39 protein-coding genes and 6 pseudogenes (1 of these 45 running past the window's edge) are annotated in these 57,671 nt (G+C 67.2%); 12 read left to right on the forward strand and 33 right to left on the reverse strand.

The features are described 5' to 3' along the window. The 4 genes and pseudogenes from ASF53_RS25610 to ASF53_RS08210 all read left to right on the forward strand — a co-directional run. Positions 1-98, forward strand: a pseudogene (locus ASF53_RS25610) (porin family protein); the annotation flags it as partial. A 390-nt stretch (positions 99-488) separates the two neighbouring features. Further along, positions 489-740 (forward strand): cysteine rich repeat-containing protein, encoded by a 252-nt coding sequence (locus ASF53_RS08200; RefSeq protein ID WP_056196806.1) that lies wholly within the window; start codon positions 489-491, stop codon positions 738-740. Positions 741-1,056: 316 nt separating this feature from the next. Then, complete coding sequence (locus ASF53_RS08205; protein ID WP_056196810.1) at positions 1,057-1,470, forward strand: DUF1236 domain-containing protein; 414 nt, start codon at positions 1,057-1,059, stop codon at positions 1,468-1,470. 1,529 nt (positions 1,471-2,999) lie between these two features. Next, positions 3,000-3,209 (forward strand): cold-shock protein, encoded by a 210-nt coding sequence (locus ASF53_RS08210; RefSeq protein ID WP_012252841.1) that lies wholly within the window; start codon positions 3,000-3,002, stop codon positions 3,207-3,209. Between the two features lie 116 nt (positions 3,210-3,325). Here the strand turns inward: ASF53_RS08210 and ASF53_RS08215 are convergent, their stop codons facing one another. After that, complete coding sequence (locus tag ASF53_RS08215) at positions 3,326-3,658, reverse strand: hypothetical protein (RefSeq protein WP_056196813.1); 333 nt, start codon at positions 3,656-3,658, stop codon at positions 3,326-3,328. 474 nt (positions 3,659-4,132) lie between these two features. Here ASF53_RS08215 and ASF53_RS08220 point away from each other — a divergent pair, with 474 nt between their 5' ends. Next, a complete protein-coding gene (locus ASF53_RS08220; protein WP_056196816.1) occupies positions 4,133-6,091 on the forward strand; it encodes an alpha/beta hydrolase domain-containing protein in 1,959 nt (652 codons plus the stop codon). A gap of 131 nt (positions 6,092-6,222) precedes the next feature. On the opposite strand, the gene ASF53_RS08225 is transcribed toward ASF53_RS08220, so the two are convergent. The 14 genes and pseudogenes from ASF53_RS08225 to ASF53_RS08290 all read right to left on the reverse strand — a co-directional run bounded on the left by ASF53_RS08225 (position 6,223) and on the right by ASF53_RS08290 (position 23,326). Beyond that, the gene (locus ASF53_RS08225; protein ID WP_056196817.1) at positions 6,223-6,525 is read right to left on the reverse strand and encodes a cytochrome C oxidase subunit IV family protein; all 303 of its coding nucleotides are present in this window, start codon (positions 6,523-6,525) and stop codon (positions 6,223-6,225) included. Next, positions 6,522-7,211 (reverse strand): annotated as a pseudogene (locus tag ASF53_RS08230) (cytochrome c oxidase subunit 3). The gene ASF53_RS08225 and the pseudogene ASF53_RS08230 overlap by 4 nt, the downstream one beginning before the upstream one ends. Next, positions 7,208-8,899: pseudogene (locus tag ASF53_RS08235) on the reverse strand (cytochrome c oxidase subunit I). The pseudogenes ASF53_RS08230 and ASF53_RS08235 overlap by 4 nt, the downstream one beginning before the upstream one ends. Positions 8,900-8,930: 31 nt before the next feature. Then, entirely contained in the window at positions 8,931-10,019 is a 1,089-nt protein-coding gene (gene coxB, locus ASF53_RS08240) for a cytochrome c oxidase subunit II (RefSeq protein WP_056196821.1), read from the reverse strand. Further along, positions 10,019-10,513, reverse strand: a complete 495-nt coding sequence (locus ASF53_RS08245; RefSeq protein ID WP_056196824.1) for a hypothetical protein — start codon at positions 10,511-10,513, stop codon at positions 10,019-10,021. The genes coxB and ASF53_RS08245 overlap by 1 nt, the downstream gene beginning before the upstream one ends. Next, positions 10,506-11,462: a hypothetical protein gene (locus ASF53_RS08250; RefSeq protein WP_056196827.1), complete on the reverse strand. Its 957-nt coding sequence runs from the start codon at positions 11,460-11,462 to the stop codon at positions 10,506-10,508. The genes ASF53_RS08245 and ASF53_RS08250 overlap by 8 nt, the downstream gene beginning before the upstream one ends. Next, positions 11,459-11,986, reverse strand: a complete 528-nt coding sequence (locus ASF53_RS08255) for a c-type cytochrome (RefSeq protein WP_056196830.1) — start codon at positions 11,984-11,986, stop codon at positions 11,459-11,461. The genes ASF53_RS08250 and ASF53_RS08255 overlap by 4 nt, the downstream gene beginning before the upstream one ends. Then, the gene (locus ASF53_RS08260) at positions 11,983-12,501 is read right to left on the reverse strand and encodes a DUF3341 domain-containing protein (protein WP_056196833.1); all 519 of its coding nucleotides are present in this window, start codon (positions 12,499-12,501) and stop codon (positions 11,983-11,985) included. Before ASF53_RS08260 ends, ASF53_RS08255 begins: the two co-directional genes overlap by 4 nt. Next, positions 12,498-13,869, reverse strand: a pseudogene (nrfD, locus tag ASF53_RS08265) (NrfD/PsrC family molybdoenzyme membrane anchor subunit). The gene ASF53_RS08260 and the pseudogene nrfD overlap by 4 nt, the downstream one beginning before the upstream one ends. Beyond that, positions 13,866-16,681, reverse strand: a pseudogene (locus ASF53_RS08270) (4Fe-4S dicluster domain-containing protein). Before ASF53_RS08270 ends, nrfD begins: the two co-directional pseudogenes overlap by 4 nt. Then, positions 16,672-17,328 (reverse strand): annotated as a pseudogene (locus ASF53_RS08275) (cytochrome c3 family protein); the annotation flags it as partial. The pseudogenes ASF53_RS08270 and ASF53_RS08275, both read right to left, overlap by 10 nt. Positions 17,329-18,210: 882 nt before the next feature. Next, complete coding sequence (gene fdhF, locus ASF53_RS08280) at positions 18,211-21,180, reverse strand: formate dehydrogenase subunit alpha (protein WP_056196836.1); 2,970 nt, start codon at positions 21,178-21,180, stop codon at positions 18,211-18,213. 52 nt (positions 21,181-21,232) lie between these two features. After that, positions 21,233-22,951: an NAD(P)H-dependent oxidoreductase subunit E gene (locus ASF53_RS08285; RefSeq protein WP_056196840.1), complete on the reverse strand. Its 1,719-nt coding sequence runs from the start codon at positions 22,949-22,951 to the stop codon at positions 21,233-21,235. A 63-nt stretch (positions 22,952-23,014) separates the two neighbouring features. After that, the gene (locus ASF53_RS08290) at positions 23,015-23,326 is read right to left on the reverse strand and encodes a hypothetical protein (protein ID WP_056196843.1); all 312 of its coding nucleotides are present in this window, start codon (positions 23,324-23,326) and stop codon (positions 23,015-23,017) included. Between the two features lie 624 nt (positions 23,327-23,950). Between ASF53_RS08290 and ASF53_RS08295 the strand changes: the two genes are divergently transcribed. After that, positions 23,951-25,279: a TAXI family TRAP transporter solute-binding subunit gene (locus tag ASF53_RS08295; RefSeq protein WP_286134231.1), complete on the forward strand. Its 1,329-nt coding sequence runs from the start codon at positions 23,951-23,953 to the stop codon at positions 25,277-25,279. A 108-nt stretch (positions 25,280-25,387) separates the two neighbouring features. Here the strand turns inward: ASF53_RS08295 and ASF53_RS08300 are convergent, their stop codons facing one another. From ASF53_RS08300 to ASF53_RS08325, 6 genes are all read right to left on the reverse strand, one after another. Further along, the gene (locus tag ASF53_RS08300) at positions 25,388-26,785 is read right to left on the reverse strand and encodes an FAD-binding oxidoreductase (RefSeq protein ID WP_056196849.1); all 1,398 of its coding nucleotides are present in this window, start codon (positions 26,783-26,785) and stop codon (positions 25,388-25,390) included. Between the two features lie 15 nt (positions 26,786-26,800). Continuing rightward, positions 26,801-28,051: a phosphoglycerate dehydrogenase gene (serA, locus tag ASF53_RS08305; RefSeq protein ID WP_056196853.1), complete on the reverse strand. Its 1,251-nt coding sequence runs from the start codon at positions 28,049-28,051 to the stop codon at positions 26,801-26,803. A 194-nt stretch (positions 28,052-28,245) separates the two neighbouring features. Continuing rightward, positions 28,246-29,253 (reverse strand): SLAC1 anion channel family protein, encoded by a 1,008-nt coding sequence (locus tag ASF53_RS08310; protein ID WP_056196856.1) that lies wholly within the window; start codon positions 29,251-29,253, stop codon positions 28,246-28,248. A 10-nt stretch (positions 29,254-29,263) separates the two neighbouring features. Beyond that, positions 29,264-31,522 carry a xanthine dehydrogenase family protein molybdopterin-binding subunit gene (locus ASF53_RS08315; RefSeq protein WP_056196860.1) on the reverse strand — a complete coding sequence of 753 codons (2,259 nt, stop codon included), beginning with the start codon at positions 31,520-31,522 and terminating at the stop codon, positions 29,264-29,266. A 10-nt stretch (positions 31,523-31,532) separates the two neighbouring features. After that, positions 31,533-31,979, reverse strand: coding sequence for a (2Fe-2S)-binding protein (locus tag ASF53_RS08320; RefSeq protein WP_056196863.1), 447 nt, complete (start codon positions 31,977-31,979; stop codon positions 31,533-31,535). 160 nt (positions 31,980-32,139) lie between these two features. After that, positions 32,140-32,928 (reverse strand): SDR family NAD(P)-dependent oxidoreductase, encoded by a 789-nt coding sequence (locus tag ASF53_RS08325; protein WP_056196866.1) that lies wholly within the window; start codon positions 32,926-32,928, stop codon positions 32,140-32,142. Positions 32,929-33,055: 127 nt separating this feature from the next. Here ASF53_RS08325 and ASF53_RS08330 point away from each other — a divergent pair, with 127 nt between their 5' ends. Next, the gene (locus tag ASF53_RS08330) at positions 33,056-34,012 is read left to right on the forward strand and encodes a GlxA family transcriptional regulator (RefSeq protein WP_056196869.1); all 957 of its coding nucleotides are present in this window, start codon (positions 33,056-33,058) and stop codon (positions 34,010-34,012) included. Between the two features lie 41 nt (positions 34,013-34,053). Here ASF53_RS08330 and ASF53_RS08335 read toward each other — a convergent pair whose 3' ends face one another. Together ASF53_RS08335 and ASF53_RS08340 are read right to left on the reverse strand one after the other, a co-directional pair. Continuing rightward, complete coding sequence (locus ASF53_RS08335) at positions 34,054-36,750, reverse strand: excinuclease ABC subunit UvrA (protein ID WP_056196871.1); 2,697 nt, start codon at positions 36,748-36,750, stop codon at positions 34,054-34,056. 180 nt (positions 36,751-36,930) lie between these two features. Beyond that, on the reverse strand, positions 36,931-38,040 hold the full coding sequence (locus tag ASF53_RS08340; RefSeq protein WP_056196874.1) for an HD domain-containing phosphohydrolase: 1,110 nt from the start codon (positions 38,038-38,040) through the stop codon (positions 36,931-36,933). Between the two features lie 787 nt (positions 38,041-38,827). Between ASF53_RS08340 and hemP the strand changes: the two genes are divergently transcribed. The 5 genes from hemP to ASF53_RS08365 all read left to right on the forward strand — a co-directional run bounded on the left by hemP (position 38,828) and on the right by ASF53_RS08365 (position 44,115). Then, positions 38,828-39,025 (forward strand): hemin uptake protein HemP, encoded by a 198-nt coding sequence (gene hemP, locus ASF53_RS08345; RefSeq protein ID WP_056196877.1) that lies wholly within the window; start codon positions 38,828-38,830, stop codon positions 39,023-39,025. Next, positions 39,022-39,909: a heme/hemin ABC transporter substrate-binding protein gene (locus ASF53_RS08350; protein ID WP_056196880.1), complete on the forward strand. Its 888-nt coding sequence runs from the start codon at positions 39,022-39,024 to the stop codon at positions 39,907-39,909. Before hemP ends, ASF53_RS08350 begins: the two co-directional genes overlap by 4 nt. After that, a complete protein-coding gene (locus tag ASF53_RS08355) occupies positions 39,902-40,963 on the forward strand; it encodes a FecCD family ABC transporter permease (protein WP_502690568.1) in 1,062 nt (353 codons plus the stop codon). Before ASF53_RS08350 ends, ASF53_RS08355 begins: the two co-directional genes overlap by 8 nt. Continuing rightward, positions 40,956-41,774, forward strand: a complete 819-nt coding sequence (locus tag ASF53_RS08360; RefSeq protein WP_056196884.1) for a heme ABC transporter ATP-binding protein — start codon at positions 40,956-40,958, stop codon at positions 41,772-41,774. The genes ASF53_RS08355 and ASF53_RS08360 overlap by 8 nt, the downstream gene beginning before the upstream one ends. A gap of 178 nt (positions 41,775-41,952) precedes the next feature. Continuing rightward, positions 41,953-44,115 (forward strand): TonB-dependent hemoglobin/transferrin/lactoferrin family receptor, encoded by a 2,163-nt coding sequence (locus ASF53_RS08365; RefSeq protein WP_056196886.1) that lies wholly within the window; start codon positions 41,953-41,955, stop codon positions 44,113-44,115. A 125-nt stretch (positions 44,116-44,240) separates the two neighbouring features. On the opposite strand, the gene ASF53_RS08370 is transcribed toward ASF53_RS08365, so the two are convergent. The 10 genes from ASF53_RS08370 to ASF53_RS08415 form a co-directional block, all read right to left on the reverse strand. Continuing rightward, positions 44,241-44,738, reverse strand: a complete 498-nt coding sequence (locus tag ASF53_RS08370) for a c-type cytochrome (RefSeq protein ID WP_056196888.1) — start codon at positions 44,736-44,738, stop codon at positions 44,241-44,243. 155 nt (positions 44,739-44,893) lie between these two features. Next, positions 44,894-46,798, reverse strand: coding sequence for a Hint domain-containing protein (locus ASF53_RS08375; protein WP_056196890.1), 1,905 nt, complete (start codon positions 46,796-46,798; stop codon positions 44,894-44,896). A gap of 319 nt (positions 46,799-47,117) precedes the next feature. Continuing rightward, complete coding sequence (locus ASF53_RS08380) at positions 47,118-48,104, reverse strand: FecR family protein (RefSeq protein ID WP_056196892.1); 987 nt, start codon at positions 48,102-48,104, stop codon at positions 47,118-47,120. Positions 48,105-48,108: 4 nt separating this feature from the next. After that, complete coding sequence (locus ASF53_RS08385; RefSeq protein ID WP_286134256.1) at positions 48,109-48,702, reverse strand: sigma-70 family RNA polymerase sigma factor; 594 nt, start codon at positions 48,700-48,702, stop codon at positions 48,109-48,111. 496 nt (positions 48,703-49,198) lie between these two features. Then, positions 49,199-50,962: an ABC transporter ATP-binding protein/permease gene (locus ASF53_RS08390; RefSeq protein WP_056196897.1), complete on the reverse strand. Its 1,764-nt coding sequence runs from the start codon at positions 50,960-50,962 to the stop codon at positions 49,199-49,201. Continuing rightward, positions 50,959-52,578, reverse strand: a complete 1,620-nt coding sequence (locus tag ASF53_RS08395; RefSeq protein ID WP_056196899.1) for an ABC transporter ATP-binding protein/permease — start codon at positions 52,576-52,578, stop codon at positions 50,959-50,961. Before ASF53_RS08395 ends, ASF53_RS08390 begins: the two co-directional genes overlap by 4 nt. 576 nt (positions 52,579-53,154) lie before the next feature. After that, a complete protein-coding gene (locus ASF53_RS24830) occupies positions 53,155-55,380 on the reverse strand; it encodes a TonB-dependent siderophore receptor (RefSeq protein ID WP_162242221.1) in 2,226 nt (741 codons plus the stop codon). A gap of 213 nt (positions 55,381-55,593) precedes the next feature. Next, positions 55,594-56,706 (reverse strand): PLP-dependent cysteine synthase family protein, encoded by a 1,113-nt coding sequence (locus tag ASF53_RS08405; protein WP_056196903.1) that lies wholly within the window; start codon positions 56,704-56,706, stop codon positions 55,594-55,596. Further along, positions 56,703-57,314: a LysE family translocator gene (locus tag ASF53_RS08410; RefSeq protein ID WP_056196905.1), complete on the reverse strand. Its 612-nt coding sequence runs from the start codon at positions 57,312-57,314 to the stop codon at positions 56,703-56,705. Before ASF53_RS08410 ends, ASF53_RS08405 begins: the two co-directional genes overlap by 4 nt. Before the next feature lie 198 nt (positions 57,315-57,512). Beyond that, a protein-coding gene (locus ASF53_RS08415) for a TlpA family protein disulfide reductase (RefSeq protein ID WP_082482588.1) crosses the window boundary here: on the reverse strand, positions 57,513-57,671 show its 3' end. Its footprint extends 960 nt past the window's final position; 159 of the gene's 1,119 nt are visible here — the last part of the coding sequence; its start codon lies beyond the right edge, outside the window — the gene reads right to left on this strand; it ends in the stop codon at positions 57,513-57,515.

Consider the following 57,671-nt stretch of genomic DNA (forward strand, 5'->3'; position numbering starts at 1 on the left):
CCCCGGGCACCGTGCTCGTCAGCGGTGGCCAGCAGGTCCGCGAGACCGAGTTCGCCGTCGTCCGCGCCGGCCTGAACTACAAGTTCGGCTCGTACTAGTATCCGGATCTCCGACGGTCCCTCACCGGACCGCCGGGTGGTTCGATGCTTCCTCGTGAATAGAAAAACAGGCGCTCCTTTGGGGCGCCTGTTTTCGTTTGAGCGTTCGGGCCCTAGCTTGGCGTTAGGGACGCACATGCGCGTGATCCGGGGCGGACAGCGCCGTGTCCTTCAGAAATGGGACGGGCTGCCGATGACGTGGTTCACGCCGGGCTAACGGTCTTCGGTCATTCTGAAAGGGAGCCGCGTTGCGTACTGGCTCTCCGTCGGATCGAACCGACAGACCCCGCCAGCCCGTGAGGTGATCGGGCGGCGGGGTCTCTCGATCGAGGAACGATCCCATCCTCCCGGTCATTCCTGCCTGCCTATCTCGGGCTCAGGAAGCATTCGATGCCTCGCCTCGCTACCCTCGGCTTGCTGCTCGCCGCACCGTTCGTCGTCGCCTCGGCCTCTGCCGCACCGGAGAGCAAGCGTGGCAACCCGGATCTCAAGAAATACTGCACGGGCGATGCCTTGCAGTTTTGCGGGGGCATCGACTCCGATAGCCCCGAGATGGATGCCTGCTTCAAGAAGCACCGCGCCGAGCTGTCTGAGAATTGCCGCCGCGCGATCACGGCCTATGAAGCGTCGAGCGCCAAGTAAGGGGCCTACTCGTGTAGCGGACTTCTTTGGCCATCGTCGTCGCTGTCGCCATGACCAGAGGCTCTATCGCAAAGGGCCAACCTCCGAACCGAAGCCTGGAGGACGCCACCTGTCATGGTGATGCGGGGGATCGTCTGCTGGGCGCCTCCAACCCCAAGGGGCTGACCCCCATCGACTTGAGTGCCCAACGTGTGCATGAGGCGGCTCAGCACCGAAGCCGCCGATGCCAAGCCGAAGCACTGATCGGCAGCCGCCTTTGCGAGGCTGCCGGAAACGATCTGCCGACATTCGTTGGGCGCTTGTGAGGTATCCGTCGATGCACGCCAAACTCGCTACGATCCTCATCACGGTCGGGATCGGTCTGACCGCCTCCGCTCACGCGCAGGGTCTTCAGCGCGGTGCGCAGGAGGGGGCCGCGCGTGGGGAGGAGATGGCCGGTCCCCTGGGGGCCGTCGTTGGCGGAGCGATCGGTGCGGCCGTCGGGACGGCCAACGGCATTCTCGGCATCGACCGCCGTGAGCGGTTCCGCATCTACGCCCGAGCGGAGCGCCGTCCGTCCTTCGCCGTCCGCGGCCCGGTTCGCGTCGGCACCATCCTGCCGGACGAAGGTCCGGTTTACTACGACGTTCCGCGGGAGTTCGAGCTTAAGGGCTACAACTACACCATCGTGAACGATCACCCCGTACTCGTCGAGCCGGGCACCCGCCGCATCGTCGAAGTGATCGACTGAGGACGTGATCGACTGGAAAGGGCGCAGCCTCGGAGGGCATGCAGGGCCGTGGGTTTGGCTCTCCCCGTTCTCCGGGGGCAACGCGGCATGCCCCTCCGGCTCGAAAAGCGACCGGTCCGTCGGACCGCTCATTGATTGTTAACCATGATGCCCCCATCTGAGGGACATGCCGATCGCGATCCCATCGCTTGATCGGCCGCGGCCACGATGCCGGGATTGGGGTGACGCCGGATGTACGCGCACCTTCGTTCCAGCATCTGTGGCCGTTTCTTTTCAGCGCCGGTCTGAGTGAGTGTGAGGTGCGTCAAGAGCCGGCCCATCGAGGCGAGACGGGGCCGCTTTCGTGCTCTCCACCAGCAGACGGATCATCTCTGACCGGCTCTCCAGCATGATGGCAGGCGGTTCGCCGACGAGGGACCGCCAGCGGGCAACGAATTCCGCTTGAGGCATATCGGCGAGAACGTCCAAGGTTGGCGGCCTTGCATCATCCAGCATACCGGAACTCCTGTCTGGTACGCCTATACGGAGTTGCTCGGGATTCCGTTTCGCCATCTATGCCGGGAGGGTTAACCGCCCCTTTTCGAGGAAGGGACGTCCGACCGGTCAGCCAGACGCGCAGGGTTCGAGGACGGCCCGCCTTTGCCCCCGAACCCCGCAGCCCGGTTGTCACCGCCCATAGCCGCGTGATCGGTTTACTTCCGCCTCATTCGTTCATGCCCCCATTCGCCTCTATCCACTTCAAGCGGGTTACGAACGCGCATTCCCGTGAAGGCCGCTCGAACGTCGATCCGGTTTTACGTTGCTAGCGGATCAGCGGGGCTTTCTCGGCCGATCGATCCCCCCCCGGCGGGCCGAGGAGAAAGCCTCTCGTGAAGAGAGGCCGGCGGCCGGCAGCAAAGCCTCAGATTGGAAGTTTGGACGCCTTGCACACGCTCGTTCCCGGCCGAACCTGTGGCACCTGTTCGGCGTGCTGCCGCGTTCTCGAGGTCAAGGCGCTTGCCAAGCCGGCCGGGATGTTATGCGCGCATCAGACCGGTGCGGCATGCGGCATCTACCCGGATCGTCCAGCCGCCTGCGCTCAGTGGCACTGCCTCTGGCGCAAGATCCGGGCTCTCCCCGATGAATTGCAGCCCGACCGTTCAGGGGTGATGTTCTCCCTGGAAACGGCTCCCACGGCTGAGGACCCTTTCCTGCGCGCCCGCATTGTCTGCCGGGCCGTGCATGGGCCCGACGCCTTCGAGCGGTGGGAGGCGGTTGAAGCGATCGACATGTTCGTTCGAGAAGGCTCGCTGCCGGTCTGGACGGCCTTCGACTCCGCGACGTCTCTGGTCTATCCAGAGCCTACCCGTGCGGATCGGCTGCGTGACGCTATCCGGTATCCGCACACGGGGATGAGCCAAGTCCGCGAGGACGAGGCCGCAACCTGGAGGCTGAGGCTCGGCTACGGCGATGCGCCTCAAGAAGCCGGCGGTTCGGAACAAAAGCCGCTCGGCGCGTTAAAGCCTCTGTTCGCCACAGGAGGAGCACACATGGCAACCGGTACGGTAAAATGGTTCAACGAGACGAAGGGCTATGGCTTCATCCAGCCCGACAACGGCGGCAAGGACGTGTTCGTACACATCTCGGCGGTCGAGCGCGCCGGCCTGCGCGATCTCGCTGAAGGGCAGAAGGTGACCTACGAGGTCGAGATCGACCGGAAGAGCGGCAAAGAGTCGGCCGGCCAACTTCAGGTCGCTTGATCGTAGGGCGCCTCCCAGGCGCCCATAAGGAAAGTGGTGGGCTGGCTTCGCGTCAGCCTACCCGCCCTGGATGACGCTTTCGCCGCTTCGGTACGGCCAGCGTATCCCCCGTTCGCCTACCGGCCCTCGAGACGACACGAGGGGGCTGTTTCGACGGGGCAGGAGGCCGGGGGCTCGCGATAGATCCGCACGCCGGGTGGCTCATCGCCGTTTTCCAGCGCGTTGCGACGCTCTTCCTCGGCGTAGTCCCAACTCCACTCGTCGGAATGCTCCCCATCAAGGACGAGGCCGGCCCGGCAACCCCAGCCATGCTGGCGCGCGACCTGGGCCTGCTCGTAGGTGACGGTGAAATAGCCGTAGGCGTGCAGCTCTCGATCCCGGCAGAGGATCTGGCCGTCCGGCGTCACGATATCGCCCGGCTTCGCACCTTCCGGCAGTGTCGATGTCATGATTGGTTCCTACGTGTCGCGCTTCAGCACGATCATACCGATCCATCGGGTGCGTGGAACAGGCGGTCGAGCGTATTCCTGCAAAATAACGGCAGCCAGCATCGGCGCCAATGCGCTGTCCAAAGTCGTATCCAGCCCTGTCGCATCAGGCCGGCGCCTCTAAGCCCTTGTTGTAACGTGCACTCTCTCGGCAAGCCGGTGACCGTCTCGTCGGAGGGCGCCCTCATGGTCGAGTCTGCGGCCATGGGTGTTGCGCCGACCCCTCGTGGAATGCCGCGCTACGCTTCAACTCACACCCCGCGATCGCCTGCGCGGATGGCCGGACTGTAACGGTTCGCGCCGATGAGCGTACAAGGCGGCGCGCCGAGCCAACACAGCGGGAAAACAAGGCGCAGCGGAGCATTCCTCTCGACGTCTTTCCCCTGACATGCTTGCTGAGAGCACCGGCCAGCACGAGCCGGACAGGGAGCGAACATGCGCAACGGTTGGGTTGTGGTCGGCGCATTGGGCTGCGCCCTCGGCGCTGCACCGGCTTGGGCGGGCATCACCGGCATCGAGATCGCCAGCGTCGAGCCTTTTGCGGACGGCGCGGAATTCGGCGCAGCGGGCAGCTACGAGCGTGTCGTCGGCACGGCCCGCGGCGAGCTCGATCCCGCCGATCCCGCGAATGCCGGCATCGTCGACATCGCCCTGGCGCCGCGCAACGCCCGCGGTCTGGTCGAGTACAAGACCGACCTGTTCATCCTGCGGCCCAAGGATCCGGCCCGAGGCAGCGGGATGCTCTTGTTCGAGGTGCTGAACCGGGGCCGCAAGTTCCTCTTCAACTGGGTTCTCGATGCCCCGGCTCAGGCGGCGCAGGCGGTCAACGATCCGACGACCGCTGCCGATGCCGGGACCGGGCTCGTCCTGCGCCGGGGCTACACGATCGTCTGGTCGGGCTGGGAGGCGGACGCGCTGCGTCAGCAGGCCGGCATGGCGATCGACGTGCCGGTGGCCGCGCGCGGCGGCAAGCCGATCGTCGAGATCGTGCGCGACGAACTCGTCAGCGCGACCCGCGGCCCGCCGGAGGCTCCTTTCTATCTGTCCTTCAAGACGGCCAGCCCGGACAAGGCCGACGCGCGCCTCACCGTTCGGCGCCGGGAGACCGACCCACCGCGGCCGGTGCCGCCAGACGCTTGGCACTACGCGACGCCGCGTCAGATCGAGCTTCTGCCGAAGGGCACCAAGCCGCTGCCCGGCTCGCTCTACGAATTCACGTACCAAGCCACCGAGCCGAAGGTGCTCGGGATCGGCTTTGCCGCCACGCGGGACGTGGTGGCCTATCTCCGCAGCGAGGGTGGCGCGGCCAATCCGGCGGGCGGCGCGATCCGGCACACGCTGGCACTCGGCATCTCGCAGAGCGGGCGCTATCTGCGCGATTTCATCCAGCTGGGCTTCAACCGGGATGAGGCCGGCAAGCGGGTGTTCGACGGCGTTCTGTCCCACATCGCGGGCGTGGGCGGCGTGTTCCTCAACGCCCGATTCGGTCAGCCCTCGCGGACCAATACGCAGCACGAGGACCATCTCTACCCGGAGAACACCTTCCCGTTCTCGGCCGCCACCCAGCACGATCCCGTCACCGGTCGCACGGGCAAGCTGCTGCGGGATGACGGCTTCGATCCCTTGCTGATCGAAGCCAATACCGGCACCGAGTATTGGCAGAAGGGCGCCTCGCTCCTCACGACCGATCCGGCGGGCCGCACCGATGTGCCGCTGCCCGACACCGCACGCGCCTACTTGGTCTCGAGCGGCTTCCACTATGGGCGTGCCGGCCTGAGCTCGACCAAGGGCCCCTGCGCGAACCCACGCAGCAGCCTGAACCCGGCCCCGGCGATTCGGGCGCTGCTGGTCGCGCTCGAAGAGTGGGTGAGGGACGGCAAGGCCCCTCCCGAGAGCCGCGTGCCGCGCCTCTCCGATCAAACCCTCGTCGAGGCGGCCGAGATCGGCTTCCCCTTCATGGTCGGTGTTCACGTTCCGACAGCACCGAATGCGATCGTGCGCTTCAGCACCTACGTAAATCCGCGCCCGGAGAGCGGACCGCAATATCGCCCGCTGGTCCCACGCGTCGATGCCGACGGCAACGAGGTGGCCGGCATTCGCCTGCCGGCCGTTGCCGCCCCGCGCGCAACCTTCACCGGCTGGAACCTGTATGCCGACCCGTTCCCCGCCGGCGCGTTGTGCGATCGCGAGGGCAGCCAGATCCCGTTCGCGCGCACGCGCGCCGAACGGGACACGGCCGGCGATCCCCGCTTGTCCCTGGAAGAGCGATATCGGGACGCGGGGGCCTACATCGCGGCCGTCACGAAATCCGTCGACGCCCTCGTGTCGGATCGCCTGCTGTTGCAGGAGGACGGCGATCGCATGATCGCAGCAGCGCGAGAGGAAACGCCGTAGCGGACGGCATGTCGCGGATGCCGGCGCTATTCGTCTGGGATGCACGGATGGGCCGGTGTCCTCATGACACTTCGACCCTGAGGCAATGATGACCGCCCACGATGCCGAATTGAACATCGCGACATGCGATGTCAGGTGTTGGCGAGGCGGCTCAGCGTATCGGTCAGCGTCAGGGCGAACAGGATTGCGAGCCAGAACAGGCCGCAGACGGCGGCGAGACGCACGAGGTCGTTGGCACGGTCGAGGCGCATGAACAGCAGGGCCACCAGGGCGGCCTGTGTTGCGGCAAGGCCGAAATTGACGGCCGGCGCCCAGGGGGCCTTGAGGTGGTAGGCGGCGAGCAGGCTTGCCGTCAGGAGCCCGAGAAGCAGAAGCCAGAGGACAAGGCCCCGAAGCCAGATCGCGCCGGCATTTGTTCGGAGTCGCGCCCTCATGCGCCCCGCCCATCTAGGTAGAGCATCGGGTAGAGAAAGATCCAGACCATGTCGACGAAGCCCCAGTAGAGGGTGCCCACCTCCAGCTGGGGGCTCGCGAGCAGGAAGCCCGGTGCGCGCCACTCGCACCAGACGAGGCGGACGATGAGGCCGATGCCGATCGAGAGATGGATGGCGTGGACCGAGGTCGAGAGCCAGTAGAAGCCGACGAAGAGCTGCGTGGCCGGCGCCTTCAGGGCGAAGTGAGGGCCCGGCACGAGATGCTTCTCGATATCCTCGTGGTATTCGAGGCCCTTCACCGACAGGAAGGCGAGACCGAGCAGGAAGGTCGCCGTGAGGCAGATCAGAGTGAGGCGTCGCAGTCCCTCCCGCTCGGAGGCCTGCGCGGCGATGGCCGCCGTCAGTCCGCTCGTCAGCAGCAGCGCGGTGTTGAGGGTGCCGTAGACGATGTTGGTGTCGCGGGCGGCGGTGGCGAAGTCCGTCGCGTGCTTCAGGCGCAGCACCGTGTAGAGCAGGAACAGCGCGCCGAAAAACAGCACTTCGCTGGCGAGGAAAACCTACATCCCGAAGGTGGCGCTGGCGCGCTGATAGGCGAACGCGCCAGTCTCCGGCAGCCTGAGCCCGTCCCAGGGCTCGCGCAGGTGACGGCCGGCGGTCGGCGGCGTGAGGTCACCGCCCGCGCTCACGTCAGCGCTCCCTGCTCGGCAATGCGATCGTCCTCGGCCGGTGCCGCGCTCTTGGGGTGATAATCGTAGGGGCTACCGAGCACTTCCGGGTTGCCGAAGAAGTTCTCGCGCGGCGGCGGGGAGGTGGTGCGCCATTCGAGCCCCGAGGCGTTCCACGGGTCGTTGAGGGCGCGAGTGCCGTAGAACAGCGACCAAGTGAGGTAGCCGAGCGGCATCAGGTAGGCGACGGCCAGCACGGCCGCGCCCGAGGATGAGAGCACGTTCCAGACCTGGAACTCCGGCGGATAGGTGTAGTAGCGCCGCGGCATGCCGAGATAGCCGGCGATGAATTGCGGGAAGAAGGTCAGGTTGAAGCCGAAGAACATCAGCAGGGCGGCAAAGCGCGCCCAGCTCTCCGGATACATCCGCCCCGTCACCTTCGGCCACCAGAAGTGCAGGCCGGCGAAGTAGGCCGACACGGAGGCGTCGACCATGATGTAGTGGAAATGGGCGACGACGAAGTAGGTGTCCTGCACGTGCACGTCGATCGGCACGGAGGCGAGGAACAGGCCGGTCAGCCCGCCCATGGTGAACAGGCCGAGGAAGCCGAGCGCGTAGAGCATCGACGATTCGAAGCCGATCTGGCCGCGGTAGAGCGTGGCGGTCCAGTTGAACACCTTGATGGCCGAGGGCACGGCCACGATGAAGGACAGGAACGAGAACACCAGGGCGGCGAACGGCGACATGCCGGAGGTGAACATGTGGTGGCCCCAGGTGAAGAAGCCGATCACCGCGATCGCCACCAGGGCGTAGACCATGAACGAATAGCCGAAGATGCGCCGCCGCGCGTAGCAGGTGATGACCTCCGAGATCACGCCCATGGCCGGCAGGATCATGATGTAGACGGCCGGGTGCGAGTAGAACCAGAACAGGTGCTGGAACAGGATCGGGTCGCCGCCCCGGGCCGGATCGAAGATCGACAGGTTGAAGCTGCGTTCGGCGATAACGAGGACCAGCGTCAGGGCCAGCACCGGCGTAGCGAGCACGAAGATCAGGCTCGTCGTGTACATCGACCAGACGAAGAGCGGCAGGCGGAACCACGTCATGCCGGGCACCCGCAGGTAATGCACCGTGGCAATGAAGTTCACGCCCGTGGCGATGGTCGAGAAGCCGGAGACGAACACACCGAGCACGGCGAGGGTGACGAAGGTGTTCGAGAACACCGTCGAGTAGGGGACGTAGAAGGTCCAGCCGGTGTCGATGCCGCCCGCCAGCACGGCGGCGAGCGTCAAGAGCCCGCCGGCCATGTTGAGATACCACGAGATCAGGTTGAGCTTGGGGAAGGCGAGGTTGCGTGCGCCGATCATCAGCGGCAGCAGGAAGTTCCCCATCGTCGTCGGGATCGACGGGATGAGGAAGAATCACACCATGACGATGCCGTGGAGCGAGAACAGCTTGTTGTAGGTGTCGGCGCCAACGACGTCGCCCTGCGGCGTGAACAGCTCCAGCCGCACCAGCGTGGCCGCCGCGCCGCCGATGAAGAAGAAGAATGTGATCGACAGCGCGTAGAGGATCGCGATGCGCTTGCGATCGGTGGTGAACAGCCAGGAGGCGACGGAATGACCCTCGCCGAGATAGCTGACCGGCAGGCCGAGAATCAACTCGCGGGGATTGGCCAGCGTCGAGGCATCGGAAGAGGCGCCGCTCATCGGAGGCTTCCTGCGGAGGAGGGAGGGGGCGTCATGGCGGCGTCTCTCCCGCGGCGGGCGCGCCGGGCACCATGGCCGGGCTGCGCAGGGTCTGGTTCGCGGCGCCGTCCTGCGGGGGTTCGCCCGGCGCACAGATGTTCTGCGCGGGCGCGAGGTTGAGCGAGCCGATCAGGTCGAACCGGTCGGTGCCGTGGCGGATATAGGCGGTGAGCGCCTGGATCTTGCCGTCGGAGAGCTTGCCCTCATAGCTCGGCATGATCGGCTCGTAGCCGGCGACCACATCGCGCTGCGGCTGGAGGATCGAGTCGCGGATGTAGGCTTCATCCACATTTGCCATGCGTCCGCCGTCCAGCGGCACCGACTGTCCCCAGATCCCGGCAAGCGAGGGCGCGTGCACCTTCGAACCGGCGTTGTGGCAGCCGGAGCAGCCGCGCGCGGAGAAAAGCCGTTCGCCGAGTTCGGCGAGCCCGTCCCGCTCGGGCTGCCGTGTGAGCCACTGCGCATAATCCTGCGGCTCCATCACGATCACCCGGCCCAGCATGCGCGAGTGGTCGATGCCGCAATACTCGGTGCAGAGCAGGTGGTAGGTGCCGGTCTTGGTCGCCTGAAACCACGTTTCGGTCTGCTGGTAGGGCAGGGCGTTGCGCTTCAGGCGGAAGGCCGGCACGTAGAACGAGTGGATCACGTCCTGCGAGGTCAGAAGCAGGCGCACCGGCGCGCCGACGGGCACATGCAACTCGTTGATCTCGCGGGTGCCGCTGGGCCCTTGCGTCTTCCACATCCATTGCTTGCCGACGACGTGGATCTCGATGGCGTCATTGGGCGGCGAGAAGGCGGCGATCTCGACCGAGGCCGCCCACCAGAAGATGAAGACGAAGATGAACAGCGTCGCGGCCGTCCAGCCGATCTCGAATTCGCGGGAGACGACGCTCGGCATCTCGCCGCGCTTGGCCGGGGAGCCGCGGCGGAACCGGATCGCGAAGGTCAGGACCAGCCCGACGACGAGCAGGACGATGGCCGAGGAGATCAGCAGCAGGCCGACGAAGATCGCATCGACCTTCGCCGCCTGAACGGAGGCCGATTCCGGTCGCAGGAAGGCGGGGATCAGGGAATCGAGCATCACCGCGCGCCTTTCCCCGGCTCAGGCCCGGCGCCGGGGGAGAGCACGCCGCTCGACGCGCCGCCGCGGCTGCCGAGCGTCGGCGTGCGTTCCGGTTGGAGCGGGGCCGCGTAGGCCGCGTTGCCGCGCGCTGCGAGGCGCCGCATCGCTTCCGCGATCGGCATCCGGGCGATCCCGTTCGCGCGGTCGATCCAGGCGTAGCCGTCGAGCTTGGCCCGCTGATCCTTGAGCATCGCCGCAAGGTCGGCCGCCGGGCTCTGTTGAAGCCGCGGTGCCGGGAAAACCCGCGCCGCTTGAACCAGGGGGCCGAGGCTCTGGCGGTTATAGTAGTACCGCAGGCCGCCGACGGTGACGGCGGTGAAGCCGACGATGAACAGGCCCGTGAGCAGCAGCGGCTTGAGCCGGATGTCCGGCGCCTCGGTGCCGGGCGGGGCGTGGCCGACGACATCGTCGTGGACCCCCGTATGGAGTTGACCGCGCGCCGCGTCAGACATGACGGAGCCTCCCGACACGCCGGACGATGAGCCGAGAGGTGAAGCGAGAGAGAAGCACCAGCAAGGCGAGAGCGACCACGGCCGCCGCGGCGGCGGAACCGGCCGCGTCGCCGTAGGCCGGAAGAACGAGCCAGGCGAAGTGCACGGCCACGCCGACCAGCACGAGCAGGCCGACGCCGCGCATCAGCGCCGGGCTTCTCCGAACGGCCGAGAAGAGCAGGGCGAGGAAGGGCAGGATGCCGCCGAGGATCAGGCTGGCGATCAGGACACCGCCCCAGGGGCTCGCGCCGCGTTTGAGATACCACGCGGCCTTGGGCGGAAGGTCACCGTACCACGCCACGATGTAGGACATCAGCTCGAGGTAGATCACGCCCAGCAGCGTCGCGAGCATCAGGCCGGCGAGGTCGGCAGTGCCGCGGGCATCAAAGCTCGGTGGGCTCACCAGCGCACAGAAGGCGAGGGCCGCGAGGATCTGGTGAAGTGCGACGTCGGCAGGAAAGGCCGAGGAATTGAAGCCGGGCTCGACGGAGAGAATCCAATAGACCGAGACGAGGCTGATGGTCAGGCCGTAGAAGGTGAGGCCCAGGGCGGCAACGAGCGTGCCGGCGCGGCCGGACAGGCACAGGGCGGCGAGCGCCGACCAGCCGAGCAGGGTGACGGTCGCGCGGACGAGGAACAGCGTCGGATCGAGGTAGAGCCGCAGGACATCCGGCTTGGCGCCGATGCCGGCGGCCCAGGGAAACGCGGCCGGGAGCCCGAGGGCGACACCGAGGAAGGTGAGGGCGGCGAGCGGCACGAGGGCGGTCGCCGGCCGGAGCACAGGGGCGAGGACTTCGCTCCAGCGCCCACCGGTGACGGCGTGGATCATGACGAGGACGAGGGCGCCGAAGGGCACCGCGCTCCACACGATCCAGGCGAGAAGCCAGCCGCGGAACAGGGCATCGCTCACGGCAGCTTCTCCGCGAGATCGGGGGCCTCGGCGACGCGGGCGCCCTGCGAGAGCTGCAATGCGCGGATATAGGCGGCGATTGCCCAGCGGTCGCGCGGCTCGACCCGGTTGGCATAGGCGTACATCACACCGTAGCTGCGGGTGATGACTTCGACGAAGTAGGCGGCCGGCGCCGCCCGCAGGCGGTCCTCGTGGTAGGAGGGCGGGGCGGGAAAGCCGCGCTGCACCACCATGCCGTCGCCGTGGCCGGTATAGCCGTGGCAGGGTGTGCAGATCGCGTCGTAGCGCTGGCGCCCGCGCTCCAGTAGCGCGGCATCGACGGGCGGCGGCTCGCGCAAGGATGCCTCGCGGGCGAGCGCGCCGATCGCGACCGTGCCTTCCGGCGGGCGGCGCGCCTCGGCGGGGTCGGGGAAGAGCGGAGCCTTGCCGTAGACCTCGTAACGCGCCTGCTGGCGCATCGACTGATCCTCGCAGGCCGCCAGGGCGACCAGAAGCGGCAGCAGGAGGGGGAGGGCGCGCCTCACGGGTGCATCTCCGCGACGAGGAGGGCGCCGGCCCGCTCCAGGCTCTCGCGCAGAGCGGTTGCGTTGGCATCTTTCGATGCGACGAGGAGCAGGAAGCGGTCCTGGCTCGCGCGCTCGAATTGAGGGATCGCGAAAAGCGGATGGTGCAGGCGCGGCAAGCCGCAGGTCCAGAACAGGGCGATGAGGCCGGTGATCGCCGCGATCAGCACGCCGAATTCGAACGGGACCAGCAGGAAGACCGGCCAGGAATGCAGCGGGCGCCCGCCGGTGTTCAGCGGGTAATCGATCACAGACGAGTAGTATTGCAGGGCATACATCGCCGCCGCCGCGCCGAAGCCGGCCAGAGCGATCGCCGGCCGCACGAGGTTGCGCGATGGTGCGAAGGTGTCGGTGAGGTCCTGCACCGGAAACGGGGTGAAGGCGTCGAGCGCGCGGTGGCCGTCGGCGGCGGCCAGCCGCATCGCCCGCACCAGCGCCTCGGGGGTGTCGAACTCGGCGAGCAGCGGGGCGCTCAATCCGTTCCCCCGCGCGCCGCGCCCTCGTCATGGGCGAGCTGGCTGACCTCGTTAATGGAGACGATGGGGAAGATCCGCGCCAGCACGAGAAAGCCGAAGGCGAACAGCCCGAGCGGCGCGATCAGGATCACCCCGTCGTAGAACGCTGACATGGTAGGTCCGCCACAGGCTCGCGGCGTGGCCGTGCGAGAGCGTGTTCCAGACGATCAGGATGCGCTCCAGCCACATGCCGAGATTGATCACGATCGAGATGATCGCCAGCGCCCAAAGGTTGAGGCGGACCCGCGCGAACCACAGGGCCTGCGGCACGAGGCAGTTGCAGAACAGAAGACTGTAGTAGAGCCAGCGATAATCGCCGGTGAAGAAGTAAGCGATCACCGCGCGGTCGGCGTGATCGCCGCCGTACCAGTCCATGAACCACTCGGTGGCGTAGGAGAGGGTCATGACGATCGACGCGAACAGCATCACCTTCGCCATCGCATCGAAATGGGCCGGGGTGATCACCGCCTGGAGGTTCAGGCCCCAGCGGATGATGATCGCCAGCACCACCACCATGGCAAAGCCCGGCTACATCGCCCCGACCACGAAGTAGGGCGGGAAGATCGATTCCTGCCAGCCGAGGATCAGGCTCGCGGCAAAGTCGAGACCGACGATGGAATGGACAGAGCAGACCAGCGGCACCGCGAGCGCCGCCATGGTCTTGCGGAAGGTCTCGTAGACCGCCCAGTGCCGGGCCGAGCCGCGCCAGCCCAGAGCCAGTGCGCCGTAGATCTTCCGGCCGAGGCGTGACTGCGCCCGGTCGCGCATCGTCGCGAGGTCGGGCAGCAGGCCGGTGAACCAGAAGATCAGCGAGAAGAGCAGATAGCTCAGGATCGCCCAGAAATCCCACACCAGCGCGGAGCGCCATTGCGGCCAGAGATCCATGGTGTTCGGGTAGGGTGCCAGCCAATACGAGTAGAGCGGCCGCCCGAGATGGATGATCGGGAAGATGCCGGCGATGGCGGCTGCGAACAGCGTCATCGCCTCGGCGAAGCGGTTGATCGAGGCGCGCCAGTGCTGGCGCGTCAGCAGCAGCATGGAGGAGATCAGCGTTTCGGCATTGCCGATGCCGATCCACCAGACGTAATTCGCGATGGAGAAGCCCCACACCACCGTGGTGTTCACGCCCGACAGGCCGATGCCGACCGTGAGCACCGCGCCGATGGCGATGACGGTGGCGGGCACCAGCGGCAGCACGCCGAGGAAGGCGATGACCCAGGCGCGGCCCGGCCACCGCCGCTGGATCGGGTCGGCCACCGCGGCGCAGATCTCGCCGTAGCCGAGGCGCTCGCGGTCGGTCCAACGATGCGGCTGGGCGCTCCCGCTCACGCGTGGTCCTCCTTCAGGTCCGGGTTCGGGGCGCGGAGGTTGGCGAGGTAGGTCGTGCGCGGCCGGGTGTTCAGCTCCTCCAACAGCGCGTAGTGGCGCGGATCCTTGCGCAGTTCGGCGATGGCGTTGCCGGGCTTGGCGAGGTCGCCGAACTGGATCGCCCGCGTCGGGCAGGCGGATTGGCAGGCGGTGACGATCGCCCCCATCTCGCGGCCGTCGCGCTCGGCCGCCTGCCGCTCGGTGGCGATGCGCTGGATGCAGTAGGTGCACTTCTCCATCACGCCGCGGGCGCGGACCGTGACGTTGGGGTTGCGTTGAGCCTTCACCGATTCCGCGCCGAGATTGGCGTAGGGCTGGCCGTCGGCGTAGCCGAAGAAGTTGAAGCGGCGGACCTTGTAGGGGCAGTTCGCCTCGCAGAAGCGGGTGCCGACGCAGCGGTTGTAGACCTGAAGGTTCAGGCCCTCGCCGTCATGGACTGAGGCCGCGACGGGGCAGACCGGCTCGCAGGGCGCGTGCTCGCAATGCATGCAGGGCACGGGCTGGAACCCGGCCCGCGGCGCCTCCGGGCTGCCCTCGTCGTAGATATCGACCCGCAGCCAGTGCATCATCCGGCCCCGCGCGATCTCTTCAGGGCCAACGACGGGAACGTTGTTCTCGGACTGGCAGGCGACGACGCAGGCGTTGCAGCCGGTGCAGGCATCGGTGTCGATCACCATCGCCCAGGCATGGCCCTCGGCATCACCCTTCCACGGATCGAGCAGCGAGGGCTGATCCGCGCCGATGCCCTTCGGCTCGGCGCTCGCCAAAGCGGCCAGATCGATCTGCCGGAACAGCTTTTTGGTTTCGCCCTCGATCTCGACATAGTTCTGCGTGCGCAGGATCGTCTCGGTCCTGTCGGATTTCACGAGATCGACGCCGGTCACGAGCCAGGGCGAGGCCTGCATCGAAAGTCCGTAGGCATTCGCACCGACGCCGTTGCCGTTGCCGATGGCGCCGGCCCGCTCGCGGCCGTAGCCGAGCGTCAGCACGCCGACACCCTCGGCGACGCCAGACTCGATGATCACCGGCACCTCGATCGCGTGCCCACCCGCGCTGGCGCGCACCACGTCGCCGGCCTCGAGCCCGCGCCGCCGGGCTTCCGCGCGCGACAACGCGAGCGCGTTGCCCCAGACCTGCTTCGAGATCGGCTTCGGGCATTCCTGAAGCCACGCATTGTTGGCAAAGCGCCCGTCCTAAATGGACGGGTCGGGACGCAGCTCGACCGTCAGCCCCTCGGCCGGGCGGGTCTCGGGAAGGCTCGGCAGGCGCGGTGCGCCGGGATCGACGATGGGCGCGGCGCTGTCGGCGACGACGCCGTCATGCAGGCAGCGGCGCCACCAGCCCTCGAAGTCGCCTCCGCCGCGTGCCCGCCATGTCTCGCGCACGAGCGCATAGCCGGCCGTCGCCGTGTGGCCGGCCAAGAGCGGAAGGATCTCGTGGAGCGAGCGCCCGTCGTAGAGCGGGCGCAGCAGCGGCTGAACGAGGCTCACGGTGCCATCGGTGGCCCGCAGGTCCGACCAGCTTTCCAACGCGTGGGTCAGCGGCAGGTGCCAGCGGGTCGCGCCCGCGGTCTCGTCGCCGTGCAAGCCGGCATGGACGCTGAAGCGGGCGCGGGCGATGCGCCGGGCGAGATCGAGGTCGGCCGGGGCCGTCGCGACCGGATTGGCGCCGAGGATGGCAAGGCAGGTCACGCTGCCACGGTCGAGCGCCTGGGCGAGATCGGCGAGCGTCGCCGGCGTGCGGCCCTCGATCCCGTCGGGCGGCGCGATGAGATCGACCGGTGCTTGAAGGCGCGCGTTGATCCAGTGCGTCAGCGCGTGCCATTCCGGCGGCAGGGCGGGGCCGGCGAGCACCAGAGCGCGACCCTGATGCGCCGTCAGATCGGCAGCCACCGCTTGCACGAAGCGGCGGGTCGCCTCAGGCAGGTCGGGCGCGGCCAGGCCGGCACCGAGCGCGTTGGCGATGCTCGTCAGGATCGCAGCCTGTTCGAGCGGCGGCATGGCGCGCCGCGCGTCCGCCTTGACGCCGGTGAGCGTCAGCGCCGACTCGGCCACGTAGAGACGTCCGAACCGGGTCGGATCGCGGCGGCGTTCGGCGAAGGCGCGCGAGAGGCGGATCTGGTCCGGCCCGGCCCCGAGCGGGTCGGCGCCGACGCACAGGATCGTCTCGGCCCGGTCGAGCCGCGGCAGAACACGCAAGGGACGGCCGAAGGCGAGTTCGGCCCCCCGCTCGGCATTCGCCTCGTCGATCGCCTCGTGAACATGCCAGACCGCCTCCGGCAAAGCTCGCAGCAGAGCATCGATCTGGCGGGCGAGCGTCGGCGAGGTGACGCGGCCGGTCACGAGATGCAGACCGCGTCCGCGCTCGCCGCGCACGGTGGAAAGCGGCCCGCTCAGGGCGCGCTCGAACATGTCCCAGGAGGCGATGCCGTTGACCCGCTCGGTCACCGTGCGCGAGCGGTCGGGATCGTAGAGGTCGAGGATCGCGGCCTCGGCGAACACGTCGGTCGCGCCCAGGCTGCCGGGATGGAGCGGATTGCCCTCGATCTTGATCGGCCGTCCATCGACGGCGATGGCGTGGACGCCCCGCGCCCAGCCGCTGAGGGACAGTGTCGTGGCGTATCGCGCCGGCACGCCGGGCAGGAGCTGCTCGGGCGCGCGGACATAGGGCACGATCTCTTCGACTGGCTTCGAACAGCCGCCCGCGGCGAGCGTGATGCCCGCACCGAGCAGCCGCAGCGCCTGTCGCCGAGAGGGGGGGGCAGCGGTGGCATATCGAGCACTCGCTCAGCCGCTCGGCGGATTTGATATGGCGCTCCTCCATGAAGCGCGCGCCGATCGCCGCCTGATCGGCCGGCGGTGTCCAGTTCATATCGAACACGGCCTCGTGCGGGCGCAGGTTCGGCGCCGGATCGCGATGGCAGTCCAGGCACCAGCCCATGGTGAGCGGCGCCGCTTGGCGCATCAGTTTCATGGTCTGGACTTCGCCGTGGCAGGTCGAGCAGCCCACACCCTTGGCCACGTGTACGGAATGATTGAAATAGGCATAGGCCGGCAGGTTATGGACGCGGTTCCACTGAAGCGGTCGCTAATCGGCAAGGCTCCGGCGCACGGGCGCAAGCATCGGCGCGTTGGTCCATTCCTGCGAATGGCAGTTCATGCAAGTCTCGGTCGGTGTAATGCCGGCGAAGGCTGCCTTCTCGACGGAGGTGTGGCAGTAACGGCAATCGATCCCGAGGCCGCCGACATGGTGCTCATGGCTGAAGGGAACAGGCTGCTCGCGGGTCACGTCCTGCGCCGTTGCGTAGGGCGAGCGCCAAAATGCGTAAGCAAGCCCCACGGCCAGGACCGGCGCCGCGCCGATCGAGGCGAGAACGACGCGGGCGACCGTATCCGCTCCTGGATGAAATACCTGAACCATCCCGCGCGGGCAGCCTTCCGTCCGTCACCGTTCGCATCTTCCGGGATTAAAGCTGGCCCATCTTCGTACTATCCGCAAGAATTCTCATGCTGCATCAGCCAAAAATCTTTGTTAGTGCGACTCAACAACAGCATAGTCATGCAATATTATTCCCATCTTACCTGCAAGATGGGTTGCTCTTCTTCGTTGGTGGCGATGAAGGTGCAATGTCGTCCGCCCGCCGATTCCGCCCGATCGTCTCCGGTGGTCAGAACGATGGATGAGTGGTCTCCCGCGAATCCTCCCGACACGACCGGCTCGGCGCCAGCGCGTCGATCGCGCCTTGATGCCGGGGAAACCTCGGATGCCGGAGAAAGATCAATCGCAGCCGTCGAGCGCGGCCGATCGGTATCGGATCCCGGCGACGAGCCTGTGACTGTCCGGATCATTCTGCGAGCGGAGAGACGTGCCATCCCTGGCAGGGACGACAAGGGTCGCCAGGGGCGATCCCGCCACGCAGGTTTGCGGGGTCGATCGCCCGATGCGGCGGCAGAGCGGTTCCAGATGCGAGGGAGACCTACTCAGCGGCGTGAGGCCGGTTACCTCGCGTTTACGGGATCGGCGAGGGCGTCCGTGCGAACCTGCTCCGATCCCCGGCACGGCTCTCGGCTCGTTACTTAGAACGCGAGGCTACCGGACAACGCAACTCCGCGCTCCGTGTCAGCGATCGTCGTATGGCCGACCCGCGACCACGGCGCGGGGATGTCCACTTTTGGACAACCCGATCAGACGAGCTTGAGCAGCCGACATTGCCCTCGATAAATCACGCCAAGATCCCTCGTTGGCGTGCGGGACGCACGAGAGCTCCGGCGGCGCGCCTGAACGCGCCGCCGAACAGAAGCCTTACTCGGCCGCCATCGGCGCAGCCTCCGCGGGGACGACGCGTGCCGCGCAGAACTTGAACTCGGGAATCTTTCCGAGAGGGTCGAGGGCCGGGTTGGTGAGGAGGTTGGCCGCGGCTTCCGCGTAGCAGAAGGGCATGAAGATCATGCCGACCGGCACGTCTCGGTCCGAGCGCACCTTCAGCTCGACGGCGCCGCGCCGGGTTTCCAATCGCATCGATCCGCCTGGCCGGAGGCCGAGCCGGTAGAGCTCCTTGGGGGCCATGAAGGCCACCGCCTCTGGCTCCAGCGCATCGAGCACACCCGCGCGCCGGGTCATCGAGCCGGTGTGCCAGTGTTCGAGCACGCGGCCGGTCGAGAGCACCATCGGGAACTCTTCGTCCGGCACCTCGTCCGGCGGCACGATCGCCGCGGGCACGATTTTGGCTCGACCGCTCTCCGTCGGGAAGCCGGCGTAGAAGATGATCTCGTTGCCGGGCTGGTCCGGGCCATCGACCGGGTAGGTCACCGCCCCTTCGCGCTCCAGCCGCTCCCAGGTGATGTTGTTCAGGGACGGCATCACCTGCGCCATCTCGGCGAAGATGTCGGCCGGGCCGCCGTAGTTCCAGTCGAGGCCGAGGCGCTTGGCCAGTTCCTGGATGATCCACCAATCCTGACGCGCATCGCCCGGAGGGGCGACGACTGGCTGGGCGATCTGCACCCGGCGGTCGGTGTTGGTGAAGGTGCCGGCCTTCTCGGCAAAGGCCGAGGCCGGCAGCACCACGTCGGCGTGGAAGGCGGTCTCGGTGAGGAATAGGTCCTGCACCACGAGGTGGTCGAGCATCGCCAGGGCATGGCGGGCGTGGTTGAGGTCGGGGTCGGACATCGCCGGGTTCTCACCCTCGACGAACATGCCCTTGATCTCGCCCGCATGGATCGCGCGCATGATCTCAACCACCGTCAGGCCCCGCTGCGGATCGAGCGACTGGCCCCAGAACTCCTCGAACAGCTCGCGCACCGCATCCTTCTCGACCGACTGATAGTCCGGATAGACCATCGGGATCAGGCCGGCATCGGACGCGCCCTGGACGTTGTTCTGGCCGCGCAACGGGTGCAGCCCGGTGCCGGGACGGCCGATCTGGCCGGTGATGAGGGCGAGGGCGATCAGGCAGCGCGAGTTGTCGGTGCCGTGGACGTGCTGGCTGACGCCCATGCCCCAGAAGATGAGCGAGGACTTGGCCCGGGCGTAGAGCCGGGCGACTTCGCGCAGGGTCTCGGCGTCGATGCCACAGACCGAAGCCATCTTCTCCGGCGTGAAGTCGACGATCTTCTCGCGGAGCGCCTCGAAGTTCTCGGTGTAGCCGGCGATGTATTGCTCGTCGTAGAGGCCCTCCGTGATGATCACGTTGAGCATCGCGTTGAGCATCGCCACGTCGGAACCGGGGCGGAAGGCGAGGTGCCGGTAGGCGTGGCGCGACAGCGTCTGGCGCCGCGGATCCATAATGATCAGCTTGGCTCCGCGCTGCTTCACCGCGTTCTTGAGGAAAGTCGCCGCGACCGGGTGGTTCACGGTCGGATTAGCGCCGATGACCACGATGACCTCGGCGTCGAGCGCCGCCGAGAACGGGGCAGTGACGGCGCCGGAATTCAGGCCTTCCATCAGCGCCGCCACCGATGAGGCGTGGCACAGGCGCGTGCAGTGATCGACGTTGTTGGTGCCAAAGCCCAGGCGAACGAGCTTCTGGAAGAGGTAGGCCTCCTCGTTCGAACCCTTCGCCGAGCCGAAGCCCGCCAGCGCCTTGCGCCCGTTGGTGTCACGGATCGTCTTCAGGCCGCCGGCCGCGCGGTCGAGCGCCTCCTCCCAGGTCGCCTCGCGGAAATGTGTCCAGGGGTTCGCCGGGTCGACCTGATCGTTGGCGTCCTTGGGCACGTTCTCCAGGCGGATCAGCGGCACCGTCAGGCGGTGGGGGTGGTGGACGTAATCGAAGCCGAAGCGGCCCTTCACGCAGAGCCGGTTCTGGTTGGCCGGCCCGTTCACGCCCTCGGCGTAGACGATGCGCTCGTCCTTGACCTTGTAGGAGACCTGGCAGCCGACGCCGCAATAGGGGCAGAGCGACTTCACTTCGCGGTCGGGATAGACCGTTCGGGTCTGGTTGGCGTCGAGATAGGCCGACGGCATCAGCGCCCCGGTCGGGCAGGCCTGGACGCACTCGCCGCAGGCGACGCAGGTCGAGGCACCCATCGGGTCGTCGAAGTCGAACACGACCTTGGAGCCCGCGGCGCGGTAGGCCATGCCGATCACGTCGTTGACCTGCACTTCACGGCAGGCGCGGACGCAGAGATTGCACTGGATGCAGGCGTCGAGATTGACGCTCATCGCCGGGTGGCTGATGTCCGTGTTCCAGCGCTCGGCGGCCGGGAAGCGGCTCTCGGTCACGTCGAGGACGTCGGCCTGCACCCAGAAATGCGACGACGGATCGTGCGAGGTCGCGCGCTCGGGCTGGTCGGCCACGAGCAGTTCGAGCACCATGGCGCGGGCCTTGGTGGCGCGCTCAGTGGCCGACTTCACCTTCATGCCGATGGCCGGGGTGCGCTTGCACGAGGCGGCGAGCACGCGCTCGCCTTCGATCTCGACCATGCAGGCGCGGCAATTGCCGTCGGGACGGTAGCCGGGCTCCGGCTTGTGGCAGAGATGCGGGATATGCGTGCCGAGGCGCTTGGCGACCGCCCAGATCGTCTCGCCGGGCTGCGCCTCGACCTGTTGGCCGTCGAACTCGAAGGCGATGGTCGCGGGCGCCACCGGGGCATCCTTCAGGCCGTAGGTGCCGGAGGGATCGGGCGCGGCTTGGCCGCCGGACTTGGCGCCCTGCGAGTAGGCGCCGCCCGACGTCGATGGCGCGCCGCCCGTCGGCCCGCCGGCATCCTGTGGGCCGTTGGCGCGGATCTCGGGCTGTTCGATCTTGTTGCCGTGCGGTTCGGGGCCGTTGCTCATGCATCCGCTCCAGGCTCTGGCATCAGGTGAGGAGTCATCGTCGGGCGCGGCGTCACTCGGCCGCCACGGCCCGCGGCTCCGGGAAGAGATCGGGGAAGTACTTGATCACGGTGCTGACGGGGTTCGAGGCCGCCTGACCGAGACCGCAGATCGAGGCGTCGCGCATGCATTGCGCCAGCTCTCCGAGCAGATCGGTGTCCCACACGCCGTTCTCCATCAGCATGCGGGCCTTCTGGGTGCCCGAGCGGCAGGGCGTGCACTGCCCGCAGGACTCGTCCTCGAAGAACTTCATCAGGTTCAACGCGGCACCGCGCACATCGTCCCGGTCGGACAGGATCACGACCGCCGCCGAGCCGATGAAGCAGCCGTATTTTTCCAGCGTGCCGAAATCGAGCGGGATGTCGTTCATCGAGGCCGGCAGGATGCCCCCGGACGCCCCGCCCGGCAGGTAGGCCGCAAAGGTGTGACCCTCGGAGATGCCGCCGCAATACTCGTCGATCAGCTCTTGGATCGTGAGGCCGGCGGGCGCGAGCTTGACGCCCGGCTCCTTGACCCGGCCCGACACCGAGTAGGACCGCAGGCCCACGCGGCCGTTGCGGCCATGGCTCTTCCACCACTCGGCGCCGCGCTCGATGAGGTCGCGCACCCAGAACAGCGTCTCGATATTGTTGATCAGCGTCGGCCGGTTGAACAACCCGACCTGGAACGGGAAGGGCGGCTTGTGCCGCGGCAGGCCGCGCTTGCCCTCCAGCGACTCGATCAGCGAGGATTCCTCGCCGCAGATATAGGCGCCCGCGCCCCGGCGCAGATGGATGCGCGTTCCGCCCTCGGGAAGCTTGGCGATCTCGCGGGCCAGGATCTCGCGGGAAATCGGGTACTCGTCGCGCAGGTAGATGTAGACGTCCGAAGCCTCGACGACATGGGCGCCGATCAGCATGCCTTCGAGGAAGCGGTGCGGATCGGTGTTGAGGTAGAGCTGGTCCTTGAAGGTTCCGGGCTCGCCCTCGTCGCCGTTCACCGCCATCAGCCGGGGCCCGGGCTCGCCGCGCACGGAGCGCCACTTGCGACCGGTGGGGAAGCCGGCACCGCCGAGGCCGCGCAGGCCGCCGTCGTCGAGCACCTTCAGCACGTCATCGACCGGCAGCTCGCCGCTGCGCAGCCGTTCCAGCGTGGCGTAGCCGCCGCCAGCGCGATAGGCGTCGTAGTCGACGTAAGGGGGGATGTGGGCGTGGGTGTCCTCGGCCTCGACCGCCGCGCGCACGGAGGCGAGATCGGCCCGGTGCAGGAAATTGTGCCCGACCTCGACCGCCGGGGCGTGGTCGCACAGGCCGACGCAGGGCGCGCGCACGACACGCACCGCATCCGAGGCGAGTTCGCGCTGCAGCGTTTCGAGCAGCTCGTCGGCGCCGAACATCGCGCAGGTGATGCTGTCGCAGACCCGGATCGTCAGGCGCGGGATGTCGGCCTCGCCCTCCTTCACCACGTCGAAATGCGCGTAGAAGGTCGCGGTCTCGAACACCTCGGCAAAGGCGAGGCTCATCTCGTCGGCCAAAGCCGCGAGATGGTCGGCGCTGATCTGGCCGTAAGTGTCCTGGATCAGGTGCAGATGCTCGATCAGCAGGTCGCGCTGACGCGAGCGGGTGCCGAGCAGTTCCTCGATCTCGACCTTGGCGTGGGGATCGACCTGACGGCCCTTCGGAACGGCGCGGGTGACATTACGGCCACGGCCCGGATGCGCGAAGCGCCGGACAGTCCCACTTGCCTCACTCATGACACGACCTGTGTTCCAGCTTAATGGGGACGAAGGGGCGGGAAGATGCCGGGGAGCGGGCGATTACTGGCCGCCGAAGGCGCGCAGGGGTTGCCCCGCCTCGGAGCGCGTCCGCATCGCGACCGCCCCGGATGCCTCGTCCAGCGAGGCGACGCGGGGACCGACCACGGCATCGAGTTCCGTCTCGAACGCGTCGAGCGCGGCATTCAGCCGTTCCAGGCGATCGGCTCCCGACGATCCACCGTCTTCGGCTTCGAACGCCTTCACCAGGACATCGCGAACCTGGGCGATCAATTCCTGCGTCAGCGGCGGCTTCGCTTGTGCCGCGTAAGCATCCGCAACGGCGGCCGCGAGGTGGCTGGCCTGCATGATCATGCGTGAGAACGGTCGGAATACGAGAGGCTCTGCATCGATCGCTCGCCTGAGTTGAAGGAGGCCCGGCCTGATTTCAGGCGATATAGTGCAGGCCTTACGTCAGATTGTCATTATATCAAACTGCATGTGGAGCATACCCCGCCAGCGTTCCACGCTGGCTTGCTGTGCGATCTCCTGAAATCAGGACGGCAAAGCCGATCGCGAAATCACCGGCGCAAGCCAACCCGATCCTAGCGCGGAGCGCATCGCCGCCCATTCTGAGGCGACCGAATACGCTCGTCGCGGCTGCGAAGGCGATAAACCTTGTGGGCGAATGGGCTGAGGGCGCGGCCCGCGTCAGGTCGTCGGCAGAGTCCGTGCGACGGGGACTTGGATGGTGGGAAACACTTCCTCGCTTGGGTTTGCATGGCCCTCAGGAGACCGCGCTCCGACGCTGCGCCCGAATGCGTTGGCGTTCGCGCCGAAAGCCGTGCCAGTCTCATAAGCATCTCGTCGGGATCCGGGTGCAGGTGGTCGGTCCCCTCGAAAACCGTCGGCGCATCGCCACTTGGTCGCCGCGGCCAGACGGCCCGATGGGGTTGGGGAGCAGGTGTGCGTAAGCTGGCGTTTCCGGACGGCTCTGGAGTGTGGCTTCCTCTCGGCTTGGGGCTCCTGCTCGTCCTTCTCACCGTCGCGGCCGTTCACCTGACCCGCCCCACGACATTGACCATCGCGGTCGCCCCGAGCGGCGGCACTGAGCCGGCTCTGCTGCGGGCCTACGCCGACGAGCTTGCCCGGCGGAAGCTTGGCATCCGGCTGAAGGTCGTTGCCTTCGGCGGGGTGCGCGAGAGCGCGGAGACGCTCAAGGCCGGCAAGGCGGACCTCGCGGTGGTGCGGCCGGACGTGGTGATGCCCGGCAACGGCCTGACCCTCGCGGTCCTGCGGAAGCTCGCCGCCTTCGTCGCGGCGCCGGGCGCCTCCGGAAGCAAGACCATCTCGGATCTCGCGGGCAAGCGATTGGGCATGCTGGCGAGCCGGACGGCCGACCGCGCGCTGCTCCGCGACCTCATCGCTCACCACGGGCTGGAGCTTCAGACCGACGCACCGGGCGGCGTGTTGGGGAGTAAGACCGTAGCCCTGGTTCCCATCGAGGAGGCCGACGTTACGGCGGCACTCCGTGACGGGCGCATCGACGCGATGGTGCTCGTGACGACGCCCACCTCCCCCGCCGCGCGGCGGGTGATGGGCCTGGTGGGCGAGGCGAGCGAGGACGGCGAGGTCACGTTGATCGGCGTACCCGACGCGCCCGCTGTGCTGGCGCGCTGGCCGCGCCTGCAGCCCATTACGGTTCCGGCCGCCCTTTACGGCGGCAATCCCCGCCTCCCGGCCGAGGACGTCGCGACCGTGGGCTCGTCCTATCGTCTGATGGCGCGGGCCGACCTGTCGCGCAGCCTCGCCGCCGAGGTGACGCAGCACCTGTTCGAGATGCGTGCGGCTCTGGCCGATTCCGTACCTGCGGCCGAGGAGGTCAGCCACCCGGATTACGAGGACACGGCCGACGCCACGAGCGCCCGCCTGCCGATCCATCCGGGCGCCCTCGATTACTACGAGCGCGAACAGGAGACCTTCATCGAGCGCTACGAGAGCTGGATCTATCTCGTGGCCATTTTCGGCGGTGGTGTCGGGTCCACGGCCGCTTGGCTGCGGCAGCGCATCGGGCGCAAGCGCCGGGAGCGGATCGAAGTGGCCACGGCGCGCCTGCTGGAACTCCGCTCGGAGGCCCGCCGCGAAACCGACCGTGAGCGTCTGAAGGCAATGGCGGGTGAGGTGGACGACCTCGCGGGCAGCATTGCCCGCCATGCGCTGAACAAGCCGACCGAACTCCGCACCCTTGGCGCCGCCAACGTGGCCATCGATGCGGCACGCTCGACGGTCAGGCGCGCCCTGGCCAGTGCGGGAAAACCTGTCGGCTGAATGGCATCATTGCCGGGGTGACCGCAGCGGCCTCGGATTAGGGACTTTCATCGCCTGAGTGGATTGCAACCTTCGGCGTTGTCCTGTTGCCGAGCAAGGAAGCGGGATTCAGACCCGCAGAACCTTGCCGGGATTGAGCAGGCCGTCCGGGTCGAGCGCTCGCTTCAGGCGATGGGCCAAAGCCATTTCCTCGGGCCGACGGCGGCGGGCCAGCTCGTCGACGCGGTACTGGCCGATGCCGTGCTCGGCGGAGATGCTGCCGGCGAACCGATCGACCACGTCGTGCACGAGGCGGTTGATCGCGGCGCTGTCATGCTCGGGTCCGATCAGCACGTTGTAGTGCAGGTTGCCGTCGCCCATGTGGCCGAACACGTTCGGGATGGTGCCGGGTGCGCCCTCGGCGAGCGCCCGGTCGGCGGCCTCCAGGAAGGCCGGGATCGCCGGGATCGGCACCGAGACGTCGTGCTTGACCGACTTGCCCTGGTGCGCCTCGCATTCGGTGATGCGCTCGCGCAGGCCCCAGAGGCCGGCGGCCTGGGCCTTGGATTCGGCGAGCACGCCGTCCACGGCGTAGCCCCGCTCCAGAACTTCACCCAGCGTGCCCTCGACCGCGTCCCGCAGGCCCGAGAGGCTCGATCCCGCCTCGAGCAGGATGCACCAGGGGGAGGGCGGCAGCGGGCTCGGCAGGCCGGCATAGCGCTCCAGCAGATCGAAGGAGCAGCGCGAAATCAGTTCGAAGGCCTGGATCGTGTCGCCGAGGCCGTCCTGCGCAGCGGCCAGCACCCGGAGGGCTGCTTCCGGGTCGGGCACCGCCAGCAGGGCGGTCTCGGTGTGGCGCGGCCGGGGCACGAGGCGCAGCACCGCCGCGGTGACGATGCCGAGCGTCCCCTCGCTGCCGATGAAGAGCTGCTTCCAGTCGTAGCCGGCATTGTCCTTGCGGAGGGAACGCAGGCCATCGACGATGCTGCCGTCGGCGAGCACGACTTCGAGACCGAGCACGAGGTTACGGGTCATGCCGTAGCGCAGCACGTTGATGCCGCCGGAATTGGTGGCGATCATGCCGCCGACCATCGCCGAGCCCTCCGCGCCATAGCTCACGGGGAACAGCCGCCCGGCGGCCTCGGCCGCGGCCTGCGCCGCCTGAACCACGCAGCCCGCCTCGACCTCCATCGTGAGGCCGACGGGATCGACCGCGCGGACCGCGTTCATCCGCGCGAGCGAGAGCACGAGCTGGCGCCCCGAGCCGTCGGGGGTGGCCCCGCCGGCGAGCCCGGTATGGCCACCCTGGGGCACCAGGGCGATGTCGGCTTCCCGGCAAAGGCCGACGATGGATGCGACCTGCTCCGTGTTCGCCGGCCGCGCGACGGCGGCGGGCTTACCCGGAAACAGGCGGCGCCAGTCGATGGCGAAGGGCGCGCAATCGGCCTCGTCCGTCAGCAGGCCGCCCGGTCCCAGCAGGGTGTCGAGGCGGGCGAGAAGATCGGGGGGGAGACCGGTCGCGCTCATGGCTCGAAGGATTCCTCAGGCGATCCGGGCCTGGATCAGGCGGGTGCGCACCGTGCCGTCGATGGTGTCGAGCTCGGTGAGGATGCCGGCGCGATCGACCGGGGCGGCGTCGGCCTCCACCACGACGTAGCCCAACTCGCCCTCGGTCTGAAGGTACTGGGAGGTGATGTTGACGCCGCGGCGGGCAAACGCTTGGTTGACGTGGCCGAGCACGCCGGGGACGTTCCGGTGCACGTGCAGGAAGCGCACGCCGCCGACGCGCGGCGGAATCTGCACCTGCGGGAAGTTGACGGCCCCCAGGGTCGAGCCGGTCTCGACGTAATCGACGAGCTTGCGCGCGACCTCCGAGCCGATGCGGTCCTGCGCCTCCTCGGTCGAGCCGCCGATATGCGGGGTGAGGATCACGTTCGGGATGCCCTGGAGCGGCGAGACGAAGCGCTCGTCGTTGGAGCGCGGCTCGACGGGGAACACGTCGACCGCCGCGCCCCGCAGGCGGCCTTCCTTGAGCGCGACGGCGAGCGCGTCGAGATCGACCACGGTGCCGCGGCTGTTGTTGATGAGGTAGGCGCCGGGCTTCATCCGGCCGATGCGCTCGGCGCTCATGAGCCCGTGGGTGAGCGGCGTCTCCGGCACGTGCAGGCTCACCACGTCGCTGGCGGCCAGCAGCGCGTCGAGGCTGTCGGCCGGCTCGGTGTTGCCGTGGCGCAGCCGGTCGGTGAGATCGAAGAAGATCACCCGCATGCCCATCGCCTCGGCGAGGTTCGAGAGCTGGGCGCCGATATTGCCGTAGCCGACGATGCCGAGCGTCTTGCCGCGAACCTCGTAGGAGTTCTCCGCCGACTTGTCCCAGCCGCCGTCATGCGCCGCCGCGGAACGGGGCGTGATGCGGCGAAGCAGCATCACGATCTCGCCGATCGTCAGTTCGGCGACGCTGCGGGTGTTGGAGAAGGGCGCGTTGAAGACCGGGATGCCGCGGGCTCGGGCGGCATCGAGATCGACTTGGTTGGTGCCGACGCTGAAGCAGCCGATGGCGACGAGGGAGGGGGCCGCATCGAGCAGGCCGGTCGTCACCTGCGTGCGCGAGCGGATGCCGAGGACATGCGCCCCGGCGAGCACCGCGGCATCCGCCGGGCCGATCGCGCGCGGCAGGCGCTGCACCTCGTGAAGGCTCGCCCGCGCGAGGACTTCGACCGCCGACGGTGCGATGTTCTCGGCCAGGACGATGTTGACGTGGTCCTGAAGGGTAAAGCTGTCCGTGCCCGGCATGGTCTCGCCTGCGCCTGTCGTCGTTGAGCGCCCGCCATACATCAATGTTGCGGTGCGGCAATCGCCGGCGGTTCGCGTTGAGCGACGACCGGGACGATTCGTGACGCGTTTCTCCCGGAAAGCTGGCCGGAACATGGTGTCCCGCCGACTCCGCGCTTTCGGCCGAACTGGGCGGGGCGCGAAGAACCGTCCCGTCAGCCGGCCAGCCGGCGCAGCTCGCCGCGCGCGATGCCGACGAGGGTGCGGGCCGCGAGTGCGGCGATGACCGCCGTGGCCAGCGCGAGCAGCGCCAGTGCGAGGATGTCGGCGGGGACCGCGCGGACGTGCTCGGCATAGCGCAAGGCCGCCACGGCCATGGCGGCGAGCGGGAAGCTGACGGCCCACCACGAGACGCGGAACGGGCAGCAGCGCGGCAGGTCGCGCAGGCGGCCGAGCAAGACCACGAACACGAAGAGGCCGACGAAGAACAGCGCCTCGGCGAAGGCGTCGATCCGCCCGAAGGTCGCCGTGTAGCTGGAGAAGCCGACGGCGAAGGGCGCGACCAGGATCATCAGCGTCGGCCGCTGAGCCGGCGGCAGCGGCTCCTCGAAGACGAGGCGGGCGAAGACCAGGGTGAAGAGCGGGACGGCGAAGAACAGCCCGATGCTCAGCGCAGCCATCGCCAGCGTCTGCGTATAGGGCAGGCCCAGGGCGGGGGCGGCGAGCGGGACGTCGAGGAGGCCGACCACCGGCACCATCCAGGCGGGGGTCGCGTGGGCGAGCTGCTGGCGGCTGCCCATCCATCGGCTGACGATGAGGACGGCGAACAGTGCCATGCCGCCCGCGCCGACGATCCAGGCCACCGCCGCGAGCGCCGGGCTGAGATCGTGCAGCACGAAGGGCAGGAGCAGCAGGCTGATCAGGACGGTGCCGAACAGGTTGCCGGCGATCGGGTGGCGGAACTCGGCCATCACCGCCGGCCAAGCCGTGACCGCCTTCGCGCCGTAGGCCAATGCCAGGGTAAGGAAGGTGAGCAGCGCCCCCCAGCCGATCGCATCGGCGACGAGGATGGGCAGGCCGTAGCGCGCGGCGGCGAGGCGCCACGCGACGCTCAAGCCCGTCAGCCCCATCACCGAGCCGAACAGGGCCACCGGCAGGTAGTCGAACCGCGGCACCGGGACCGCGGGTGCCTCCGTTGTTGCTGGGGCCAGGGGAGTCGCCATGCCGCCGCCCTCAGACACCGGACAGGCGCGTCTTGGCGAGCGGCAGGCTACGCACCCGCTGCCCGGTCAGCGCCGCGACCGCGTTGACCACGGCAGGCGGCACGCCGGGCAGGCCCGGCTCGCCGATGCCGCCCATCGGCGCCCCACTCTCGACGATGGCGACGTGCACCCTCGGCATCCGGGTTCGGTCGAGGATCGGGTAGCTGTCGAAGTTCCGCGCCTGCCGCTGCCCGTTCTCGTAGACCACCTGTTCGAGAAGCGTGGAGGAGAGGCCGAGCGCCGCCGCGCTCTCGACTTGCCGCCGGACGATCGCCGGATTGACCACGCTGCCCGGATCGATGGCGATCCAGAGGTCGTGCACCCGCGCCTCGCCGTCCGTGAGCGAGACCTCGGCGATGGTGGCCGTCTCCGAGCCGAAGGGCGAGGCCATGGAGACGCCCCGTGCCCGGCGCGTGCCGTCCTCGGCCGTAAACGGCCCGCGCCGCCAGCCCCCGGCAAGCTCCGCCACTGTCCGCAGCAGGGTGGCGTGGCGCGGGCTGTCCGTCAGGAGCGCCATGCGCAGGTCGAACGGATCCCGGCCCCCGGCCGCAGCGATTTCGTCGAGGAAGCTTTCGTAGAAATAGTCGTTCATCGAGTGGCCGACCGAGCGCCAGAAGGCGATCGTGACGGGATGGGGCACCCGCACATAGTCGAGCTGCCGGTTCGGGATGGCGTAGGGCTTCTTGTCGAGGCCCTCGACGACGGAAGAATCGACCGGCGACTTGAACAGGGCACCGAACCAGCGGCCGATCGGGCCTTCGCCCACGGCCGTGGTCCGGAGCGCCACCGGCATCCCGTCGGGCCCGAGCGCGGCCTTGAAGCGGGCAAAACTGAGGGGCCGCACCGCGTCCATGCGGAACTCCTCCTCGCGCGACCACAGCACCCGCACGGGCCGGCCGGTCGCCTTGGCGAGCAGGATCGCCTGCGGGAAGGGGGTGGCCGGGCCGTAGAAGAAGTGGCGCCCGAAGAAGCCGCCGAGCATCGGCGAGTGGATGCGCACCTGCTCCGGGTCGAGTCCCGCGGTCTTCGCCGCGACGCCCTGGAACAGCTCCGGCATCTGGTTGGGCACCCATAGATCGAGGCTGCCATCCGCCGTGAACCGGGCGACCGCCGACGGCGGTTCGAGCTGGGCATGGGCGAGGTAGGGCGCGTCGTACTCCGCCTCGATCACCTTGGCGGCCTTCGCGAAGGCCGCGTCCGGGTCGCCCTCCTGCTCGGCCGGGAGGCCGGGCTCGGTCGTGCCCTTCAGGGCCGCCAGCATCGCCGCGGAGGAGAACGCGGCGGAGACCGTGGCAATGCCCTCCGCCGCGGGCTCGCTCCAAGCGACCTGAAGGGCCTCCGCGCCCTTGCGCGCCCGCCACCAGGAATCGGCGACCACCGCCACGGCGCCAGGCAGGCGATGGACCGAGTGGACACCCGGCATCGCGCGGATTTCCGCCTCGTTGGCGATCGCCCGCGGCTCGGTGCCGAGATGCGGCGCATGCTGCACGGCGGCGTGCAGCATCGCGTCGAGGCGGATGTCGATGGCGTAGGTCGCCCGGCCCGTCGCCTTGTCGCGCATGTCGAGCCGGGCCACCGGCCGGCCGATCCAGCGGAAGTCCTTCGGGTCCTTCAGCGCGACGTCGTCGCGGGGCAGGAGCGCCAAGGCGGCCTGCGCCACCTCGCCGTAGCCGAGCGTCCGGCCGGAGGCGGCGTGGATCACCCGGCCGTCATCAGTCGTCAGGCTGTCCTGCGGCACGGCCAGCCGCGCGGCGGCGGCGCGCAGCAGCATCTCGCGGGCAGTGGCGCCGAGACGGCGCATCGCCTCGAAGCTGGAGCGGGTCGAGAAGCTGCCGCCGGTCATTCGCAGGCCGTTGACGACGGCGTAGTCGGGGCCGGGCGGGGCGCATTCCACCGCGAAACGGGCAGGGTCGAGGTCGAGTTCCTCGCCGATGGTCTGGGCGAGCCCGGTATTGATGCCCTGGCCGCCCTCGACGAAGGGACTGAGCAGGCGCACGCTGCCGTCCGTACGGATTTCGAGGAAGGCGGCCACGCGGGTGCCGGGCTTTGCTGCCACCGCCGCCGGACCTTCCGCGCGGGTCTGCGCCGCGGCCTCCTTCGGCAGATCGATGCCGAGCAGGAGGGCGCCCGAGGCGATCCCGAGGAAGCCACGCCGCGAGAGGTTGCGCACCGGCTCCGATGCCGGGCTGGAAGCGAGACCGAGGCGGTGATGGGGCGTCAGATCGTTCATCCCCGCCTCCTCAGGCCGCGGCCTGCCGCACGGCGGCGGCGATGGCGTTGTAGGTGCCGCAACGGCACAGATTGGTCATGGCGGCGGCGATCTCGTCTTCGGTGGGGTTCGGCGTCTCCTTCAGGAGACCGCTCGCGGCCATGACCTGGCCCGACTGGCAGTAGCCGCATTGCGGCACCTCGATCCCGACCCAAGCCGCCACCACGCGGGCGCCGACCGGATCGGCCTCGATCGCCTCGATGGTGGTCACCGGTTGCGCACCGACGCTCTCGACCGGCATCTGGCAGGATCGGATCGCCTGCCCGTCGATGAGCACGGTGCAGGCGCCGCATTGGCCGATGCCGCAACCGTATTTCGTGCCGGTGAGGCCGATCGTGTCACGCAGCACGAACAGAAGCGGCGTGTCCGGATCGACATCGATCGAATGTTGATGGCCATTGATCGAAAGGCTGATCATCAACCGACTCCCTCGAGTCTTCGCGTTTCATGATCCATGGTCGATGACGGCTCGACAATTGGCAACGCCGTAAACACGGCAATTCCGGACATCGAAGCGGATAGGTCCGCGCGCCGGATGATCGGCGAACGAACTTGCTCCTTCACGCCCCGATGCTTGCTCAAGCGGCGCGGTAGCGCGCGGCCGGGACGGCACTCGAAAGATGCGGCAGCATGGTCGCGCGTGCGGCCTCCCAGGCGTCCCATTCGGCCGCGTCCTGAAGCGAGGGAATGGTAGCGAACTCGCCCCGGTCGAGGCCGGCCAGGGCCGCATCGACCAGATCCTCGGCCGACATCACCCACTCCTTCGGCAGGTGGCTCGCGGGCAGGCCGGCCACGTCCCAGAACTCGGTTCCGGTGGCGCCCGGCAGCACCACCTGCACCGCGACGCCGGTGCCCGCGAGTTCCTTGCGCAGGGAATGGCTGAAGCCGAGGACGAACGATTTCGAGCCGCCATAGACCCCGTTCAGAACCTCGGGCCCGATGGCGACGATCGAGGCGATATTGATGATCGTGCCCGTTCCGCGGCTCGTGAAGGCCGGCACCGCCGCGTAGGTCAGGCGCATCGGCGCGGTGACGTTGATGGCGATCATCCGCTCCATCTCATCGACCGAGGCCGCAGCGAGCGGCGCGGCGGAGCCGAACCCGGCATTGTTGACGAGATGCGTGATGCCCGCCTCGTCCTTCAGGATCGCCTCGATTGCGGCGAGCCCCGCCCGGTCCGTCAGATCGGCCTCGACGGCCCGCACGGTCACGCCGTGGCGACGGGTGAGATCCTCGGCGACGGCATCGAGCCGCGCCTTGTTTCGGGCGACGAGGATGAGGTCGTGGCCGCGTCCGGCGAAGCGGTCGGCGTAGACGGCACCGATGCCGGAGGAGGCGCCGGTGATGAGCACGGTTCCCTGGGTCATGATCGTGGGTCCTGTCGTGAAGCCCGACCGGCCTGCCCGGCGCTGGCGATGGCATGACCCTACGCCTGGACGGCGATGTCCTGAATGACGTATAAACGTCAAAATCGGACATGCGGCGGAGGACCGGATGCGGCAGGTCGGGTTCATCCTCGAAGACGGCTTCCAGGTGATGGGGCTCGCCGCCCTGTCGGCGTTCGAGTTCGCCAACACCGATCTCGGCCGGGAGGCCTATGGGCTTCGCGTCATGTCGGAGCGGGGCGGCACCGTCCGCTCCTCGCTGCGCATCGGCATCGAAACGGTGCCGCTGGCGGACGCCCCCGACACGTTGATGGTGGTCGGCGAGTTGCAGCCGCGCCCGCTCTCGCCGGGCCTGCGTGAGTACATCGCCGAAGCCGGCCGAACCTCGCGACGCGTTGCCGGTCTCTGCACGGGAGCCTTCGCCCTGGCCGAGGCCGGGCTGCTCGACGGCCGGGTGGCGACGACGCATTGGGCTCATGCCCGCGACATGCAGGAGCGCTTCCCGCTGATCCGCGTCGATGACGACCGCATCTTCGTAGCCGACGGGAATGTCTGGACCTCGGCCGGGATGAGCGCGGCGATCGACCTGACGCTGGCGCTGATCGAGGACGACCACGGCGCGGAGCTGTCACGCGCCATCGCTCGCAAGCTCGTCGTCTATCACCGCCGCCCCGGCGGCCAGTCACAGTTCTCGGCCCTGCTCGAACTGGAACCGCGCTCCGATCGGATCCGCCGTGCCCTGGTCTATGCCAAGGAAAACCTGCGCCGCCCGCTGACCGTCGAGGAGATGGCGGAGGCGGCCAGCGTCAGCCCGCGCCAGTTCAGCCGGGTGTTTCGCGAGGAGACCGGTCAATCCCCCGCCAAGGCCGTGGAGCGGCTGCGGCTCGAGGCCGCCAAGGCGATGCTCGAAAACGGCCGCCACTCCCTGGACGTGGTCGCGCGCGACACCGGCTTCACCGACCGCGACCGCATGCGCCGCGCCTTTCTGCGCGCCTTCGGCCACCCACCGCAGAGCCTGCGCCGGAGCCTGCGCTTGATCGAGGGCGGCGGCGAAGCGGCCGAATGATACCCGCGGCGCAGCGAAACACGGCGTCGACTGCCGGTCGCTCAGCCGGGGGGCGGTGATAACGCCTCCTGGCCCGCATAGGCTTCGAGCTCTTCCCGCAGATACGGGGCCGTGCGGCTCGGCGGCGCCGCGGCCACCGCCTCGGGGCGGCCGGCCGATACGATGGTGCCGCCGAGGTTGCCGGCGCCCGGCCCCACATCGATGACGTGGTCGGCCCCGGCGACGGCGCGCATGTCGTGCTCGACCATGACCACGGCGTTGCCCGCATCCACCAACCCGTTGAGCTGGAGCATGAGGCGGTCCACGTCGGTCGGGTGCAACCCGGTCGTCGGCTCGTCGAGAACGTAGAGCGTACCGCCGCGCTGGCCCCGCTGAAGCTCCGTGGCGAGCTTGATGCGCTGGGCTTCCCCGCCGGAAAGTTCGGTCGCCGGCTGGCCCAGGCGAAGATAGCCGAGGCCCAGATCCCGCAGCACGGCGAGCGGCCGCAGCACGGACGGCTCGTCCGCAAAGGCGTCGCAGGCACGCTCGACGGTGAGCCCGAGCACGTCCGCGATGGTCAGCCCGTTCCAGGTGACCTCCAGCGTGTCAGACGCGTAGCGGGTGCCATGGCAGGTCGGGCACGGGGCGTAGACGCTCGGCATGAACAGGAGTTCGACGCTGACGAAGCCCTCGCCCTCGCAGGCCGGACAGCGGCCCTTCGCGACGTTGAAGGAGAAGCGGCCCGCGTCGTAGCGGCGCTTGCGGGCTTCAGGGGTGGCGGCGAACAGCTTGCGGACGGCGTCGAACAGGCCGGTATAGGTGGCAAGATTCGAGCGGGGCGTGCGTCCGATCGGCTTCTGATCGACCTTCACCAGACGCCGGATGCCCTCCATGCCGCCGACGATGCGCCCCTCGGTCGGGCCCGGCGCGTCGTCGAGCGGATCCTCCGGCTCGTCGTCGATCTCGACGGGCCGTCCGAGGCGATCGCCGACGAGTTCCAACAGGGCTTGGCTCACGAGACTCGACTTGCCGGAGCCGGAAATGCCAGTCACCGCGGTGAGACAGCCCAGCGGGAAGGCCGCCGAGACCCCACGCAGATTGTTGCGGACGACGCCTTCCAGGCGCAGCCATCCCGAGGGCTCCCGCCGCGGGCGCTGCGGCGGCTCGGCCATGCCGAACAGGTGAAGGCGCGTGCGCGACGCTTCCACCGCGCGCAGGCCGTCCGGCGGGCCGCTATAGAGCACGGTGCCGCCGTGCTCGCCCGCGGCCGGGCCGACATCGACGAGCCAATCGGCGCGGCGCATCGTGCCGATGTCGTGCTCGACGACGAACAGTGAATTGCCCGAGGCGAGCAGCCCGGCCAGCGCGTCGTGCATGGCATCGCCGTCGGCGGGGTGCAGCCCGGCCGTGGGCTCGTCGAGCACGTAGGCCACGCCGAAGAGCTGCGAGCGGAGCTGGGTGGCGAGGCGCAGGCGCTGCAATTCGCCCGACGACAGGGTCGTGGTCACCCGGTCCAGCGACAGGTAGCCGAGGCCCAGCTCCGTCAGCGTTCCGATCCGGTCGATAAGGTCGGCGGCGAGGCGCTGGGCGGCCAACCGCTTCTCGATGGAGAGGTTCGGCGTCGCGCGCACATCCGGCGCGCTCGCATGGACCGAGGCCCCGGAGGCGGCGCGGCGGGCGCGATCCCGCAGGCCGGTATCGCGGTCGAGGATCTCCGTTGAAGGGCCGTCCGTCGCGTCGGGCAGCTGGTCCTCGGCCGCCGGCCGCATCGCCTCGGCCAGATCGGCGAGCGGCATGCGCGACAGCTCGCCGATATCCAGCCCGGCGAAGGTGACCAAAAGCGCCTCGGGCTTCAGGCGCTTGCCCTGACAGACCGGGCAATCCTCGCTCACGAGGTAGCTCGCCGCCCGTCGGCGCATGAGGGCGCTCTGCGAGTTGGTGAAGGTGCCGAGCACGTGGCGGCGGGCGCTGGTGAACGTGCCCATATAGCTCGGCTCGAGGCGGCGCTGACGGGCGAGCCGCGTCTGCTCCGGTGAGAGGCCGGCATAGACCGGCTCCTGCGGCTGGTCGTCCGTGAACAGAATCCAGTCCCTGAGTGCCCTGGGCAGCTCCTTCCAGGGCGTGTCGACATCGACGCCCCGGCTCACGAGGATGTCCCGCAGGTTCTGCCCGCCCCAGGCTTGCGGCCAGGCCGCGACCGCGCGCTCGCGGATCGTCAGCGAGGGATCGGGCACCATCGACGCTTCCGTCGCCTGATAGACCCGTCCGAGCCCGCCGCAGGAGGGGCAGGCGCCCTGGGGCGTGTTGGGCGAGAAATCCTCCGCGTAGAGCATCGGCTGGCCCGGCGGGTAGGTGCCGGCGCGCGAATACATCATCCGCACGAGGCTCGACAGGGTCGTGACGCTGCCGACCGAGGAGCGCGCGCTGGGCGTCCCGCGCTGCTGCTGAAGGGCGACGGCCGGGGGAAGACCCTCGATGGAATCGACGTCGGGCACCCCGACCTGATCGATCATCCGGCGCGCGTAGGGGGCGACCGACTCGAAGTAGCGCCTCTGGGCCTCCGCGTAGAGCGTACCGAAGGCGAGCGAGGACTTGCCGGAACCCGAGACGCCCGTGAACACGACGAGGGCGTCGCGCGGCACCTCCACATCGACGTCGCGCAGATTGTGCTCCCGCGCGCCCTTCACCGTGACGTAGCCCGGCCGTCCCGCGCCCGCCCGGGCGATCCTGACCCGTTCTTTGGGCTTCGCTTGGTCCATCGGCATCCCTCTCGGCGCCTCCCTCTCGCGGAGCGCCGGACGCCCCCGCGCCGACTAGAGGTTCGGGCGGCCGGACGCTACCCGTGTGAGGGAATGGTGATCGGCGATGCGGCGTGAAGAAACGCCGGTGTCCCCATCCCACCGGGACCGAATGTCGGCGACGCCGGAGGCCGCCGTCCATCAGGACTTGGCGATCTCACGAAGCAGCATCGGCACGCGCGCCCACGGCTCCGTCGCCTGCTGGTTGTGCAGACGGCTGAGCGCGTAGTTCTGGCCTCCGACGATGAGAATATCCGGCCAGCGCGAACAGAAGGCTTCGACGCAGGCGGGGTCGAAATGCCGTCCGCTCTCGGCCCGAATACAGTCCAGAGCGTCCTCGAACGGCATGGCGCCCTTGTAGGGACGCTGCGTCGTGAGGGCGTCGAACACGTCGGCCACGGCCACGATGCGGGCTGAGAGGGGGATATCGGTCCCCGCAAGCCCATGCGGGTAGCCGCTGCCGTCCCACTTTTCGTGGTGAGCTTCCGCGATTTCAGCCGCAAGGCTGATCAGTTCGGATGAACTATCCCCGAGAATGCGCTTGCCGATTGCGGCATGGGTCCTGATGAGGGCGAATTCCTCCGGATCGAGCCGACCCGGCTTCAACAGCACGCCGTCCGGAATCGCGACCTTGCCGACGTCGTGCAGGGGTGCTGCGAGATACAGGTTCCGGCAGAAATCCGGCGCGAGGTCGAGGGCCTCGGCCACGATCTGGCTGTAGCGCGCCACGCGCCACGTATGATCGCCGGTGTCGTTGTCGCGATACTCCACGGCAAGCGACAGACGGAAGATGATTTCCTCCTCGCGCTCGCGCAGATGGCGGAGCGCCATCTCCACCTCGCCATCGAGCCACGTGGCTTGCTCCGCCAGTTTCCGGACGGCCTGGGCCAAGCGGATGAGGTTGCGCAGCCGGACGGTGAGTTCGATGCCGCGCATGGACTTGTCGATGAAGTCGGTCGCACCGGCATCGAGCGCGGCAAGACGCACCGAGTCGGAGACGTCGCTCGTCACCATGACGATCGGCACGAGGTTGTAGTGAGGGACCTTCCGCAGGCTCTGGATGAACTCGATCCCATCCATGGCCGGCATGTGATAATCGACCACGACGAGATCGAAGGCGCGCATGGTCGCTTCCATCAGCCCCGCCGCCGGATCGGCATGGTCCGTCACCATCACATCCGGCTCAGCCTCCAGAAGGCCGCGCAGGCGCAGGCGCATGGTCGCGCTGTCATCGACCAGCAGTGCGTCCATCATCGGATCTCCACATCGGAGCGCGAGATGGCAGAGCTTGGGTGCTGAGCATCACGCGCAGTTTTCAATTCGGCAGGCACGCACGGGCCAACGCATAACCATCAAATGGTAAACAATTCCAACGATTTCGCGGAACGCGAGCCGTCTGGCGATCTATGCCTATGGCAGTTAAAATTCGGTATTTTCGAATCATAACTCATTAATTTATCAGTAATAATCTGAGATAAATTCCAATTACAGTACATATTCAACGTAAGTAGCAAATCTGATCCTTGCAAACCCGCACGCTGGCGCAAACACGGCCCCGGAGGCACCGCAGCTGGCCAGGGTCTAACGCTGTGCCGGCAGGATGCCGTCTCCCTGGACGCTCGCCCGGCACTATCCGCGTCGCGGACACCCGGCATTGTCATGATGAGACCCGGCCGGCTCGGCGATCAGCCGCGGGCGAACCTGAGAGGATCGAGGACGCGACATCGGCGTGCCGTGTCGCGACGACGTCCGTACCGATGACGGCTGCCGGGCACCCACGGCCTGACGCTTCGACTCGAACGCCCGTGCCGCCGGGTTCGGGCGACCGCGGACGAGAAAGCGATGCCAAACGTCACCAGGGTCGAGATGCGGAGAGCCGCGAGGATCGGCGTGTGTGGCAACCACCGGCGCGCCAAGATCATCGCCACCCACAGCTTGTTCTATGACAGCATTGCGGCTAACCACTGTTTCACCCGCATTGGCAAACGGTTCCATAGTTTAGAACTACGATAGATAAAATGAAACGATCTCTCTAACCATGCCCGAATTCACTGTAACGGATCTTGAAACGCGTCCAGAAGACGACCGCCGTTCGGTTCCGTCTCACCGGGCGGCCGATCCAGTGATCACTTCCGATGTTTTGATGCAGGGACGCCGTGAGATCGTGATCGTCCATGACGGATCGAATTATCGCCTCCGCATCACCAGCAACAACAAGCTGATCCTCACCAAATGATCTCGAACGTTTCTTCGCCGCATCTCTCGCGCCGGGTGATCCTCGGGGCTCTGCTCGGCGCCGGTCTGGCGAGCCGCCCGGCATGGGCTGCGCCGTCGGCCGTGCGGATTGCCTCGATCGGCGGGGCCGTCACCGAAATCCTGTGGCGCCTCGGTGCAGGACCGCGGATCGCGATCGTCGACACGACCAGTGTCTATCCGGCCGAAGTCCTGCGCGAGAAACCGAATGCGGGCTATCTGCGGGCGCTTTCGGCGGAAGGGCTTCTCTCGGTCGGGCCGGACCTCGTCCTCTCCGCTGAGGGAGCAGGGCCGCCCGCCGTCCTGGACCAGATCCGGGAGGCCGGCATTCGGGTCGCGATCATCGCCGAGCCGCCGACGGCGGTGGGCGTGCTGGAAAAGATCCGAGCGGTCGGTCAACAGGTCGGACTCGAGGCGAAAGCCGAGGAACTGAGCCGGACGGTCGCGGCGGACTTCGCGACGCTGGCCCAACGCCGCGCCCGGATCACCCGGCCCGCACGTGCCCTCGTGGTGCTGTCGCTCGCGGGCGGGCGCGTGATGGCCGGCGGAAGCGACAGCACGGCCGACTGCATCCTCGCGCTTGCCGGCCTCCAGAACGCCGCCGCCGGCCTTAGCGGGTTCAAGCCGATCACCGACGAGGCGATCATCGCCGCCGCACCCGATGCGGTGATCGTGATGTCGAACGAGGGGCACGGACTCGCGGCGGAGACCGTTTTCGCCAAGGGCACGGCGCTGGCGCAGACGCCGGCCGCCAAGCGCGCACTCATTGCCATGGACGGTCTCGCCCTGCTCGGCTTCGGACCGCGCACGCCGGAGACCGCCACGGCGCTGATGCGGGCGGTCTACCCGGATCTGGCGGGTGATTGAGGATCGCCGCGCAGCGATCGCGATCTTCGCCGGGCTCGGCCTGCTTCTGTCCGCGATCCTGCTGCTGTCGCTGGGCCTCGGTGCGATCCGCATCCCGCCCCTGCGCATCCTCGATATCCTGTGGCACGGCGGTGCCCCTGCTGGGGGCGATCCGTCGCTCGCGCGGGACGCCCTCGTGATCCTGAACATACGCCTTCCGCGCATGCTGCTCGGCCTGATGGTCGGGGCCGGGCTCGCCGTCTCGGGCGCCCTGCTGCAGGGGCTGTTCCGCAACCCGCTCGCGGATCCGGCCCTGGTCGGCGTGTCGGCCGGGGCAGGGCTGGCCGCGGCCAGCGTGATCGTGCTCGGCGACCGGCTCCTGGCCGCCCTCGATCGGGCCGGGCCGATGCCTTACGTGGCTCTGCCCGCGGCGGCCTTCATCGGCGGGCTGGCCACGACCTATGGCCTCTACCGCGTCGCGACCCGGTCCGGGCGCACCTCGGTCGCGACGATGCTGCTGGCCGGCATCGCGCTGGCGGCCCTGGCCGGGGCGCTCACCGGGCTTCTCGTCTATGCCAGCGACGACCGGCAGTTGCGCGACCTGACCTTTTGGTCGCTTGGCAGCCTGTCCGGCGCCACCTGGACCAAGGTGATGACCAGCGCGCCCGCGATCCTGCCGATCCTCATCACGGTTCCGTTCCTCGGGCGCGGGCTCAACGCCCTGGTGCTCGGCGAGGCGGAGGCGTTCCATCTCGGTGTGGCAGTGGAGCGGCTGAAGCGCATCGTGATCCTGCTCGTCGCCCTGGCCGTGGGTGCGGGCGTGGCCGCGGCCGGGGTGATCGGCTTCATCGGCCTCGTGGTCCCGCATGTGCTGCGCCTTCTGATCGGCCCGGAGCATCGCCGCCTGCTGCCGGCCTGCGCCCTGCTCGGCGGGGCGCTGCTGGTTCTGGCCGATATCGTCGCCCGCCTCGTCGTCGCCCCGGCCGAGTTGCCGATCGGCATCGTCACCGCGATCGTCGGCGCGCCCGTCTTCCTGTGGCTGCTGCTCGGCCGGGGCGCGCTGGCCGATGGCTGAATGCCTTTGCGCCGATGACGTCGCCTACCTCGTGGGGGCACGCCCCCTCGTTCAGGATGTGGCCCTGAGGATCGCGCCGGGCCGGATCCACGTTATTGTCGGGCCGAACGGCGCCGGGAAATCCACCCTGCTGCGGCTGCTGAGCGGCGAACTGCCGCCGAGCCGCGGCCGCATCCGTTATGAGGGGGAAGCGGTCGGCGCCATCCCACCCTGGCGGCTCGCGACGATGCGGGCCGTGATGCCGCAAGCCCTTCGGCTCGCCTTCCCGTTCTCGGCCGCGCAGGTGGCGCGGATCGGTCTCGACGGCATCGGCCGCGGTCTCGATCGGCGCGCGCGGGACGCCATCCTCGCCGACAGCCTGCGCCGGGCCGATGCGAGCCACCTCGCGCATCAGGCCTACCCGACGCTCTCGGGCGGCGAGCAGGCGCGGGTCCAGTTCGCCCGGGCGCTGTGCCAATTGGCGGCCGGGCGGACCCTGGCGCAGCGGCAGGTGCTGTTCCTCGACGAGCCGACCGCGAGCCTCGATCTGCGCCATCAGACGGCGCTCCTCGACGTCGCGGCGGAGTTGGCCGCCACCGGCACCGCCATCGTCGCGATCCTGCACGATCTAAACCTCGCGGCGGCCTATGCCGACACGCTGATCGTGATGCAGGCGGGTCGGATCGTGGCGCGGGGGACGCCCGCGGCGGTGATGTCCGACGATCTCGTCGCCCGCGTGTTCGGCGTGCCGTGGCGCGTCGGGCAAGTGCCGGAGGGGGGCAGCCCCTTCCTTCTGCCGCGCAGAAGTGTCACCGCCAGGTCACAGACTTAAATAAAAAATTCCAAGACTGGAACACTTGGAAAGACTTCCGGAGATAGTTGAGAATTGGACCAGATCGCAACGCTTCACGTTGCATTGACTGGGTCCCGATCCCCGGTTCAGTCCAGGCGTCGCGCAAGCCAGCCATCCGCCAGCCAGCCGCCCTTTTCCCGCGTGGTCGGATACTCGGATGTTGTCGCTCTCGCTTCGCGTTGCCCTCGCACTCGGAACCTCGCTCTTCGCCCTCGCGGCCGCGCAGGCCCAGCCCGTCGGTGCACAGCCGGACGCATCGACCGTGGCGCGTGCCACCGAGCCGGTCGAGGAGGTGAGCCTCGACACGCTGTCCGTCACCGCGACCAAGACGGAGGGCGCCGTCATCGACGCGCTCGCCGGCAGCAGCGTCGTCACCCGTGAGCAGATCAACCGCATCCAGCCGAGCCGCTTTTCGGAGGTGCTGCGCGACGTGCCCGGCGTGACCACGCAGGAGAACCCGAACGACCCGGCCCAGGCCATCAACATCCGCGGCCTTCAGGATTTCAGCCGCGTCAACGTGCTGGTCGATGGCGCTCGCCAGGACTTCCAGACCTCGGGCCACAGCGCCAACGGGGTGTTCTACCTCGATCCCGAACTCGTCGGCGGCATCGACGTCACCCGCGGCCCGACGGCGACGATCTACGGCTCCGGCGCCATCGGCGGCGTCGTCGCCTTCCGCACCCGCTCCATCGACGACATTCTCGCCCCCGACGAGCGGGCGGGCGTGGTGCAGAAGCAGGGTTTCGGCACCAACGGCCAACGCTTCCTCAACTCCACAGCCATGGGCGCGCGCATCGGCACCGCCGCGGACGTGTTCGGGCAGTTCGTGTTCCGCAACAACGGTCCTTACCGCGACGGGCTCGGGAACCGCATCGCCGATACCGGCAACGAGCTGACCTCGGGACTCACCAAGATCAACATCCGCCCCGCCGACGGCCACGCGATCTCCGGCACGGCTTTGCTGCAGCGCTTCGATTTCGCCAATGCCGGCACCAGCAACGCGGGCGCCCGCTTCACCAACGCGGTGCAGGCTGACACTTACACCCTCGGCTATCGCTTCGCCCGGCCCGACGTGCCGCTGGTCGATTTCAGCATCCGCGGCTACTACACCACGACGCATAACGACCTGACTTTCCTTCAGGATTCGCCGAGCGGCGTCTACGGCACGCTCGGCGCGCGGGCCGGCAACCGGATCACCTACGATCTCGAGACCACGGGTTTCGACGTCCACAACACCGCCCGCTTCGACACCTGGGCGCTCTCGCACGCCCTGACCGTCGGGGGCGATTTCGTCAGCAATCGCGTCAACACCACCGACAATGCCGGCGGCTTCGGTGCGGCCTTCACGCCCTCGGGTGAGCGTAGTCTGGCCGGCGCCTTCGTGCAGGACGAGATCCGCTACAGTTCCTGGCTGCGGGTGATCGGCGCGCTGCGCTACGACCATTACGACCTCTCGGGGGGCGGCTTCCATTCCAGCGGCGATCGTCTCTCGCCGAAGATCACCGTCGGCGTCTCGCCGCTCTCCGGCTTCGAGATCTACGGCACCTATGCCGAGGGCTACCGCGCGCCCTCGATCACCGAGACGCTGGTGCAGGGCATCCACCCGTTTCCGGCCTTCGGCATCCGGCCGAACCCGAACCTGCGCCCGGAGACTGCCCACAACATCGAGGGCGGCGTCAATCTGAAGTACAATGACGTACTCCTGCCCGGCGACGTGTTCCGGGCCAAGCTCAACGTCTTCCACAACACGGTGGTCGACTTCATCGGCATCCAGTCGGTCGGGCCGACCTTCTTCGTGCCCGCGCTCGCCGGCATTCCAGCCTCGATCTGCGCCCGCATTCCCGGTCGCTTCCCCTGCGTCATCCCGGTGCGCGACTTTCAGTATCTGAACATCGCCCAGGCCGAATTGCAGGGCGTCGAGCTGGAAGGCGCCTACGATTGGGGCGCCGGCTTCGTCACGCTCGCTGCGACGCATACGGACGGGCGCGACCGGGCCACGGGGGAAACGCTCGTCACCGTCCCGCCGAACCGCCTCAGCACCACGGTGGGTCTACGCTTCCTCGACGGCAACCTCACGGTGGCCAGCCGCCTCACCTTTGTCGAGGCGCGGACCGACCTGCCGGCCGGCACCACCATCCTCCCCACCAAGGCCTACGGCCTCGTCGACTTCTTCGCGTCCTACATCGTCAACGATCGCGTGCGCGCGGATTTCGTCCTGCAGAACGCCCTCGACAAGCGCTACACGCAGTATCTCAACGCCCTGCCGAACCCGGGCCTGACCGCCAAGGCTGCGATCAGCATCAAGTTCGCGACGCATTGAGGCGTGGCCGAGCGTGGTTGTGCTGGATGCGAGTGCCGCCACCCTTCGAGCGCGATCTCACTCTCCTCGGCTCAAGAGCCGTCGCTCCAAGGGTGCAGTCGAGACGGATGAGCGGGGAGGTGAGGTCATGGCGGGGGCGCTGCCGTGCTTCCTCCGGCGACAGACTGCGTCTGCAGGAATGCGATGAGATCCGCCCGGTCGAGGGGATCGGCGACCCCGCCGAAGTTCATGCTCGTGCCCGGCGCGGCCTTCGCGGGCGCGGCGAGCCAAACGTCCATCCTGTCCGGAGTCCACACGCCGCCCCAAGACCGGAGCGCCCAGGTATAGGCGAAGCGCCGGCTGTTGCTGGCAACCGGCTTGCCCATCACATCGTAGAGGCCCGGAGCGTTCCGGTCTCCGGCGCCCATCCTGACGGTGTGGCAGGCGGCGCAGCGCCCGAACAAGCGGCGGCCCCGCTCCGTATCGGCCACCCGCATGAAATCGGCAAAGCTCGGGGTCTCGCCCAAGGGACGACGACGCTCCTGCCCATCATCCGAGCAGGCCGCGACGAGGCAGGCGAGCACGAGCGACAGACTGCGCGCGGTCAGCCCCAAACGGCGCGGCACTTGTTCGATCACGAGCATGCTTGAGCACTATGTTCCGGCACGCGGATCAGGGCGCCGTGCGAGCCCTGGGGCTGGGTCCCCCAGGGTCGCGCCGTGAGTGCCTCTCATAAAACTCCCTTCGCGTCACCGTGCTCCGACGAGCGATTGGAGATCGGGAGTTTCGTGAGGCAGCCTTACATCGCGATCCGGGTGTACCCGTCGTCCCAGGCACATTGGGCGTTCAAGCTGCTGGCGAACAGGCAAGCGAGGCGCGACCGCTCCGCCTCGACGACCGGGCCGTCCAGCATCACGGGGCGGCAGCGGCCCTTCATCTCCGGCACATTGAAATCCGGATCGACCAGCGCACCGTCTTCGCCCGCGAACCAGGGGCGCGTTCCGAGATCGATATAGCTCTCGGCCGGCAGGCCTTCGGCGAGCAGGATGTCGTGCGTGTCGAGTTCGACGTGCCAATAGGTGATCCGCGCGGTCGGAACGCGCGTGATCGACGTGCCGTTGATCAGGCACATCACCGGCACGAGCACGCCGCCGCGATGGTCGTCATCCGCCCCGACCAGGACCGGATGGCCCGGCGACAGCACCAGGTCGCGCACGGGAAGAGAGCGCCCGTCCCGACCGGAACCGAAGGCGCCGGCGCGCACGCGCACCGGCCATTGCGCCGACGGCGCGGCACACTCGGCCGGCACGATGGTCCGCTGGCCGATCCAACGGATTACGCGGTGCCCGCCGGTCGCCGTCACCGCCACGTCACCGACGCGCAGGGCCTCGACCGGAATTTCGACTTCATGCGCGTCGCGAACCACGCGGATTCGCGTGCCGGTCGTGAAACAGATAGGGGGCGCGAACTCGATGTTCTGAATGTTGGTCAGGGTATCGACGGCACCGGTCACGTTGTCCGTGACGATCGCTTCGTTCTCCGCTGTGCGAACGACAGTGAAGTCGGCCTCGTTCCCGGTGAAGACGGCTGTGTTGACACCGCCGCCACCATCGATCCGATTGCTGTCGGCATTGCCATAGATGATGTCGTTGCCTGCGCCACCGATCGCCGTATCGATCCGCGTATTGTAGGCGATGCCGATGTTGTTGCTGAAGCCACCAGCGGAGCTAAAGGTTCCCGGATTGAGGTTGATCGTCGAATCGACTTCGTACCCGGAGAGATCCAGCGTATTTCCGACGCCCGCATTGTAGATTGTAACGAACGGCGCGTCGTTGACGGAAAAATCGTAAAAGTTCCTCGAGCTTCCGACGATGTTGCTGTTGAAGCCGTAGGTCTGGCCGCCAGAGAAGGTCGTGGTCGTGGATGCTCCGTAGAGGCGCTGGATCGCCACAATATCCAGCATCATCGGTGTCTCCGCTGAACTCCAATCGCTGCCCTGGACAGGGTTTTGCGAGTAAAAGGCCGTGTTGGTGTCGTTGGCGATATTGTACGACATGATAGTCCATTGCTGGCTATCGAAGGCGTTGAGCTGACTGCCCACGGCGACGCCGGCATTGTAGGGGCCCGCATGGCCAAGCCCCAGCATATGACCGAGTTCATGCGTGACCGTGCCGACGCCCGGTCCGTTGAAGTCACTGAGATCGCCGAAGCCCCATTCATCCGGGACGTTGACCCCTGCCGAATAGCCCAACTGGTTCGTCGCCGGGGTGAGAACCGACGGAATGTCGGTCGTTCCGGGCGTCGTTCGCAGGGAACCCGGAGACGTGGACACCGCGCCCCTGCTCGGGTCCGTATCCAGCACCAGATTGGAGTTGGGCGACAGTGGGACTTCTCGGAATTTGACATCGGCAATGTCGGCCCAGAGGTTGAGACCGTTGCGAAAGGCCACCTGGGCCGAAGCGGACGTGTCCGGCTCGAACGAATAGGTGATGACCCCGCCTGGCGTCCCAGCCTTGCTGGTAGCCGTCAGGGTGTTGCCGTCGGAATCATTGTTCCATTTGTTGACGAAGCTTCGATCGGTCCAATAGGTCGCCGGATTGTCCCGCCGCCAATTTCGCCATACCAGCGAGTCGATCGCCCCATTCTCATCGATACCCGAGAGAAAGGTCACGGATTTCTGTTGCTCGTCCGTCAGCGTCGCCATTGCAGCCCCGGTCCTTTCCGAGAACGCCCCGACAACGGCACGCGTCGAGGTTCCCTCTCATCTGTCTGACGAGACGAGAAACTTGGCAGTACTGTCGGACAATCTTTGATTGAATTGCGGCGCGATCAGTTGGCCGCGGTTTCCCGCTGCGGATCATGCATCCGGCTTGTCGCGAGGATCCTGACGACGGCGTGCCCCAACGGCACCGCCTCGTCGTCGGGGAAGTTCCGGCTCAGAGATTTCCCCTGGGGCCTGCGCGCGGCACAGGTTCGGGCGCCGCGGCTGCGAGAGGCCGTGAACCGATCGAGGACCAGTTTTTTCAGGCCGACGGCTCGATCGTGATCCAGATACCGGCGGTCTGCGTCATCTTCAAACCGACCGACCGCGCGAGCGTATCCAGAGCCGCGACGGGTTCGAAGAAGTTGAACACGCCCGTCACGCGCCGGTTCGTCACTTCGGGGCTCAGCCTGATAAAGCCGGCGTAGTAAGGACGGATCTGTTCGACGATGTTGACGACGGATTCATCGTCGACGACGGCAAGTCCGGTCGTCCACGACGCCTCGGCATCGGGATCGACCCGGCTGCGGGAAAGGCCGCCACGATCGAGCGTGAGGCGCTCGCTCGTCCAGATATTGTGCCGCTGCCCGCCGCCCTGGAGGGTGCCGCTGCCCCTAAGACCCGTCACGGACAGGCGCCCGTCGCGCCGGTCGAGAACGAAGCTGCCGGCCGACGCGTCGAGGTTGAACGAGCCGAGATCGACCACGAACGGACGGGTGTCGCGCTCGGACACGTCGAGCATCATCCGGCCGCTGACGAATTCGAGGCGCCGCTCCTCCGGGGAGAGCGCGACATTGACTGACGAACGCGGGGCCAACACGACCTTGCTGCCGTCGGTGAGTTCGAAGCGGTCGTGCTCGGCCGTGCGGGTGTATCGATCGCTCAAGAGATCCTGCAGCGGCACGAAACGTTGCAGCGAGGTCGCGCCGATGCCGCCGGCCGCAATGAGGCCGACCAAGCCGCCCAGAACGGTCCTGCGGTCGCGCTGCGCCGTCTGGCCGCGTATCTGCGTGACCGTGCCGCGGGGCAGTCCGGAGCGAGCCAGAATGTCGAAGGGCTGAAGACCACCCGACATACGGTTCCAGGCTTCGGCGTTGCCGGGACTGGAATTGCGCCAGCGGTCGAAATCGCGAAGCTGCCGCTCGGTCATATGTCCGGAACTCACCGCGACCATCCATCGGATGGCGGCGCGCCCGCTCTCGTCGATCCGGGGATCGTCGATATCACTCTGCTGCCGGGCTTTCGCCATTCCGTCAGCTTTCCATTTTCGCCAGGTAAACAGCGGAGAACCCCTGGGTCATGTACTTGCTCACGGCGCTGAGCGAAACATTGAGTTCCTGGGCGATGTCCTTGTTGGCCATACCATCGATCTGACTCATCAGAAACGCGGCCCGGGCGCGGGGCGACAGCTTGGACAGCACCTGATCGATCTTTTGCAGCGCCTGAACGATGATGAGCCGATCCTCCGGCGAGAAATCCACCGCCTCCGGGATCGCCATAAGCGCATCCTCGTAGGCATTCTGAAGCCTCTTGCGGCGGCGGGCATCGAAGATGATCCGCTTGGCGATCGTGGTCATCATGGCGCGTGGTTCGCGCACGCTTGCCACGTTCGGCAGAGTCAAAAGCGACAGGAAGACATCCGAGACGATATCTTCCGGAGCATGGACCGTCCAGGGCTGCCGCGACAACCAGGAACCGAGCCAGGATGAATGCTCCCGAAACAGGGTCTCGATCAGTTTTGAGTCCCGACCAATAGCAACACTTGCCATCTTACGCCCCCGCGCCTGAAGCTCGTCCGACGCTGCGAGAGCGAAGGCGAACCAATGTTCTGTTTGAGCCTTCCACACGCGCAATGCGGAAGCGGCTTGCTTCGTGAATCGTGAGTGAACCCAGGTATAATTTACAACTTATCCGGTGACCAAACCTGCCAAAGATCGCCAACCACACAGAGCTTCCTTTCGTCAGTTGGCAAAAACACAGATTATCATCCCTTCGAGGCCTCCCAACTGCATGGTGGAAGCCTCCACAGCCGCTATGCAGCCCGCGTGCCAACATATGACAGGATTTTGATTCGTCACAATCGATGCCGGAAGAATCCACGACATTTTCGTCGGTACATCTCGGCCGATTGCGGATGAAACCACGTTGATGAGATAACGCGGCCGGCGCCGAGAGAGCTGTGATGGATCGCGCGGACAGACTAAGTTGCGATCTTCAGCGAAACCGCCGCTGCGCCCTGATCTCAGATCGGTCCGGGCATCGGTCGGCAGCCGCTCGTGCGCGGGAGCTGCGCCGCCGTTCTCGTAGGAGAGACGCCGGGTGATCGGGCGTTTTACGGTGCGCTTACGGCTGGTGTGACGCGGCCGACACCGGCGTCAGCGTCCAGTCGCCGCCCAGCTTCAGGGTCAGCATCTGAGCATGGTGCTCGAGGATGCCCGCACGGTGGCCGACACTCACGAAGCGCGCGCCGGTCGCGGCCAGGGTGCGGTAGAGATGCGTCTCGGTCGCGCCGTCGACGGCGCTCGTGGCCTCATCGAGGAGGACGAAGCGGGGCCGGGCGATCAGCACGCGCGCGAAGGCCAGCCGCTGCTGCTCGCCCAGCGACAGGATCTGCCCCCACTCTTTAACTGCCGAAAGTCCGCCGTGGATTGCCGCAAGATCGGGCAGACGCACCGCCGCCAGCGCGTCGAGCAGCACGGAATCGGCCACATCGCCCCCGTGCGGGTAGAGCAATTGCGTCCGCAGGTCCGCCAGAGTCACGTAAGGCCGTTGCGGCAAAAACAGGCAATCCGCGGCGGGCGGCATCACCACGCGGCCGGTGCCTCGGGTCCACAGCCCTGCCATAGCGCGCAGGAGCGAACTCTTTCCGACCCCGGTTCGCCCGACGATGACGAGGTTTTCGCCCGGCTTCATCGTCAGGTTCAGCGCTTGTACGAGCCGCTGCTCGCCCCCTGGCGTTTCGAGGCTCACACCGTCGAGGGCGACGGTGTCGGGGCGGCGTTCGATCTCGATCCGTCGGCCCGCGCCGGCCACTTGCTCCGCTTCGATCGCGTCGAAGCGCTCGACGATCTGTGCGATGCGCACGGCGTGCGGGGCGACCCCCGAGAGCGGCGCGAGGATGCCGAGCAGCGCGGTGGCCGTGGCGGCAACCGAGGTCGAGACCGCGATGCCCTGGGTCAAGGTGCCGAAATCAATCTCGCCAGCGAGCAGCCGGGGCGCCAGGACGAGATAGGGGATCGCCACCCAGACGATTCCGAACAGCAGCGGGGCCATATCGGTCACCGCCCGGCGGAACAGCGTGACGATGAGGTCCCGGCGCACCACGGCATCCACCTGCCCGTGCAGCCGGCCGCGCTCGGCCGGCTCGCCTTCATAGAAGGCGATCGCCTCGGCATTGGCGTGGACCCGGGCGAGGCCGTAGCGGAGGTTGCCCGCGGCCATCGCCGCCGCGTAGCGCAGGCGCACGAGCGGCACGTAGCCGAGATAGGTCGCCACGCTCTGAGCAAGGCTGACCGTGAGGACCACCAGCGCCAGTCGGCCGTCGATCGAGCCGAGCACGGCGCTGCCCGCGACCAGCGCGCCGACCGCGCCCACGACCTGCATGGGAAGGCCGAAGAACAGGAACACGACCGTCGCGAGACTCTCCTGAATGCGCTGGTCGGGGTTATCGAGCCCGCCGCGCTGGGCGATGTCGTAGTAGACGCGCCCCGCGAGGTAGCGTCCCGCGATCCATTCCGTGAGCCAGATCCGCCAGCCCTTGGTGATCCAGGCGGTCACGATCATCGCGAGCCCGGCCACGAGGAGCTCACCGACGAAGAACGCCGCGTAGAGGAGGAACTTCCACTGGAACGTGTCCCAGTCGCGACCCGTCAGCGCGTTGGTCAGATCCTTCAGGGCATAGGACGAGCCTAAGTTCAGCGCGGTGCCGAGCGCTGTCTGGCCGAGAATCGCGGCCATGCCGATCCAGTAGGGCCAGGCGGCCCGGCGGGTCCAGAACGGCACGAAGAAGCGGGCGATGCGCCGCAGGAGCAGGAGATTGATGCCGAGATCCGCCTTCCGGGCGGAGGACGACACCGACGGGTCAAGGCGCGCGGTGTCCTCGCTCACGACACCACCGCCGGCTCGGTCGAACGCACGGCCACCGGTGACAGCGTCCAGCGCCCCCCGGATTTGAGCGTGAGGATGTGGGTGTGGTGCGCGACGATGCCGAGCCGGTGTCCGACGCTGATATAGCTCGCCCCGCTCCGGGCCATGAGAGCGTAGAGATGCTCCTCCGTCGCCGGGTCGAGGGCGCTCGAGGCCTCATCGAGAAAGATGAAGCCGGGCCGGGCGACGAGGGCGCGGGCGAAGGCGACCCGCTGCTGCTCGCCGCCGGAGAGGATCTGGGACCAGTCCCGCACCGCCGAGAGGCCGCCATGGGTCGCGGCAAGGTTCGGCAGGCGCACCGCTTCGAGGATGTCGAGGAGCGCCTCGTCGGACATCTCTTTTCCGTGCGGGTAGAGCAGTTGCGCGCGCAACGTTCCGCCGGTGAAGTACGGGCGCTGGGGCAGGAACAGGGTCTCGCCGGCCGGCGGCATGGCGATGCCGCCCCGGCCCCGGGTCCACAGGCCGGCCATGGCGCGCAGGAGCGAACTCTTGCCGACGCCCGTCTCGCCGACGATCACGAGGCTCTCCCCGTGCCGGACCGTGAGGCTCAAGCCCTGCACGAGCCGGCGTGCGCCGTCGGGCGTCTCCAGCGAGAGGGTCTCGACCGCCACGCGGTCGCTGTCGCGGCGCATCGCGATCCGCTGGGTGCCGGGCTGTGTCCGTTCGCGGGCCATGGCGTCGAACCGCTCCTGGAGCGGTGCGAGCCGGGCGACCCGGACGGCGAGTTCGCCGAACGAGGACACGATCAGGGACAATGTATCGATGACGCCGCGCATCATCAGGGTGATCGCGGTGGCCTGGGCAAGGTCGCCGTAGCTCATCTCGCCGGCCGTCACCCGCCCGCCGAGGACGAGATAAGGCAGGGCCATCCAGGCGAAGGCCAGGGCGGCGTGCACCGTCAGGGACAAGAGCGCCTGGAACCGATCAAGCCGGAACTGCCGGTCGGCAGCCGCGCCGGTCCGGTCCATCACCGCCCGCTTATCCATCACCTCGCCGCCGTAGAAGGCGATCGCCTCGGCATGGTCGCGGATATGGACGAGGTCGCGGCGCAGATCGCCTTCCGCCACCTGGACGGCGACTTTGCGCCGAACGATGGGCGGCACCGTGAGGGCGGTGGCGGCCACCTGCACGAAACCGAGCAATGGCACCACGAACAGGAAGCGAGGGTCGATGGAAATGAAAACGGCGATCGCCCCGCCCAGTCGCGCGATGACGCCGACCGTCCATTGCAGGATGTGGATCAGGTGTTCGATGAAGGGGCGGACGCTGTCGGCGATGCGCTGATCGGGGTTGTCGAGATCGCCCTGCAGGCTGACATCGTAATAGGCGCGCCGGGCCAGATACTGGTCGATCACGTGCCGGCTCAGCCACCGGCACCACGCCGCCTCGACGAAGGCATCGACGATGAAGCGTGTCTGCGGCAGCAGCATCTTCGCGGCATAGACGAGCAGGTAGGCCATCAGCGCCGCCTCGAACGCCGCCCCGTCACGGCTCAGCAACGCATTCGTGGCATCCTTCAGGAGAGCCGCGGCGCGCACGACCAGATAGGACAACAGCCCCCCCTGGCTCAGCAGCACCGCGAGCCCGATCCAAGCCGGCCACGCCTGCGGCCGGCGCCAGAACGGCCACGTCAGCCGCGCGATGCGCCGAAAGAGACGTGCGTCGATTGCGTGGTCAGATGGAAATGCGGAAGTGTCAGACACCATTGCCGGAAACTCTACATCCTCCAACCCAACTATTCACAAGCGAGCACACGCCATACGAGATTACCTTCGGCTGATTTTCGGTAAGGGCATCTGGCGCCGTTTGTTGTGCATGCATATTTCAGCATCAATTAGATTTAAGTTGGCAATAATGCATGGGAACATCAAGGGCCATCGCAGTTAATAAGATTCACCAAATGTCTAATCAAACGAATATTTTGCCTGAAACATAACGGTCCTTCCTTGTCCGATGCCCACGACCTGCGCTCCATAGCTCGGAGAGTAGTAATACTTATCAAGTATATTGTTGAATTTTAGCTGCATGGACCAGCGATCGTAGTCATATCCGATCAGCGCGTCGGCCGTGACAAATCCAGGAATATTATAGAGAACCGGCCTATTGAATTGATCTCGATTCGAAGGGTCATTGGAGGTGCTATTCGAGTTCCCTCATCCGCCGAAGCCGAGCGTTACCCCTTGGAGCGGACCGCCCTGGAACGTGTAAGTTGTCCATAGGCTCCCCGTGAATTGGGGCCTTCCGGACAGAGCGGGAAGCACTTCGCTCGTCGCATACTTGGCGATGGCCTGACCGAAAGAAGCAATGAGATTCAATCCGGGATAGACTTCGCCTTGGACATCAATTTCAAAGGCCGTTGTCGAAAGGCCAGAAATCGGAATCGCAAATCGACAATCGGTCGGGTCACAAATTGCAGTGTTGTTTTCAAACATATCAGAATAAGATGTCGTGACGGTAAGCTTTTTATCAAACAAGAAAAACCGACCTCCGATCTCCCACTGATCTGCTTCACCGGGCGGGAGCGGCTGCCCGTTCCTCTGTGTCGAATAGTTGGGCCTGAATCCGACGTTGCGGGAGCCGTAGACTGTAAAGTATGGAGTCACATCGAATGCCGCACCTGCGAGCCAGGAGAGCCCGCTTCCAAGATCTGGCAATATTTGACCGTTTGTCGGGTCTGGAACAAAGATTGGGTTTCTAAATCTCTGGCGAAATCGATCGTATCGAACCGATCCAAGTATGTGAAGCCGGTTGTCCAAGGTATCGATTTGATCTATATAGTAATAACCTACACCATATGAGTTTCTCAAATCGACGTTCATGTTAGGCAGAAAGCTGTAATCAGGCACACTAATTAAAGGATAGTACGGCAATCCAGTGATGGCGTTCGTCGAGAGGCCCGCATTTCTGAGAGTCCCGAGAACTGTGCTGAGAGCTTGGTAGTCAATTCCAAATTTGGACGTCTGGCGAGCAAATCCCGCATCGTGCATGAGCGTAAGATCTGCCCGATTCGTGATCGTCTCAAAATCGTAAGGGAGATAGTTCTGGCTGGTTCGATATGTATTGATGGGATCGGACGCAGAGCGCCTTAGAGTCGCCGGCCATTGGAAAGAGTTGATCTCATTCTTTGATTTGCTGTAAAAAAAATGATTATTAAATGTCGCGTCAACACCCAGAATGTCACCAAAGCGAAGTGTCTGATCGGAGTACACATCAATAGTTTCATCGATAATAGAAAGCCGGGGGTTGACATAAGGCACTCCCCGCGGAATTCGAAGGGGCCGCATGAGAGCCGAGTTATTAAAATTTTCATTCACGATCAAATTGGATGCTTCCACGAACGTGTACTGCCCCGGCAGTCTCCGCTCCTTCCTGTAACGAACACCGGCCAAGATGGAGATGTCGCCGTTGTCATAACGTACCGAGGGCGAAATTAAATATTGATACGCATCGCGATACCCTGCAAAGTTTTCATCGGCATGGTTGTTGGAAATATTGAAGCGAAATGTCAAATTTTCCGTGTCTGCGACGGGGCCGCCAAAGTCAAAGGCAATAGTTCGGTAGTTGAATGACCCATATCGAATCGTTGCATTACGAATAACTTGATTTGTCGGCTGCTTGGTGGCGATGTTCACCGAGCCGCCCAATGAGCTTGCGCCGTTCAATATCGATGTTGGCCCCTTGAGTACTTCGACGCGTTCGACATCGTCGATCGGCATTTGGCTGAAGCCGCTATTGAGCGCCCCATTGCTAAAGCCTTGCCCATTGATCGTGACGTTGTCAGCCGGTGCGCCTCGAATGATAAAATTTTGCGAGCCATTGGCCGTCGTGCCGATTGTGACGCCGGAAACGTTTTGAGCCACATCACCCGCGTTGGTCGCCACCTGGGATCGGATGACATTGGAGGTGACTGCGTTCACGGAGAGCGGGATGTCCTTCGCGGCCACACCGGCAAGACGCACGGTGTCGCCTGCGCTTCCGGCTTGAAACCCGACATCGCCGAAGCGGGATACGCCCCCCTCGTCGGTCACGTCGATGGCGGCGATGTCGCCGAGCCCTGCCGCCGCCGCGGAGGGAGAGGCGCCGGTGTCGGCGACGACGGTGACGCTGCCGCCCGCACCCGGCACCATGCGCAGACCTGTCCCGGCCAGGACCCCGGCGAGCGCTTCGCGCACCGTCAGGCGGCCTTGAATGGCGATGGCCCGGCGTCCCGCAGCGACCTCGGGCGGGAAGGAGATCATGATGCCGCCCTGCCGCGAGATGGCGACCAGAGTGCGCGCGAGGTCTCCGGCGGGCATGTTGAAGTCGATCGGCGTATCGAGGCCGGCTTGTACCGAGCCGACGCTTGCCACCAACGCGACGATGACCGGAAGACCGGCCATGCACGCTGATTGCCCCCAAAGTCTTGACATCGCGGCCTCTTGAATTTGGCTCTCCACCCCCCTTGTCTGAGCCGGCGGCCAAATCCCCACGGTCGAGCTTGAAAAAAGAGTGCTGCCGCGTGCGGCGGACGCAGTCACGCATCCGCGACCGGGATCGGGGTGCGATCCGTATCCGGGGCGAGATGCGATGAGGGTTTCCCGCCTGGAGGGGGATCAAGCTACGAGTATCGCGTCGGGCGAGACGCCGCGTTCGAAGAAGGCCTCCACGGCCGCAATGTAGGGCTCGAGCACGAGGCCGCGCTCGGCCAGCCAGCGCGGATCGAGATGGGTGCTGCGGTAGCGCTCGCCGGAATCGCACAGCAGCGTCACCACCGACCCCGTCTTCCCGGCCGCGGCCATCCCGGCGATGATCCGGGCGGCGGCCCAGAGATTGGTGCCGGTCGAGCCGCCGCAGGATCGCCCGAGGCGCTCCGACAGCACCCGAGCCGCGGCAAGGCTGGCCCGATCCGGCACCGCCTCGGCCCGGTCGATCAATTCGGGCAGGAAGGACGGTTCGCAGCGCCCGCGGCCGATCCCCTCGATGATCGAGGGCCGCCCGTCGGTCGTCCGCACCGAGCGGTCGGCGAGGTGGCGGTGGAAGACCGACGCCTCTGGATCAGCGAGGCAGAGCCGCGTCGTCAGCCGCCGGTAGCGGATGAAGCGGCCGATCGTGGCGGAGGTGCCGCCCGTTCCGGCCCCGACGACGACCCAGGCGGGGACCGGGTGCGTCTCCAGGGCCATCTGCGCGAAGATCGACTCGGCGATGTTGTTGTTGCCGCGCCAGTCCGTCGCCCGCTCGGCAAAGGTGAACTGGTCCATGTAATGTCCGCCGAGGGCCGCCGAGAGACGTTCGGCCTCGGCATAGACCGCGCACGGGGTTTCCACGAAGTGGCAGCGCCCGCCGTAGCGGGTGATCTGCACGACCTTCTCGGCGGAGGTCGCCCGCGGCATCACCGCAACGAAGGGCAGACCCAGGAGCTGCGCGAAATAGGCCTCGCTCACGGCGGTGGAGCCGCTCGACGCCTCGACGATCGTGGTATCCGGCCCGATCCGACCGCTGCACAAGCCGTAGAGGAACAGCGAGCGCGCCAGCCGGTGCTTCAGACTGCCGGTGGGATGGGTCGATTCGTCCTTGAGGTAGAGGTCGATGCCGAGACAGGCCGGCAGCGGCACCCGCAGGAGATGGGTGTCGGCCGAGCGGTTGAAATCTGCCTCGATCGTCTCAATGGCGTCGTTGATCCAGCGGCGCGCGCGTGCGGTGCCCTGGAGGTCGGAGTCTTCGGTCATGCGAGTCTCCCGGTCGCCTGCGCGACCCCGGCGCCGATCAGGAGAAGCCCCGTGGCCCGTCGGAACAAGCGCCCGCCGGTGCGGCGCAGAAGCGTCCCGGCCAGGGCCCAGCTCGTCGCCGAAACCAGGGAAAGGGCGCAGAATGTGGCTTGGAGCAGGACGAGTTGCGGCAGAACCGGCTCCGCTCCGTCAACGAACTGAGGCAGCAGCGCGCAGAAGAAGGCGATGCCCTTCGGGTTGAACGCTGTCACGAGGAAGACGCCAACGAAGGGCCGCCCGCCGCAGGCTTGCTCCTGTTCTTGCCCTGAGGCTTGCGAAGCCGAGGCTCGACCGAACAGGACAGTGAGGCCGAGGCCGATCAGATAGACCGCCGCCGCGGCCTTGAGGAGCATCAGCAGGCCCGCGGAGGCCGCGAGCAACGCGCCGAGGCCGAAATTGCAGATGGTGAGGGCGGCGGCGTCACCCAGCACCGCGCCCGCGACGACGCGCGGAAGCGTGCCCCGGGCACGCTGGGTCGCGTAGCGCAGAATGAGAAAGGAGGTCGGCCCCGGCATCGCGAGCACGATGCAGGAGGTCGCCACGAAGGCGAGCCACGCTTGGACGGACATTTCTGGGCGTTCGGATCAGGCCGGAGCGGGGCACGCCGCGGGACGGCATCCCCGCGGCGGCAACGGATCGGAAGGGCTCGGGTCTCACCCGCCGGCGCTGCGGTCTCGCCTCTCTGTGAAACGAGATGCCGAAATCCACACGCCTCCCGCGCATTTTTATCGAGATGCGCGAAAAATAACATTTGTAAGTTGTGCGTCTCAGGCGTCGGCGAGGCGGCACGTGTCGCCTTCGCAGATCACCGTCCGCGACGGAGCCGGAGGCGGCGGTGTCGGCGCGGCGGTCGCGCAACGCGCCAAAAAGGCGTCGATCTCAGCCAGCGCCTCCGGGGCCGCCTCGGCTTCGAGTGCGGCCTGCCG

Origin of the sequence: Methylobacterium sp. Leaf123, assembly GCF_001423405.1 — a bacterium.
Taxonomy (GTDB): Bacteria; Pseudomonadota; Alphaproteobacteria; order Rhizobiales; family Beijerinckiaceae; genus Methylobacterium.

Excerpts from the sequence above, each read along its gene's own strand:
- ASF53_RS08200 (WP_056196806.1), top strand. The coding sequence starts at position 489 with ATGCCTCGCCTCGCTACCCTCGGCTTGCTGCTCGCCGCACCGTTCGTC.
- ASF53_RS08205 (WP_056196810.1), top strand. The coding sequence starts at position 1,057 with ATGCACGCCAAACTCGCTACGATCCTCATCACGGTCGGGATCGGTCTG.
- ASF53_RS08210 (WP_012252841.1), top strand. The coding sequence starts at position 3,000 with ATGGCAACCGGTACGGTAAAATGGTTCAACGAGACGAAGGGCTATGGC.
- ASF53_RS08215 (WP_056196813.1), bottom strand. The coding sequence starts at position 3,658 with ATGACATCGACACTGCCGGAAGGTGCGAAGCCGGGCGATATCGTGACG.
- ASF53_RS08220 (WP_056196816.1), top strand. The coding sequence starts at position 4,133 with ATGCGCAACGGTTGGGTTGTGGTCGGCGCATTGGGCTGCGCCCTCGGC.
- ASF53_RS08225 (WP_056196817.1), bottom strand. The coding sequence starts at position 6,525 with ATGAGGGCGCGACTCCGAACAAATGCCGGCGCGATCTGGCTTCGGGGC.
- coxB (WP_056196821.1), bottom strand. The coding sequence starts at position 10,019 with ATGCTCGATTCCCTGATCCCCGCCTTCCTGCGACCGGAATCGGCCTCC.
- ASF53_RS08245 (WP_056196824.1), bottom strand. The coding sequence starts at position 10,513 with ATGTCTGACGCGGCGCGCGGTCAACTCCATACGGGGGTCCACGACGAT.
- fdhF (WP_056196836.1), bottom strand. The coding sequence starts at position 21,180 with ATGAGCAACGGCCCCGAACCGCACGGCAACAAGATCGAACAGCCCGAG.
- ASF53_RS08285 (WP_056196840.1), bottom strand. The coding sequence starts at position 22,951 with ATGAGTGAGGCAAGTGGGACTGTCCGGCGCTTCGCGCATCCGGGCCGT.
- ASF53_RS08290 (WP_056196843.1), bottom strand. The coding sequence starts at position 23,326 with ATGATCATGCAGGCCAGCCACCTCGCGGCCGCCGTTGCGGATGCTTAC.
- ASF53_RS08300 (WP_056196849.1), bottom strand. The coding sequence starts at position 26,785 with ATGAGCGCGACCGGTCTCCCCCCCGATCTTCTCGCCCGCCTCGACACC.
- serA (WP_056196853.1), bottom strand. The coding sequence starts at position 28,051 with ATGCCGGGCACGGACAGCTTTACCCTTCAGGACCACGTCAACATCGTC.
- ASF53_RS08310 (WP_056196856.1), bottom strand. The coding sequence starts at position 29,253 with ATGGCGACTCCCCTGGCCCCAGCAACAACGGAGGCACCCGCGGTCCCG.
- ASF53_RS08315 (WP_056196860.1), bottom strand. The coding sequence starts at position 31,522 with ATGAACGATCTGACGCCCCATCACCGCCTCGGTCTCGCTTCCAGCCCG.
- ASF53_RS08320 (WP_056196863.1), bottom strand. The coding sequence starts at position 31,979 with ATGATCAGCCTTTCGATCAATGGCCATCAACATTCGATCGATGTCGAT.
- ASF53_RS08325 (WP_056196866.1), bottom strand. The coding sequence starts at position 32,928 with ATGACCCAGGGAACCGTGCTCATCACCGGCGCCTCCTCCGGCATCGGT.
- ASF53_RS08330 (WP_056196869.1), top strand. The coding sequence starts at position 33,056 with ATGCGGCAGGTCGGGTTCATCCTCGAAGACGGCTTCCAGGTGATGGGG.
- ASF53_RS08335 (WP_056196871.1), bottom strand. The coding sequence starts at position 36,750 with ATGGACCAAGCGAAGCCCAAAGAACGGGTCAGGATCGCCCGGGCGGGC.
- ASF53_RS08340 (WP_056196874.1), bottom strand. The coding sequence starts at position 38,040 with ATGGACGCACTGCTGGTCGATGACAGCGCGACCATGCGCCTGCGCCTG.
- hemP (WP_056196877.1), top strand. The coding sequence starts at position 38,828 with ATGCCCGAATTCACTGTAACGGATCTTGAAACGCGTCCAGAAGACGAC.
- ASF53_RS08350 (WP_056196880.1), top strand. The coding sequence starts at position 39,022 with ATGATCTCGAACGTTTCTTCGCCGCATCTCTCGCGCCGGGTGATCCTC.
- ASF53_RS08360 (WP_056196884.1), top strand. The coding sequence starts at position 40,956 with ATGGCTGAATGCCTTTGCGCCGATGACGTCGCCTACCTCGTGGGGGCA.
- ASF53_RS08365 (WP_056196886.1), top strand. The coding sequence starts at position 41,953 with ATGTTGTCGCTCTCGCTTCGCGTTGCCCTCGCACTCGGAACCTCGCTC.
- ASF53_RS08370 (WP_056196888.1), bottom strand. The coding sequence starts at position 44,738 with ATGCTCGTGATCGAACAAGTGCCGCGCCGTTTGGGGCTGACCGCGCGC.
- ASF53_RS08375 (WP_056196890.1), bottom strand. The coding sequence starts at position 46,798 with ATGGCGACGCTGACGGACGAGCAACAGAAATCCGTGACCTTTCTCTCG.
- ASF53_RS08380 (WP_056196892.1), bottom strand. The coding sequence starts at position 48,104 with ATGGCGAAAGCCCGGCAGCAGAGTGATATCGACGATCCCCGGATCGAC.
- ASF53_RS24830 (WP_162242221.1), bottom strand. The coding sequence starts at position 55,380 with ATGGCCGGTCTTCCGGTCATCGTCGCGTTGGTGGCAAGCGTCGGCTCG.
- ASF53_RS08405 (WP_056196903.1), bottom strand. The coding sequence starts at position 56,706 with ATGACCGAAGACTCCGACCTCCAGGGCACCGCACGCGCGCGCCGCTGG.
- ASF53_RS08410 (WP_056196905.1), bottom strand. The coding sequence starts at position 57,314 with ATGTCCGTCCAAGCGTGGCTCGCCTTCGTGGCGACCTCCTGCATCGTG.